Origin of the sequence: Phormidium sp. FACHB-592, from assembly GCF_014695795.1 — a bacterium.
Classification (GTDB): domain Bacteria; phylum Cyanobacteriota; class Cyanobacteriia; order Leptolyngbyales; family Leptolyngbyaceae; genus Stenomitos.
The window spans coordinates 403,548-461,218 of the sequence record NZ_JACJOZ010000103.1; the positions used below are offsets into that span (position 1 = coordinate 403,548).

54 protein-coding genes (1 of these 54 only partly in view) are annotated in these 57,671 nt (G+C 50.5%); 20 read left to right on the top strand and 34 right to left on the bottom strand.

Annotated elements, in window-relative coordinates; all coding sequences use genetic code 11:
- Window positions 1–92 precede the first annotated feature (92 nt).
- From H6F86_RS28555 to H6F86_RS28565, 3 genes are all read left to right on the top strand, one after another.
- A complete protein-coding gene (locus H6F86_RS28555; RefSeq protein ID WP_190453989.1) occupies window positions 93–1,190 on the top strand; it encodes an MSMEG_0568 family radical SAM protein in 1,098 nt (365 codons plus the stop codon).
- Window positions 1,191–1,264: 74 nt separating this feature from the next.
- Window positions 1,265–1,870, top strand: a complete 606-nt coding sequence (locus H6F86_RS28560) for an MSMEG_0567/Sll0786 family nitrogen starvation N-acetyltransferase (protein ID WP_190453992.1) — start codon at window positions 1,265–1,267, stop codon at window positions 1,868–1,870.
- Window positions 1,867–2,910 carry a sll0787 family AIR synthase-like protein gene (locus tag H6F86_RS28565; protein WP_199305545.1) on the top strand — a complete coding sequence of 348 codons (1,044 nt, stop codon included), beginning with the start codon at window positions 1,867–1,869 and terminating at the stop codon, window positions 2,908–2,910. Before H6F86_RS28560 ends, H6F86_RS28565 begins: the two co-directional genes overlap by 4 nt.
- Window positions 2,911–2,994: 84 nt before the next feature.
- Here the strand turns inward: H6F86_RS28565 and dprA are convergent, their stop codons facing one another.
- Window positions 2,995–4,125 (bottom strand): DNA-processing protein DprA, encoded by a 1,131-nt coding sequence (dprA, locus tag H6F86_RS28570; RefSeq protein ID WP_190453996.1) that lies wholly within the window; start codon window positions 4,123–4,125, stop codon window positions 2,995–2,997.
- Between the two features lie 99 nt (window positions 4,126–4,224).
- On the opposite strand from dprA, the gene H6F86_RS28575 reads away from it, so the two are divergent.
- Together H6F86_RS28575 and H6F86_RS28580 are read left to right on the top strand one after the other, a co-directional pair.
- On the top strand, window positions 4,225–4,812 hold the full coding sequence (locus H6F86_RS28575) for a GNAT family N-acetyltransferase (protein ID WP_347241285.1): 588 nt from the start codon (window positions 4,225–4,227) through the stop codon (window positions 4,810–4,812).
- Between the two features lie 286 nt (window positions 4,813–5,098).
- Window positions 5,099–5,320, top strand: a complete 222-nt coding sequence (locus H6F86_RS28580; protein WP_190454416.1) for a DUF4327 family protein — start codon at window positions 5,099–5,101, stop codon at window positions 5,318–5,320.
- Window positions 5,321–5,533: 213 nt separating this feature from the next.
- On the opposite strand, the gene H6F86_RS28585 is transcribed toward H6F86_RS28580, so the two are convergent.
- From H6F86_RS28585 to H6F86_RS28625, 9 genes are all read right to left on the bottom strand, one after another.
- Window positions 5,534–6,844: a protein kinase gene (locus H6F86_RS28585; protein ID WP_190453999.1), complete on the bottom strand. Its 1,311-nt coding sequence runs from the start codon at window positions 6,842–6,844 to the stop codon at window positions 5,534–5,536.
- A gap of 69 nt (window positions 6,845–6,913) precedes the next feature.
- Window positions 6,914–9,028, bottom strand: coding sequence for a serine/threonine phosphatase (locus H6F86_RS28590; protein ID WP_190454002.1), 2,115 nt, complete (start codon window positions 9,026–9,028; stop codon window positions 6,914–6,916).
- Window positions 9,029–9,448: 420 nt separating this feature from the next.
- Window positions 9,449–9,829, bottom strand: coding sequence for a translation initiation factor (locus tag H6F86_RS28595; RefSeq protein ID WP_190454005.1), 381 nt, complete (start codon window positions 9,827–9,829; stop codon window positions 9,449–9,451).
- A gap of 168 nt (window positions 9,830–9,997) precedes the next feature.
- On the bottom strand, window positions 9,998–11,161 hold the full coding sequence (locus H6F86_RS28600; RefSeq protein ID WP_190454008.1) for a GuaB3 family IMP dehydrogenase-related protein: 1,164 nt from the start codon (window positions 11,159–11,161) through the stop codon (window positions 9,998–10,000).
- 113 nt (window positions 11,162–11,274) lie between these two features.
- Window positions 11,275–11,697: a heavy metal-responsive transcriptional regulator gene (locus tag H6F86_RS28605; RefSeq protein WP_190454010.1), complete on the bottom strand. Its 423-nt coding sequence runs from the start codon at window positions 11,695–11,697 to the stop codon at window positions 11,275–11,277.
- 85 nt (window positions 11,698–11,782) lie between these two features.
- Window positions 11,783–12,085, bottom strand: a complete 303-nt coding sequence (locus H6F86_RS28610) for a hypothetical protein (RefSeq protein ID WP_190454011.1) — start codon at window positions 12,083–12,085, stop codon at window positions 11,783–11,785.
- A gap of 193 nt (window positions 12,086–12,278) precedes the next feature.
- Window positions 12,279–12,836 carry a rod shape-determining protein MreD gene (gene mreD / locus H6F86_RS28615; protein WP_190454014.1) on the bottom strand — a complete coding sequence of 186 codons (558 nt, stop codon included), beginning with the start codon at window positions 12,834–12,836 and terminating at the stop codon, window positions 12,279–12,281.
- Complete coding sequence (gene mreC, locus H6F86_RS28620) at window positions 12,833–13,627, bottom strand: rod shape-determining protein MreC (RefSeq protein WP_190454017.1); 795 nt, start codon at window positions 13,625–13,627, stop codon at window positions 12,833–12,835. Before mreC ends, mreD begins: the two co-directional genes overlap by 4 nt.
- Before the next feature lie 127 nt (window positions 13,628–13,754).
- On the bottom strand, window positions 13,755–14,756 hold the full coding sequence (locus tag H6F86_RS28625; RefSeq protein ID WP_190454419.1) for a rod shape-determining protein: 1,002 nt from the start codon (window positions 14,754–14,756) through the stop codon (window positions 13,755–13,757).
- 659 nt (window positions 14,757–15,415) lie between these two features.
- Here H6F86_RS28625 and H6F86_RS28630 point away from each other — a divergent pair.
- Window positions 15,416–15,781 carry a single-stranded DNA-binding protein gene (locus tag H6F86_RS28630; protein WP_190454019.1) on the top strand — a complete coding sequence of 122 codons (366 nt, stop codon included), beginning with the start codon at window positions 15,416–15,418 and terminating at the stop codon, window positions 15,779–15,781.
- Between the two features lie 80 nt (window positions 15,782–15,861).
- Here the strand turns inward: H6F86_RS28630 and H6F86_RS28635 are convergent, their stop codons facing one another.
- Both H6F86_RS28635 and H6F86_RS28640 read right to left on the bottom strand, forming a co-directional pair.
- Window positions 15,862–16,608 (bottom strand): SIMPL domain-containing protein, encoded by a 747-nt coding sequence (locus tag H6F86_RS28635; RefSeq protein WP_190454022.1) that lies wholly within the window; start codon window positions 16,606–16,608, stop codon window positions 15,862–15,864.
- Between the two features lie 198 nt (window positions 16,609–16,806).
- Complete coding sequence (locus tag H6F86_RS28640) at window positions 16,807–17,796, bottom strand: GNAT family N-acetyltransferase (protein WP_347241291.1); 990 nt, start codon at window positions 17,794–17,796, stop codon at window positions 16,807–16,809.
- Between the two features lie 165 nt (window positions 17,797–17,961).
- On the opposite strand from H6F86_RS28640, the gene H6F86_RS28645 reads away from it, so the two are divergent.
- Genes H6F86_RS28645 through H6F86_RS28655 form a run of 3 tightly spaced genes read left to right on the top strand, consistent with a single transcriptional unit; the run spans window position 17,962 to window position 20,052 of the window.
- Window positions 17,962–18,945, top strand: a complete 984-nt coding sequence (locus H6F86_RS28645) for an ATP-binding cassette domain-containing protein (RefSeq protein ID WP_190454026.1) — start codon at window positions 17,962–17,964, stop codon at window positions 18,943–18,945.
- 41 nt (window positions 18,946–18,986) lie between these two features.
- Window positions 18,987–19,775, top strand: a complete 789-nt coding sequence (locus H6F86_RS28650; RefSeq protein WP_190454424.1) for an ABC-2 family transporter protein — start codon at window positions 18,987–18,989, stop codon at window positions 19,773–19,775.
- Window positions 19,776–19,806: 31 nt separating this feature from the next.
- Window positions 19,807–20,052: a hypothetical protein gene (locus H6F86_RS28655; RefSeq protein WP_190454027.1), complete on the top strand. Its 246-nt coding sequence runs from the start codon at window positions 19,807–19,809 to the stop codon at window positions 20,050–20,052.
- A 126-nt stretch (window positions 20,053–20,178) separates the two neighbouring features.
- Here H6F86_RS28655 and H6F86_RS28660 read toward each other — a convergent pair whose 3' ends face one another.
- The 4 genes from H6F86_RS28660 to H6F86_RS28675 form a co-directional block, all read right to left on the bottom strand.
- A complete protein-coding gene (locus tag H6F86_RS28660; protein ID WP_190454028.1) occupies window positions 20,179–21,312 on the bottom strand; it encodes an AAA family ATPase in 1,134 nt (377 codons plus the stop codon).
- Between the two features lie 265 nt (window positions 21,313–21,577).
- A complete protein-coding gene (locus H6F86_RS28665; RefSeq protein ID WP_190454031.1) occupies window positions 21,578–23,551 on the bottom strand; it encodes a family 10 glycosylhydrolase in 1,974 nt (657 codons plus the stop codon).
- Window positions 23,552–23,705: 154 nt separating this feature from the next.
- Complete coding sequence (nfi, locus tag H6F86_RS28670) at window positions 23,706–24,431, bottom strand: deoxyribonuclease V (protein WP_190454035.1); 726 nt, start codon at window positions 24,429–24,431, stop codon at window positions 23,706–23,708.
- 59 nt (window positions 24,432–24,490) lie between these two features.
- Window positions 24,491–25,402 carry an EamA family transporter gene (locus tag H6F86_RS28675; protein ID WP_199305546.1) on the bottom strand — a complete coding sequence of 304 codons (912 nt, stop codon included), beginning with the start codon at window positions 25,400–25,402 and terminating at the stop codon, window positions 24,491–24,493.
- A 241-nt stretch (window positions 25,403–25,643) separates the two neighbouring features.
- Between H6F86_RS28675 and H6F86_RS28680 the strand changes: the two genes are divergently transcribed.
- Window positions 25,644–26,468, top strand: coding sequence for a pantothenate kinase (locus H6F86_RS28680; protein WP_190454037.1), 825 nt, complete (start codon window positions 25,644–25,646; stop codon window positions 26,466–26,468).
- A 4-nt stretch (window positions 26,469–26,472) separates the two neighbouring features.
- Here H6F86_RS28680 and H6F86_RS28685 read toward each other — a convergent pair whose 3' ends face one another.
- The 8 genes from H6F86_RS28685 to H6F86_RS28720 all read right to left on the bottom strand — a co-directional run bounded on the left by H6F86_RS28685 (window position 26,473) and on the right by H6F86_RS28720 (window position 35,131).
- On the bottom strand, window positions 26,473–27,273 hold the full coding sequence (locus H6F86_RS28685) for an alpha/beta hydrolase (protein ID WP_190454039.1): 801 nt from the start codon (window positions 27,271–27,273) through the stop codon (window positions 26,473–26,475).
- Between the two features lie 147 nt (window positions 27,274–27,420).
- Window positions 27,421–27,876, bottom strand: a complete 456-nt coding sequence (locus H6F86_RS28690) for an NUDIX hydrolase (protein WP_190454041.1) — start codon at window positions 27,874–27,876, stop codon at window positions 27,421–27,423.
- A 77-nt stretch (window positions 27,877–27,953) separates the two neighbouring features.
- The gene (gene bcp / locus H6F86_RS28695; RefSeq protein ID WP_190454044.1) at window positions 27,954–28,412 is read right to left on the bottom strand and encodes a thioredoxin-dependent thiol peroxidase; all 459 of its coding nucleotides are present in this window, start codon (window positions 28,410–28,412) and stop codon (window positions 27,954–27,956) included.
- A gap of 255 nt (window positions 28,413–28,667) precedes the next feature.
- Entirely contained in the window at window positions 28,668–30,143 is a 1,476-nt protein-coding gene (locus H6F86_RS28700) for a leucyl aminopeptidase (RefSeq protein ID WP_190454047.1), read from the bottom strand.
- A 254-nt stretch (window positions 30,144–30,397) separates the two neighbouring features.
- Window positions 30,398–31,132, bottom strand: a complete 735-nt coding sequence (locus H6F86_RS28705) for an amino acid ABC transporter ATP-binding protein (protein ID WP_347241296.1) — start codon at window positions 31,130–31,132, stop codon at window positions 30,398–30,400.
- A gap of 79 nt (window positions 31,133–31,211) precedes the next feature.
- A complete protein-coding gene (locus H6F86_RS28710) occupies window positions 31,212–32,120 on the bottom strand; it encodes an amino acid ABC transporter permease (RefSeq protein ID WP_242033723.1) in 909 nt (302 codons plus the stop codon).
- A 191-nt stretch (window positions 32,121–32,311) separates the two neighbouring features.
- A complete protein-coding gene (locus tag H6F86_RS28715) occupies window positions 32,312–33,184 on the bottom strand; it encodes a transporter substrate-binding domain-containing protein (RefSeq protein ID WP_190454050.1) in 873 nt (290 codons plus the stop codon).
- Between the two features lie 201 nt (window positions 33,185–33,385).
- Window positions 33,386–35,131 carry an iron uptake porin gene (locus H6F86_RS28720; protein ID WP_199305547.1) on the bottom strand — a complete coding sequence of 582 codons (1,746 nt, stop codon included), beginning with the start codon at window positions 35,129–35,131 and terminating at the stop codon, window positions 33,386–33,388.
- A gap of 384 nt (window positions 35,132–35,515) precedes the next feature.
- Between H6F86_RS28720 and H6F86_RS28725 the strand changes: the two genes are divergently transcribed.
- Window positions 35,516–37,087, top strand: a complete 1,572-nt coding sequence (locus H6F86_RS28725) for an AAA family ATPase (RefSeq protein ID WP_190454052.1) — start codon at window positions 35,516–35,518, stop codon at window positions 37,085–37,087.
- A 205-nt stretch (window positions 37,088–37,292) separates the two neighbouring features.
- Complete coding sequence (locus H6F86_RS28730) at window positions 37,293–37,649, top strand: hypothetical protein (protein WP_190454054.1); 357 nt, start codon at window positions 37,293–37,295, stop codon at window positions 37,647–37,649.
- 2 nt (window positions 37,650–37,651) lie between these two features.
- On the opposite strand, the gene H6F86_RS28735 is transcribed toward H6F86_RS28730, so the two are convergent.
- The 7 genes from H6F86_RS28735 to H6F86_RS28765 form a co-directional block, all read right to left on the bottom strand.
- Window positions 37,652–38,356, bottom strand: coding sequence for a DUF4340 domain-containing protein (locus tag H6F86_RS28735; RefSeq protein ID WP_190454057.1), 705 nt, complete (start codon window positions 38,354–38,356; stop codon window positions 37,652–37,654).
- A gap of 68 nt (window positions 38,357–38,424) precedes the next feature.
- Window positions 38,425–40,152, bottom strand: coding sequence for a Gldg family protein (locus tag H6F86_RS28740; protein WP_190454060.1), 1,728 nt, complete (start codon window positions 40,150–40,152; stop codon window positions 38,425–38,427).
- A 205-nt stretch (window positions 40,153–40,357) separates the two neighbouring features.
- A complete protein-coding gene (locus H6F86_RS28745; protein WP_190454064.1) occupies window positions 40,358–41,146 on the bottom strand; it encodes an ABC transporter permease in 789 nt (262 codons plus the stop codon).
- Window positions 41,147–42,157 (bottom strand): ABC transporter ATP-binding protein, encoded by a 1,011-nt coding sequence (locus H6F86_RS28750; RefSeq protein WP_190454436.1) that lies wholly within the window; start codon window positions 42,155–42,157, stop codon window positions 41,147–41,149.
- Window positions 42,158–42,303: 146 nt separating this feature from the next.
- The gene (locus tag H6F86_RS33260; protein ID WP_190454066.1) at window positions 42,304–43,170 is read right to left on the bottom strand and encodes a transglutaminase family protein; all 867 of its coding nucleotides are present in this window, start codon (window positions 43,168–43,170) and stop codon (window positions 42,304–42,306) included.
- Window positions 43,171–43,336: 166 nt separating this feature from the next.
- The gene (locus H6F86_RS28760) at window positions 43,337–44,299 is read right to left on the bottom strand and encodes an alpha-E domain-containing protein (protein ID WP_190454069.1); all 963 of its coding nucleotides are present in this window, start codon (window positions 44,297–44,299) and stop codon (window positions 43,337–43,339) included.
- Window positions 44,300–44,362: 63 nt separating this feature from the next.
- Complete coding sequence (locus H6F86_RS28765; protein ID WP_206756122.1) at window positions 44,363–45,718, bottom strand: circularly permuted type 2 ATP-grasp protein; 1,356 nt, start codon at window positions 45,716–45,718, stop codon at window positions 44,363–44,365.
- A 585-nt stretch (window positions 45,719–46,303) separates the two neighbouring features.
- Here H6F86_RS28765 and H6F86_RS28770 point away from each other — a divergent pair.
- The 4 genes from H6F86_RS28770 (at window position 46,304) to hetR (ending at window position 51,679) form a co-directional block, all read left to right on the top strand.
- Window positions 46,304–46,630, top strand: a complete 327-nt coding sequence (locus H6F86_RS28770) for a CU044_2847 family protein (protein ID WP_190454074.1) — start codon at window positions 46,304–46,306, stop codon at window positions 46,628–46,630.
- Window positions 46,631–46,640: 10 nt separating this feature from the next.
- On the top strand, window positions 46,641–47,303 hold the full coding sequence (locus H6F86_RS28775) for a serine protease (protein WP_190454077.1): 663 nt from the start codon (window positions 46,641–46,643) through the stop codon (window positions 47,301–47,303).
- Window positions 47,296–49,599 carry an NB-ARC domain-containing protein gene (locus tag H6F86_RS28780; RefSeq protein ID WP_190454080.1) on the top strand — a complete coding sequence of 768 codons (2,304 nt, stop codon included), beginning with the start codon at window positions 47,296–47,298 and terminating at the stop codon, window positions 49,597–49,599. The genes H6F86_RS28775 and H6F86_RS28780 overlap by 8 nt, the downstream gene beginning before the upstream one ends.
- Before the next feature lie 1,156 nt (window positions 49,600–50,755).
- On the top strand, window positions 50,756–51,679 hold the full coding sequence (hetR, locus tag H6F86_RS28785; RefSeq protein ID WP_190454084.1) for a heterocyst differentiation master regulator HetR: 924 nt from the start codon (window positions 50,756–50,758) through the stop codon (window positions 51,677–51,679).
- 45 nt (window positions 51,680–51,724) lie between these two features.
- Here hetR and H6F86_RS28790 read toward each other — a convergent pair whose 3' ends face one another.
- Window positions 51,725–52,789 carry a dipeptide epimerase gene (locus H6F86_RS28790; RefSeq protein WP_190454086.1) on the bottom strand — a complete coding sequence of 355 codons (1,065 nt, stop codon included), beginning with the start codon at window positions 52,787–52,789 and terminating at the stop codon, window positions 51,725–51,727.
- A gap of 100 nt (window positions 52,790–52,889) precedes the next feature.
- Here H6F86_RS28790 and H6F86_RS28795 point away from each other — a divergent pair, with 100 nt between their 5' ends.
- The 4 genes from H6F86_RS28795 to H6F86_RS28810 all read left to right on the top strand — a co-directional run bounded on the left by H6F86_RS28795 (window position 52,890) and on the right by H6F86_RS28810 (window position 57,032).
- Window positions 52,890–54,191: a S41 family peptidase gene (locus tag H6F86_RS28795; protein ID WP_190454089.1), complete on the top strand. Its 1,302-nt coding sequence runs from the start codon at window positions 52,890–52,892 to the stop codon at window positions 54,189–54,191.
- A gap of 205 nt (window positions 54,192–54,396) precedes the next feature.
- Window positions 54,397–54,969, top strand: coding sequence for a hypothetical protein (locus H6F86_RS28800; protein ID WP_190454092.1), 573 nt, complete (start codon window positions 54,397–54,399; stop codon window positions 54,967–54,969).
- Window positions 54,970–55,392: 423 nt separating this feature from the next.
- A complete protein-coding gene (locus H6F86_RS28805) occupies window positions 55,393–55,995 on the top strand; it encodes a Uma2 family endonuclease (protein ID WP_190454095.1) in 603 nt (200 codons plus the stop codon).
- Window positions 55,996–56,138: 143 nt separating this feature from the next.
- Window positions 56,139–57,032 carry a hypothetical protein gene (locus H6F86_RS28810; RefSeq protein ID WP_190454097.1) on the top strand — a complete coding sequence of 298 codons (894 nt, stop codon included), beginning with the start codon at window positions 56,139–56,141 and terminating at the stop codon, window positions 57,030–57,032.
- 106 nt (window positions 57,033–57,138) lie between these two features.
- Here the strand turns inward: H6F86_RS28810 and H6F86_RS28815 are convergent, their stop codons facing one another.
- Window positions 57,139–57,543 carry a VOC family protein gene (locus tag H6F86_RS28815; RefSeq protein WP_199305548.1) on the bottom strand — a complete coding sequence of 135 codons (405 nt, stop codon included), beginning with the start codon at window positions 57,541–57,543 and terminating at the stop codon, window positions 57,139–57,141.
- On the bottom strand, window positions 57,528–57,671 hold the 3' portion of the coding sequence (locus H6F86_RS28820) for an aldo/keto reductase (protein WP_190454100.1). 819 nt of this gene lie beyond the right edge of the window; 144 of the gene's 963 nt are visible here — the last part of the coding sequence; its start codon lies beyond the right edge, outside the window — the gene reads right to left on this strand; it ends in the stop codon at window positions 57,528–57,530. The genes H6F86_RS28815 and H6F86_RS28820 overlap by 16 nt, the downstream gene beginning before the upstream one ends.

The following is a 57,671-nucleotide window of genomic DNA, read 5'->3' on the forward strand; positions in this document are numbered from 1 at the left end:
TCAGCTAACTCCTTCGGAGAAGCAAGCTACAGCGGTCAGCGGTCAGCTTTTTAGCCTTTAGTCTTTCCCTCTTACTCTCTACTCCCTGACCAATGAACAAACAGCAGTTAATTACAGACCTCCAGACAAATGGGTTGAGGTTAGTAGAAGAAACTGGCGCGGCTGGACGCAAGGGTGGCGCAGGACCGTCGGATCATAAAGCCGTTACGGTTGAAGGGACAACAGTTATGGTGCCGGTCTATACGGGTACGGCAGCACGATCGCCCTATACAGCAACCCTTGATGCAGCTACAGAAGCGGTCATGCTGCATTGTCATGATGAAGCGGTGGCACCGGTCACCTTTCCGCAAGCGCCAAAGTTTTACAACCTGATGACAGCGGATGGCGTTCCTTACTGGAAAATTGCGTTGCTGCATAGCCATGACGTGCTGGCAACCACAGTGCTGCAAACCTGTATGCGCTATAGCGATGCAGCAACCTCCTGTCAATTTTGCGCGATCGGACAGTCCTTAGAGGCAGGTCGGACGATCGCCCGTAAAACACCTGCCCAGCTAGCAGAAGTGGCAGAAGCAGCAGTGCGGCTGGACGGAGTAAAACACATGGTCATGACAAGCGGCACGCCAAACACGAGTGATCGGGGTGCCGCCTATTTAACCGAGTGCGCCCGAGCGATTAAGCGCCGAGTTGATTTGCCAATACAGGCACAGTGCGAACCACCGGACGACTTCATCTGGTTTGAACGACTAAAGTCTGCTGGCGTTGACACGCTGGGCATGCATTTAGAAGCTGTTGATCCACAGGTGCGTGCCCGAATCATGCCTGGAAAAGCAACGGTGCCCGTAGCGTATTACTACGAAGCCTTTGCTGCTGCCGTTAAGGTCTTTGGTTGGGGACAAGTCAGCACCTATCTGCTGGCAGGGCTGGGTGACGATTTGCCCACGCTACTGGCAGCTTGTGAGCGCTTGGTGGCGCTCGGGGTTTATCCCTTTGTTGTGCCGTTTGTACCCATCAGTGGCACCCCGTTGGCAACTCATGCGCCACCGACTAGCGCCTTTATGCTGCCCCTCTATCGGCAGGTGGGTGCAATGCTTGCACGCGCGGGTCTGTCTTCTAATGACATTAAAGCAGGCTGTGCTAAGTGCGGTGCCTGTTCTGCTCTTTCAACATTTGAAGAAGTTGTTGGTTGTTAGAGAAGGGAAGCAGTACAGAGTAGAGACGCAAGCTATTCAAAACTCAAAACTTAAAACTTCTACCCCCTCTTCTTATGTCTACGCCTTCTTACTGCTTCAAACTGGCAACAGCACCGTCCGAAGTAAGCGGTTATTTCGCCTTACGGCACTCGATTTTTGTGGATGAGCAGCAGTTGTTTCAAGGCTGTGATGTGGATGCGATGGATGCGATCGCGTACCCGATTATTGCGCTGGCAGCCGAAACTGCAGAGAGGCAGAGGCGCAGAAGTGTCGGTCAGCTTGTTTTGCCGCTCACACATCATCCTGTACTCTCAACACATCATGCTTACCCCACACAGAATACGCCTGTGCTGGGTGTTGTAAGAATTTATGAGCCAGAACCGGGCTTATGGTACGGCGGCAGGCTTGGTGTCCATGAGGCGCATCGTCGTGCTGCTCGGATTGGTAAGGGATTAATCTACAAAGCTGTGACAACTGCAAATACGTGGGGTTGCGATCGCTTTCTTGCCACAGTGCAGCTTCAAAACGTCCGATTCTTTCAGCGACAGCACTGGCACTCCCTCGAAGAACTAACCATTCATGGGCTGCCGCATCATTTAATGGAAGCCGACTTGAACTACTATCCCCCCAGCACCGAACAGCGTCCAGCCCTCTCTAGTTTTACCAGGGAAGCCTCTTGATACTGGCAGACCTCGTTACACACTTACAGCAGTCACTGGGCATCTTGCATAAGCAGGACATTCAAACAGTGGCGCGACGGTTGGGAGAAGACAGAGTTAAGGGCTTTAGCGGTCAGCAGTCAGCAGCCAGCAGTCAGCCGCTAGCAGGCAACAGCAACGCCGCACCCTGTACTCCGCACTCTGTACCGCTGACGCTCCTTGGCGATGACTGCGCTGCCATCCCTGATGGCTCTGGCTATTTGCTCTTAGCTGCAGAGGGTATGCTGCCGCTACTGGTAGACACAGAACCCTGGTTTGCAGGCTGGTGCGCCGTGATGGTTAACGTCAGTGACATTTACGCAATGGGTGGTCGTCCGGTTGCGGTAGTTGACACGATTTGGAGCCAGACAACAGCTATTAGTGAACCGCTTTTAGACGGTATGCGCGCAGCAGCAGCAGCATACAGCGTGCCGATCGTCGGTGGGCATACGAACGGTCATAGCCCTTACAATGCTCTCTCAGTTGCCATTCTAGGACGAGCAAACCAACTCATCACCAGCTTTGACGCACAACCAGGCGATCGACTGTTATTAGCAACCGACTTTCGCGGTACGCCCCATCCCAAGCATCCCTTTTGGAATGCCGCCACAACAACAGATCCCATCCAATTGCGTGACGATTTAGCCATCTTGCCGCACCTGGCAGAAACAGGATTTTGTAAGGCAGGTAAAGATGTCAGCATGGGCGGTATTGTAGGCTCCTTGCTGATGCTGCTAGAAACCTCAAAGTGTGGTGCAGTGTTGGATCTCGATGCTATTCCTTGCCCACCAGAATTGATGCTAGAACAATGGCTGCTGTGCTTTCCTAGCTATGGCTTCTTACTGAGCGTCCGCCCAGATAAAGTCGATGCAGTGCGATCGCAGTTCCATAAGCGTCATTTAGTGTGCGAGGCGATCGGTGAAGTCCAGTCAAGGCCGCAGCTTGTACTTAAAGCACGAGACCAATCAGCCGTCTTTTGGGATCTTGCTACACAAGCCCTCACAGGGTTTTCGCCTACCTAGAACTGTTGGAGCGTTGTCTCTCCTTAAGTTGCTAAAATGTCGCTCGCTGCAATGTTCATGGCTTAAATCGGCATGAGCCATCAATTACTGGCGCTGATAGCGCATTCCAGGCTGTTGCGAAACTAAGCCCATGAGTTCAAGCTGAAGCAACGCACTAGAGACAGAACCTGCCTGGAGAGCTGACTGCTGCACAATCAAATCGAACGGCAAAGCGTCAATGCCACCGTCTTGCGGAAAGTTAGTGAGGATTTGCAGGACTTTTTCGAGGTCAGGTGCCAGATCTAAGGGAATAGCGGTTTGATGGGCTGTTGTAGGCGGTACGAGTGGTGGTAGAGTGCCCAGCATTTCGAGCATGTGTGCTTCGCTGAGAATGACCTGAGCACCTTTGTTAAGGAGGTGAAGACAACCGGTCGCCTTGGGGTTATCCAGGCTACCAGGCAGCACATAGACATCGCGCCCATAATCATTGGCAACGTGTGCCGTAATCAAGGCACCCGATCGCAACGGCGCTTCCATAACAATCGTGGCGCGGCTGAGTCCTGCAATAATGCGGTTGCGGCGCGGAAAGTGGGTGCGATCGGGCTGTGTCCCTGCTGGATATTCGCTCAGCAGCAACCCGTGCTGCATTACCTCCTGGTGCAAATCACGGTTTGACCAGGGGTAGACGACATCAACCCCAGTACCTAGCACCGCTAGAGTACGTCCATGCAAGCTAATACAGCTTCGATGCACTTCTGTATCAATGCCTTCTGCCAGACCGGAGACAACAGTGAAGCCGCTTTGTGCCAGTGTTGTAGTGAGACGACGAGTCCAGCGTCTACCGTAGTCAGAAGGATCGCGGGTGCCAACGATCGCTACCATCGGTGTTGTGCCCTGATTCTCTAGCAGTTCCACCTTACCGCGATAGTACAGTAGCGCAGGCGGGTCAGGCGCTTCTAGTAACAGGCGGGGATAATTAGCATCCGCAGGTGTCCAAAAGTTGGGGTTCTCGCGTTCATGCTGGTTAAGCAGCGCCACCGGATCGAGTTCCTTGCGGTCTGCCACGAGCGTCTCTGCGGTCTGAAACCCAACCCCTTCAACCTCGATCAGTGCAGTCGCGTCTGCTTCCCATGCCGTTGTTAAGGAACCAAAGTGCTTCTGCAATCGCCTGAGCAGAACTGGACCAACGCCATTCATCTGTGACCAGGCAAGCCAAAAGGCACGTTCTTCTACCAATGTTCTCTCCTCATGTGATGCCCCTGATGGAAGTGTAGGCTGCAACTACTAAACCCTATTAGCCCCTAAAGCGATAGAAGTCTGCTGCCAGTATTCCCAGTGATTGATGATGATCGCTTAGCCGCTGCTGTAGAGACGGCACGATTGCCTAGCCGCTATACTCGCGCTATACGTTTCCAATACTTTTCCACGCCTGCTCACGTTAAGGAGCAACGGCGATCGCTGGTAGCAGTCATTATGAACAATTTGGTGATCAAAGTTGCAAACTTCTCGAGCGACTTCCCCGCAATCCAGCAGATTCGATCGCTTGTTTTTCAGAGTGAGCAGGGAGTTGCGGCTGATTTAGAATTTGACGGTAAGGACGAAGCTGCCGCACACCTGCTGGCATTGTTAGATGGTGAGCCGATCGGCACAGCAAGAATTCGTACGCTTGATGCCCAAACTGCCAAAATTGAACGGGTTGCTGTGTTGAAAGCAGCACGAGGGTTAGGTATTGGCAAAGGCATAATGGTCGAAGCGCTGGCATTGCTTACTCAGGCAAAAATGGCGGAAGCCCATATCCACGCGCAGACAGCTGTACAGGGCTTCTACCAACAGCTTGGCTTCGAGCCAGAAGGGAGCATTTTTATTGAAGCGGACATTCCCCACATCAAGATGAAAAAGCGGTTGAGCCAGCCTGAAGTCTGACGCTTCGCCGCTGATGCCAAACTCATTGCTAAACCATAGGTGAAGGAATCAGCAGTTGCAGGCGTGCTATAGGGACGGTTGAGGTTCGGTAATACGACCTCTTTCAATGACTATTTGAGGAAACGCTGATCATCGTATTAGAGTATGCTAGTATCAATGGCTGGAAAGGCTGCTTCCCCCTGATAGCATTCATCTACACGTTGCCGAAAGCCACTTTGGGAAGCATCAAACGCAGTATTTACACAACTTAAGCTTTACACAATTTAAGGACATGACCCAGAACGTTATGAACCAGCAGGTTGCTCACCCAATGGTTAAATTGCAGCGTCAAGTGCGATCGCTCGTCGAAGGCAAGCTGCTAAAACCAACAGATAGCATTTGGAAAATTGCCTTGCTCTATGGCGATGACTGGTCTTATTGGAAGCAAGAACTGCTTTCGTTTGAATTCACCATGCAAGATCCTGTTAGCGACTTGCTAGCGGTGGAAAGCTGGGAAGAAGAAGACTAGTAGCAGAAAGCAAACGGTAGAAGGATGAAATGGTGATGTGAGAAGCTACAGCAAAAGGATGAAGGATAAATAGAAGCCCTTGCTTGAAGGACGTTTCAAGGTTTATGTCTGTCTTAACGTTCTCTTCGACGGCTATATTTGCTGCTTCGTTACTGCTCAATTACTTCTACGCTCATACATCATGCTGAAATAAGCCTTTAGCCCCCAGCCTTTTTAAAGGCAGCGTGACAACGCCTGCGCTAACTCTCTTGCAGTGCTGTAGCGATCGCTAGCACGTAAGGCAGTGACGCGCTCAATTACATAACGTAGAGGCGGCGTAATCGCCGGGTAGCCGTCCAGCAGAAAGCGGTAGCCCTGGCTAGATTTTTTGTAAAGACGGCTGGGGTTTTCGCCTGTGATGAGAAAGATCAGGCTGGGTCCGATCGCGTACAGGTCAGACTGGGTAATAGGGCGACCTTGAGCCTGTTCGGGAGCAGCATAGCCTTCAGCACCAATGCGTGTGCTAGAAGGCATCCCGACTGCTTTGACGGCTCCAAAGTCCAGCACGGCGATGCGATTGCTCGTTGTTTGCACTAGTAGATTGCCGGGCTTAATATCACGGTGAATGATGGGCGTGCGATGGTGGTGGAGGTAGTCCAGTACGTCACAGGTTTGCATCATCCAATCGATCGCCTGTTGTGCTGAAACAGCACCTTGCTTGCGAATGCGATTTTCTAGATCTTGACCATGCAGCAACGCCATCACTAGGTACTTTCTGCCTGCTTCAACAAAAAAATCGTAAAATTTGGGAATACCTGGATGATCAAGTGTTTGAAGGGTGCTTGCCTCCCGCTCAAACAACTCCCGTGCTTTGGGAATGCGAGCCATGTCAGCATTCATTTCCTTGAGCACTCGTAGCGCCTCTTGTGGTCTCCCGGACGGTAGCACCGCAGGGCTTGGGTGCCACACCAAATAGGTTGTACCCATACCGCCCCGACCCAACACGCGCAGAACCTGATACTGGCGAATCGTTTTCTCGACTTTGACTGGCAGCCCACAGTGAATGCAAAACAGCGTATCGCTCGGATTATCGTTATGGGTGCAGGGGCGCTGCGGCAATGCTCTGGTTAATGGCAATACACTTGGCAAGATTGGCAGTTGGGGCGTTTTAGTGCTCTCTAGCTGCTGAGCTGATACAGTACCCGCTGCCAGAATTTGTAGTTTCAGCAACGGTCCATCCTGCGCCAGTTGCAGCAACGCAGTCTCAGCAATTAGTCCTTGAGACATCACAGCACCATTGACAAACGTGCCGTTAGCGCTATGGTTCTCTAAATGCCAGCAGCGCTGTTCTATCGGTGTGGCAGCATTCCCTTGTCGGCTATCGTCAACCTGCCGTAGGTCTAGATGATGACGGGAAACCAGTAGATCGTCCAGTATGACGTGATTGTCGGGAGCGCGACCAATCCGAATCAGCGTTTCACTTTTGAAGCACCATTGCTTTAAGGGAGTTTTGTCTTGCGGATGGAGGAGGGTCAGGATGACCATTGGCGTTTGAGTTGCAGTGATGAATTATAGGTGACGAGAAACAACTCAAAAACTTAGCACGCACAAGGTTTACCGCAGGTGATCGAGGTTAGGGCGCACTTTAGCACGGATGGCGATCGCCGTAATATTGTCATGCCCGTTTAATTGATTGGCAAGCTCGACCAATTGACAGACACCCTGCTCCAAGTTGGCTTGCGAACTAAGCATAGGTTCGACATGGGTACGCCAGTGGGTCTCTAGCAAGTCGTTATCGGTCAGCCCGTCGGAACACAGGAGCAGCAACGTATCTTCGTTTAGCTCAACATACTGAATATCGGGCTTAACAAAGTGTTCGTCGCGAGGTCCTAAAGCCTGGGTCAACTGATAGGCATCAGGTCGAGCATAGGCAATGTCGGGATCAACACCTCGCTGAATTTCCCGTTGACCCACTTCATGATCGATCGTGATTTGCTCCAGTCCCCGCTTGCGAGTGTAGCGATAGAGACGGCTATCGCCTACATGAGCTACAGCCGCTTCTGTGTCTTGAATGAGCACCACAACCAGCGTAGTGCCCATACGCCCACTGCCAGAACGGGCATTTTGCTGGTTCACATCGTAGATTGCTTTGTTGGCAAGCTGCACAGCTTCAATCAGCACATCAGGTCCCGGCAAAGTATTAGCACCATCAACCGAGAAGGGCGCACTCTGCCACTTCTCTTTGAAGTAGCGCCGCAGCGTATCGACCGCGAGAGCGCTAGCAACTTCTCCACCTGCGTGCCCGCCCATGCCATCGCACAGAATGTAAAGGTTACGGGCATGAACCGTTTTACCAGACGGGCTTTCTAGCTTGGTTGCCTGAGTTTCGATGCCAAAGTAGTCCTCATTATGATCCCGTTGCCGCCCAATATCGGTGCGTCCTGCATCCTCTAGGTTAAACAGTTGCATCGGCAAGACAACCGTGGGCAAGTCATCGCTATCACGATCGTCATCTGACGCTGGCAGCTCGGTCAGTGGGATTTCTAAACGGGTTGAGGCTGTAGATGCACTCACGTCAGCAGGAGGAGAGGCAGAGGACAAGTCGGCTGCGATCGCTGGATTATCAGCAGACGTATCAGTCAACTCAAAGCGTTCAGAATCGGACATCATCTCGGTTTCGGGTTGGTTTGCCTGAAGTTCGTGGGCGACTTCCTCAATGCGCGATCGCAAGTCGGCGATCGTCGTCAATTTGCCAGCCTCTATATCTGCTAGCAGTACATAAATGGCACCAATTTGAGTGCGCTGTGACTGAGCGAACAAAGTTTGCCACAGTTGCCCTAGATCTTGCAAGGTCAGCGGAGCCTCTACTGGGTCAGCATACAGACGTTGCAAGCAAACCGCCTGGTCTTCATCGACCCGCAGATTGTTAATTTCTAACAAACTCTGGCAGGCGTGCCATGTTTCTAGTGCGCTCCACAACTCTGCCATTTCATAGAGCCAATGCAACAGTTGGAGAGCCGGTAGCGCGAGATCCAGATCCAGCCACAAGTCAATCAGCCGTGGTAGGGACGATCGATCTTCCAACACAAGGATTTGCTGCCCCTCTTGCTGCCATGCATCATGAATAACGGGCAACGCTTGATGAAATTTGCTGCCCAAAGCCAGATAAGGCTGGGCGATCGACGGTACTGCCATTGATTGCACCGACTGCCCGCGATTAGCTTCGGACGGCGCTGCTTCACCCGCCTCTGCCGTAGCCAACAGCGGATCGCTACTAGATAAACCTGTTGATGCTTCTGATGCTTGCTTTGCAAGTGCTTCTAAAAGTGACATTTGAAGTGGCTGACAGTCTAAAACCAGTACATGCCTTTCATTTGCGGCTTGCTGGTTAGCTGCATCTGGCTCTGGCGAGTGTAAAACCTCCAACAGTTGATAGCGCTGATGGCGATCAAGGTAGACCGCTGTACGAGTGCCACCGACTGATACTGACTCCTCTACGGTTGCAGTCGTGTTAGCTGACAGGGAGACCTCAGAAAGTTGATGATCACCAACTACCAGCGCCCACCAGATTACGCCCGCGATCGCGCCACACTCCTGGCACTCTACGCTGTCAAAAGGAACCAGGCTATTGCATTCAGGGCAAGTATTTTGAGTGAGTGAGGTGCCGCACTCCTGACAAAACTTGTTGGTGTTGGGATTTTCAAACTGGCATTGAGGGCAGACAAGCATGGTGGGCTTCCTAAATTCCCGTCTGGGAGGCTCAGGGTGGGGCTTCAGCGACAGAAACGCATCAGCGCCAAGCACTGGTGCTGAATCAAGACACTGCGACAAGGACGATCGAGTTTTAACTGACAGAACTGTAGCCTATTGAAGCAGCATTCCTAAAAACGTCCCTGCTGTGTACAGCTTATCCGAATGTTTGCTACTCAGCACCCACAAGCTAGGGATTCACAGATCCATCATGGCGGGTAAGACTATACGTCTCAAGCGACTGCGGTTCACAAGGTCAAGACAGACAACTTTTGCAGCAATAATCTGCACCTTGTTTAATAGCGTAAAACCCTATATAGCAGGGGAGAGTTTCACATATACTTCGCTCATTCTCAGGCACTTGCTCCTGGTTCTGGAGAATCCGAATGCGCTGCTGGCCTAACCACCGCTGCCTTTTGCCTTGTAGCCCAGCTTCAACAGAAACTCAACGATTTTTTGCTTGTGATCGCCCTGAAGCTCAAGTTCATTCTCTTTCAGCGTACCGCCGGCACCGCAATGTGCTTTGAGCGTTTTGAGTAGGTCTGTTAGCGTCTCTTGGCTTGCTTGAAAGCCACGAATGATCGTCACTGTTTTACCTTTTCGTCCAGCGCGCGATGCCTCTACTCTCAAGCTTTGCTGATTGGGTGGTAGGTCGGGAACGGCTCGTTTAAGCGCATCCGTATTGTCCGCATTGCCAAATTCCGAGTACACAACCCGCCCGCGATCGAGCGGTCTTGCACTGGCAACATTCGCTTTAGCGGGCTTTTGTTTGGAGGACATAGAGCCATTCCTTTAGCCTTTCATGTGTAAGTGAGTACTTTATAACGGTAAGGTTTGGGCTGACGCAATGCTTCCTTCAGCACCTAAAGGAGGTCTGCTGCATCAAAGGATGAGAGCAATCATTCCTTGATGCAGCAATACCAACAGAAGCTGCTTCACACCTGGCTTCTATTTACCCATTCCCAACTGTTGCGCTTTCTGGTAGACCTTTCCTTCTGTCAACAAAGAGGGAGCAATGACAATTTCAACTTGCTGCATTTCTTTGATATTCTTTGCCCCCAGAGTCCCCATGCTAGTTTGCAGTGCGCCCAGCAAGTTGTGCGTACCATCATCTAGCTGAGCGGGACCACGAAGAATTTGCTCTAATGTACCAGTGGTATCAACGCGAATCCGAGTGCCACGGGGCAAGATTGGACTCGGCGTTGCCATGCCCCAGTGATACCCACGTCCCGGTGCTTCTTTGGCTTTGGCAAAGGGAGAACCAATCATCACACCATCTGCACCGCAAGCAATGCACTTGCAGATGTCACCGCCTGTGATCAAGCCACCATCGGCAATGACAGGGACGTAGTTGCCCGTTTCTTGAAAATACTCATCGCGAGCTGCAGCACAGTCTGCGATCGCCGTTACTTGCGGCACCCCTACACCCAGCACACCCCGTGAGGTACAGGCTGCTCCAGGACCAATGCCAACAAGAACACCAGCCGCACCAGCCTTCATGAGATTGAGTGCCACTTCATAGGTCACGCAGTTGCCCAAAATCACCGGAATCGGCATTTCCTGGCAAAAGTGAGCCAGATCGAGCGGCACGACCGACTCTGGAGCTAAGTGAGCCGTAGACACAACTGTTGCCTGTATGAAAAACAAATCAGCGCCAGCTTTGGCAACTGCTGCACCATACTTCGTCGCACCGATCGGCGTTGCACTGACGGCTGCAACCCCACCCTGCTGCTTGATTTCGTGAATCCGTTGCTCAATCAGCTCTGGCTTGATTGGTTCTGCATAGAGTTCTTGCATCAGCGTGACAAACTCGCTTTTGCCTACGGACGCAATGCGATCGAGCACTGGATTGGGGTCTGCATACCGAGTTTGGATACCCTCTAGATTCAGCACGCCCAGCGCCCCTAACTGAGACAAGCGCACCGCCATGCCAACATCAACCACACCATCCATCGCGCTTGCAATGATGGGAATCTCACGCTCAATGCCGCCAAGCTGCCAGCGTGTATCTGCCAACTTTGGATCAAGAGTCCGCTGCCCAGGCACAAGCGCAATCTCATCAATACCATATGCCCGTCGGGCGGTTTTGCCCCTACCAATTTGAATGTCCACCGTTCTTCCCACGTCTTTTAGTTAGGGTATCAAATCACGACGCGGATTGGCGCGTTTGGCTGGAGAGAGAAGGTAAAAGACAGAAGACGGAGGTTCTAATGCCTCCTCATTCCTCATTGAAGATTAGGGCAAATCGTTTGCTCAATCACATGTGCGGGTGGATGTTCTTGCCAACCGGAGAGAATTCCGTTTAACTCAGCGCGGAGAGTTTCTAACGCTTGAATCTGCTGGCTGACGATCGCCACTTTATCTTCAAGGTGTTGCTTCACTTCATAACAAGGCAGCTCACCCTCATCATGAACAGCCAGGATCGTTCTAATTTCGCTCAACGCCAGACCAAGCGACTGTGCCCGTTTCACAAACGCCAGTCGGTTCAATACCTCTGTGTTAAAGAGCCGATAGCCTGCCTGCGATCGCTCAACGGTTGGTGTCAGCAACCCAATCTCCTCGTAGTAGCGAATAGTTTTGACTGGTAGCCCGCTGCTGGTTGCCACTTCGCCAATTTTAAGGAGTTGTTTTGTCGCAGTAGTAATCATATTCTCATTACCTTCATTGCCAAGACATCAAACGGGCACCGGCTCAAACAAACTGTTTTGACAACCGCTGGACAGTGATGAGGACTCAGCGTTTGCCGCTGGGTGGCTTTTGAGACAGGCGTAAGGTAGGCAGCACTGGACGAGAAGAATCGGGCGGCAAGACGTAAACTGGCGATCGCTCACTGGCAGTCGATAGATGACGACGCTGATGCTGCCGCCAGCGCAGCGCGATCGCAGCCCCAACCGTACCCAGCCCAAACGTCATTAACGACCAATGTTCTCCTAGCCCGCCGATTGTCGCTTCAACGACTCCAGCAGTAATCACAAAACTGGTAATCGGTTCGCTTCGATACGCCGATCGCAGAAAGCGTGTCCAGATTAAATTCATCCCCAACCATCCTTACCGTACTTTCTTTATTTTAAGGTGCTAGGCAGGCAGCTAGAAAGCGTCCCTCGCAGGGGCACTCAACTTGCAGAGCATTTTACCTTTTAACAGCAAGAAGGGAGAGCCATCGACTCTGCTTAGATGACTGGCGGCTGGAGTACGTTAAACTCTAGCCACTACTATTGCTCCAGGTTCACTATTGCTCCAGGTTCTCAACCCACTGCCACCAGCGATTTAGCGGAAAGTAAACGACAGGTGCCCACAAGCTGCTGAGGATGGCAGAACTCAGAGCAATGAGCTGATGATAGTTCCAAATTTCTACGAGAGAGCGCTCGGCTTGGAAGCTATACTGAATCGCCATGATAGTTTCGGCAATGACCGCTGTACCAAAAGCAATCAGCGCCACTGAAATAAAGTCCTCCTGAATGTAGCGCCCCTTACGCAAACGTGCCGTTAGGATACCGACTGCCATCAAGCTTAAGGTATGTGTTGGCATAGGAGCCGTCATGCCATCCTGAATCAAGCCCAATACCAGCCCTGCCAGCGCTCCCTGAAACATCGTTCGATTCACGCTCCAGGCAACTACCCAGATGAGAAGCCAATTTGGTCCAATGCCCGCTAGCTCCATGCCAGGTAAGCGGGTTGGCAAAAGTAGCAAGCACAAAAGCAGCGAACCGATCGTCACTGCCGCATTTACAACAAGCCGTTGCAGGGGCTGGCTTTGCCAAGTACCTACCAAAGAATCGCTTTTCATGGCACAGGTTGGGGGGCAGGCTTTTTGCCTGGAATCTCGACAGAAGCAGCGTCCTGATCATGGGGATACACTACTGCCCATTCCAAGAAACTAACCGGTGCAGAAAGCTCGATCGTGGCTTCTGGAGCAGGGCTTTTGTTAAGGTTTACTGACTCTACCCGCCCTACTGGCATACCCGCAGGAAACAGTTGGCTCAAGGATGACGTAGAAACAACATCACCCCGCCGGACATCAGGCACTTTATCAAAAAATTCCATGACTGCATGGCTCGTTGACTGCCCACGCATATAGCCCATAAAGCGGCTACGGCTAATGGTCACTCCAATGCGACTGGATGGATCACTCAGCAGCAAAACGCGGCTAGTGTTAGGTGTCACGCTGGTCACGCGACCGACCACACCACCCGGAGCCATGACAATATAGCCCACCTTCACGTTGTCACTGCTGCCTCGACCCAAAATAAGCAGCTGCCACCAGTGGTCTGCACTCCGTCCAACAACGGGAGCAGTAATGCCAGCTTTTTTAGTTTCCGAAACGTAACCTACCAGTTCACGCAACCGCTGATTCTGGCTTTCGAGTTCCGTAAGCCGCTGCTGCAATTCCTGGAATTGAGCATTTTCAAGTAGCTTTTGCTGGGCAACGTTAGGCTGAAAGACACGAGTGAGCAGTTGATAGCCCTCAAATAAGGGCGTTGCCTGCGTCTGCCGCAGGATCAAAGCAGAGCCAACAGCCATGCTCGTTAAGATAATTCTGAGCTGGTGTCGATCCCACCAGCGGCGCAAGGTATACATGCAGGCGTTTTAGGCGTTAAACGAGCGGTTGACCAAATGCAGCAGTTGCAAAAAAGCAAAGGAACGATTCAGGAGGGATAGAAACTGAGTAGCACAGCTCCTCAAGGCGTTTGACGTCAAGCAACCACTAAAAGTTGCGCGATCGACCACTAAAGACACGCTCCAATTGCTTGAAGTTTTCTAGAACACGCCCAGTACCGAGCACAACACAGCTCAGAGGGTCAGCCGCTACGTGCACAACAATGCCTGTTTCATGGCTGATCAGAGTATCAATGCCCTTCAGTAAAGCACCGCCACCCGCCAGCATAATGCCGCGATCGATAATATCCGCAGCCAGCTCAGGCGGAGTGCGTTCGAGAGTACGCTTAACTGCATCCACAATAACGGCTAATGGCTCTGACATACTTTCACGAATTTCGGGAGCTTTCACAGCTACCGTGCGCGGCAAACCAGACAGTAAGTGTAGACCCCGAACTTCCATTGTGGTGTCGTCATCAACTGGATAGGCAGAACCGATCGTGATTTTAATTTCCTCAGAGGTACGTTCACCAATCACCAGATTGTGTACTTTCTTCATGTATTGAGAGATCGACTCACTCAGCTCATCGCCTGCGACACGCACCGACTCACTCAAAACAGTTCCTTGTAAACTCAGTACCGCCACCTCAGTGGTGCCGCCACCAATATCAATAATCATGTTGCCAGTAGGCTCGGCAACCGGCAACCCAGCGCCGATCGCCGCAGCTACAGGTTCATCAATCAAATAAACATCTCTCGCACCCGCTTGAGAGGCAGCATCCATCACCGCACGGCGCTCAACACCCGTTACGCCACTAGGAATACCAATCACGATTCGAGGCGATACTAGCGTTCTGCCCTCATGCACTCGTGCAATAAAGTGCTTCAGCATCAGCTCAGCGGTGTCAAAGTCAGCAATAACACCATCGCGCAGCGGACGTAGTGCTACCACGTTACCAGGTGTCCGTCCCAGCATTCGCTTGGCATCTTCTCCCACTGCCAATGGCATCTTCGTATCCTGATCCATGGCAACGACAGACGGTTCTTGCAGGACAATACCTTTGCCTGACACATAAACCAATGTATTTGCTGTGCCAAGGTCAATGCCCATGTCCCGCGATAGGGAAAAGCGACTAAAAAGTCCCACTAGCCTCTATGCCTCTCAAATAACGAATGAATTGCTGGATGATCTTGCACCTACACAACTATACGTGCAATCAAGGTTGGATCTTATTATGTTTTTCGCTATGAGTCCAGCAGGCACAGGATTTTAACGATAAAAAATTGGCTCATCAGGATGCAGCAGCCAACCTTAGTAATGCTACCGGACTTTAGCTTGGACTTGTGTAGCAATTATGGCAATAATCAGCAATTAGTGGTCGGTCGGTCGCTGGCTGAAAAACGCCTGAAGCACTGACTAAATAGTTTCTGTAGCTAGCAAGTTGTAGGTAAGCCTACAGAAGCAACCCTGCTACGCGGACTTGATCTAGAGCTTCGGTCAAGCAGGGGAGTTCTGCCCTCATAGCTAAGGTTAGTTAAAGAGACGTTGCCTTGCAGCTACTACCACCTCACGCTATTAAAAGTTGTCCATCTTTTAGTAATGATTCAAAAGCTAAAGATCGATCGACAAGTGAAACGTACCGCACCGCTAACAGGGCTGCTAAAATACATTTGTACCAATCGATATTTTGGGACTCAGCTCCTAAGATGAGATGGAATAATGGAGTGCGTTGCAATCTTAGTCCCTAGAAAAGAGTTAACAGAAAAGTTATGAGTTTGAATGCTGTAACCCTAGTGGGTCGTGTTGGTGGCGATCCAGATGTGAAATATTTTGAGTCTGGCAGTGTTAAGTGCAGCCTCACCTTGGCAGTCAATCGCAAAACGCGCAATAATGACCAGCCTGACTGGTTCAATTTAGAGCTGTGGGGTAAGACGGCTGAGGTTGCCGCTAACTATGTCCGCAAAGGCAGTCTTATTGGTGTGACAGGCGCACTCAAGTTTGATACCTGGAAGGATCGTAGTACAGGTGACGATCGCTCAAAACCAATCATCCGTGTGGAGCGGCTCGATTTGTTGGGTTCTAAGCGCGACAATGAGGCAGGCGCAAGTAGCGGCGGGTACGATGACGAGTTTTAAAGAGTTATGAGTTTTGAGTTTTAAGTTAGAAGATCCTCTTAGACAACTCAAAACTCAAAACTAAACACTCAAAACGCTTGCTAGTAGCTAATTTGCAGTGTTACCGATGCCTGCACTTCCTGTTCGCCACCAATGACTGGGCTGGGAGCTTTAGAAGCCGCAGATGCCCGCATATTTTGAAAGTCTTCCAGTGGGCGTGGTGGGGGTGCAGATGCACCGTTGACCTGGATGCTGACGATCTGCCCTTTGGTAAAGTTAAGGGCGCTGAAGACGGCATCTGCCTGTGCCTGGGCATCCTGTATTGCTTCACGGAGAGCAGTTTTTTGGGTTGCCGCGATCGCCTCATCGGTAGCAATGAAGCTCACACCGTCAATACGGGATGCACCCGCTTTAACTGCCTCATCTAACAACGTTCCAGCTTTCTCAGTTGCAATACGGAAGCTAACAATGTTGCTGGCAGAGTAGCCCGTTAGCGTTTGCTTGCCGTTGTCGTACTGATAGGAGGGGTTGAGGTTAATGCCTGTCGTTTCAAGTTTGTCTACCTGACGCGCTTTGAGCAAGTTAATCACAGCATTCGATCGCCGTGCTACTTCTTGCTGTACCGCATTTGCTGTCTTACCCTGCGCCTCTACACCGAGGCGAACCTGAGAAATGGTTGTTGCAACCATTTCTGTACCGCGCCCACTCACAGTCAGCGTTCGCATCATTTTCTCTTGTGCCAGTACCGGATTAGCAAAAGTAAGACTCAATAAGCCAGCGCTTATAAGCAGCGCTTTGAAGCGATGCCAGGAAACAGATTTGTCGATCGAAGAAGTTGAATGAATCATGCTAAGTTCTCCTCACAAGGAACGATGAAGTGAAAATTGTTTGATGTCTTCACTGTGACACCCAATTGCAGGAAGGTATGTTTGGTTACAGATTTAGCAACTTGCGGGGAAGGCGGGAGTTGGGAGTTGGGAAGTCGAGAGCAGGGAAGCAGGGGAGGCAGAGGCAGAATTGATGTACCTCTTCACCCTTCTACCCCTTTACCCTTCTACCCCTTCGCTCCTCACCTCTTTCGTATAGACAATCGTTGTATGGAGCTGACGAAAGCCGACTGATTCGTATAACCGCAGTGCGCCAGAGGGATTATCGGAATCTACACCCAGGAGGGCAGTTTCGGCACCGATCGACCTCAACTGCTGTAGGTACAAGAGCAGCATGGCACGACCCAAGCCCAAGCGACGGAAGCCTCGACGAGTGCCCAGCACCTCGATCCAGCCCTCGTTTCGTCCGCTGCGTTGATTGTCGTTTGGGTAGATGCAGCCAGTGCAAAAGGCAGCGAAGGTGCCGTCAGGCGCGATCGCAACCAGGTCTAACGCTGGATCATAATCAGGGTCTTGGTTGTGGTAATGGAACTGTTCAACGGTCATAGGATGATGGTTCCAATGATCGATGAACGATTCATTGAACAGCGCCACCCAGTCTGCTGCGTCCAGCTCACTGACGACGTGACGTAGCGTAAACCCAACGGGAAATTGGGGCGTGGGGATTGGTTCTGCCAGAGAGCGCGCCATTTGAAAGAAGTAGCGCTTGGCAGTAAAGCCGTAACGCTCCAAAAGCCGAGGGCGATCGCCTTGATTAGGGCGGGAGACTGCCTGCAATTCAAGTAGAGCGCTACCGCCGACGGCACGTAACTGTTGCTCACCCCACGCAAAAATCTGAGTTTCGATGTCGCTGTTACGGGCTATGGGGTGAACGTGGAAGTTGAGGAAGCCGCTATGGGTTTCGGTCGGTTGAGGAATTGATAAGGCACCAAAGCCGATCAGCGTTCCGTCATTTCTCTGCCACAGGCTTATGTTACGAGCAGCGTCTAAATTAGGGTGAGCAAATTCTTGACGTAGTTCGTCAACCGACGTGCCAATATCGGCGCGATCGACCGCTTCGCAGGCATTCATCAAACAGGCGATCGCGGGCAAATCCGCTTCACCTGCATAGGGACGCATGATGATGTTTGAAGATAGTAAAGTAGACACGGTGGGGACTCCGTTAATTTCAGCCGCAAGAGGCTAAGGGTGATCGCAAACAGGCACTACAGATCGCAAACAGGCACTATAAAGAAGAGGTGTCGATCGCGTAACAGTCATTTGCACCTGCATAACTACACGTTGGACTGAGGCAGTTTCGTAGCAAGAGTAAAAATGCCTGTAATTTTGGCTGAGAACCTGAGCAAGATGTATCCCGTTGCTGTGAAAGAGCCTGGGTTGAAAGGCACCGCAGTGCACTTTTTTAAGCGAACCTATCGTCAAATCAAAGCGGTGCAGAACATCTCGTTCTCTATTGAGCCAGGGGAAGTAGTGGGTTTTCTTGGTGCCAACGGCGCGGGCAAGACAACTACACTAAAGATGCTGACGGGCTTAATCCATCCATCAGCGGGACGCATTAATGTAGCGGGACACGTACCGTTTCAGCGCAAATTTGCCTTTTTGCAGAAAATCACGCTGGTTATGGGGCAAAAGCAGCAGTTGATTTGGGATTTGCCTGCGCTAGATTCACTGCGAATCAATGCGGCGGTTTATGGGATCAGCGATCGCGACTTCCATCAGCGGGTGGGCGAACTCACCGAAATGCTTTCGCTGCACGACAAGCTGAACCAACCCGTCCGCAAACTCTCCCTTGGTGAGCGCATGAAAGCCGAACTGCTGGCAGCGTTGGTTCACCAGCCCCACGTTCTCTTTCTGGATGAGCCGACATTAGGGCTGGATGTGAATGCTCAGGTCAGCGTCCGCGAATTTTTGCGCGAGTACAATCAGCGCTACCAGGCAACGGTTCTGCTAACCAGCCACTATATGGCAGATATTACGGCGCTTTGTCAGCGAGTATTGGTAATCCACGAAGGACAGTTGATTTACGATGGCAGCCTGGATGGGTTGGTCGATCGCTTTGCACCCTGTCGCGAGGTCAATGTTGAACTGGTGCGTCCTCAACCTGCCGAAACGCTTTCTCTGTACGGCGATTTGGAGTCAGTGGATGGAACGATCGCCAAATTTTTGGTGCCGCAAGAACGCCTCACTCGCACGGTTGCCAAGCTGCTATCGGAGTTAGAGGTAGTGGATTTATCGGTGACAGAGCCGCCGATCGAAGAAGTGATTGGACGAGTCCTGCGATCGGGGGTGGCATCGTGACGGAAGAAGGCAAAGGGCAAAAGGCAAAAAGCAGAAGTGGTTTGAAGCGGTTGGTTCAGATTGCTCAAACCATGACTTCGGTCTACTACGCCTACATGGTGGAGTATCGGGCTGAGTTGCTGCTGTGGGTGCTGTCGGGTTCGCTGCCAATTATTCTGATGGGCATCTGGGTGGAAGCCGCGCAAACGGGAAACTTTGGCTTAACGCCCGTCGATTTTGCTCGTTACTTTTTAGCTGCCTTCATCGTTCGTCAGTTCACCGTTGTTTGGGTGATCTGGGAATTTGAGCGCGAGATCATCGAAGGCAAGCTGTCGTTTCGGTTGTTACAGCCGCTTGATCCGGCGTGGCACTACTTCTTTTCTCACTTTGCAGAACGGTTTGCCCGTTTGCCGCTTGCTTTTGGGCTAATTGTCCTCTTTTTCTGGCTTTACCCACAGTCGTTCTGGGTGCCTAGCCTCAGCGGCTTTCTGTTGTTTTTGCTGACCGCTGTCTTTGCCTTTGCGTTACGTTTTTTGATGCAGTATACGCTGTCGATGTTCGCCTTTTGGACGGAGCGTGCCAGCGCGCTAGAGCAGTTCTGGTTTTTGTTCTACCTGTTTCTGTCAGGCATGGTGGCACCACTGGAAGTTTACCCACCGCAGATGCGGGCGATCGTCCTCTGGACACCCTTTCCTTACCTCATCCACTTTCCTGCCAGTCTACTGGTTGGGTTGCCTGTCAACCTGGGGCAAGGATTGTTGGTCATGCTGGGCTGGAGTGGAATTTTTTTCGCACTCTATCGCTGGCTGTGGCATAAGGGATTAAAGCAATATTCAGGAATGGGTGCATGAAAGGAGTTTCAATGGTGCAGCGAGGCAGCCGATGAAGTGGCAATACCTTGAAGCCTATTCTTCCGTCAAAATTGTAGGGAAACTGAATAAAAACGGCTACCGAGTGCTGACGGTCAATGGTCAGGACTACAAACTTCGGGAAGGCTTGGATTTTTTAGGGCAGCAAGAATGGGAGTTGGCGGCTGTCCATGCGATCGATGAGGCACATGGCGGCGAACAGAGCCGCATTCGTACGCTAACGTATCTCTATATTTTCAAACGACCGCTTGCCAAGTAGCTATCAGCAGTCGGCGATTAGCAATCAGCAATCAGCTTAAAGATGCCGTTAATCCACCGAGAGGGAGACAAGCCACTTGAAAGCTGATTACGCCACTTGAAAGCTGATTACTGACCATTCACGACGTTAGCCTACAGGCGCCTTTGCTTCCTTTTCTTTGGCGGCTTCGATATTGGTATGGTCTTCGAGGTAATCGAGTAGTTTCAAGAAATCAGTACGCGGGAGCGATCGTCCGCCCACTTCCCGAAATGCCAACTGCGGCTTGTCATTTTCAACGATGTGATAGCCCCAATAGAGCAACTGCTTGCTAAAGCGAATTGCAACTGTTTCAGGATCGATGTAATGGCATTTGGAATCATCTGCCATCAAAGTCTCAAACTCTGTCTTCAAAATACGATTCAAGACTTCGTTGCGTCTCGATTCGTCGCTGTGATAGTTGTTCACAATCACAAACAACTCGGCGTTAATATTAATCCGCCGTACAGCGGCAAAGGTACGTCGAATTACATCGGCGTTCTTGTTAATTCCCAGCGGATTTAGCGTGGTTGGGATCAAGCAATAGTTAAACTTTTCGATGAATGCTTCAGGGTTTGCGTCGTACTCTGGGCTGCAATCGCAAATCACAACGCGGGTGTCGGGGTATTCTTCTTCGCGCCATTCGGTATGGTTGAGAACGGTAATCGTTGCGCCCAAGCCACCACGTCGTCCGGGAATGTAAACGCCATCGCCCAATAGCTTTCGCAGGTTGCTCTGGCGATCGAGGTCAATCAGCACGACATCGTACCCATTGAGCGCGAAGGCTCCTGCAAGATGGGCGCTAATGGTCGTTTTGCCGACTCCACCTTTGCAGGTAAACACCCCAATGTAGGTAAGCTGTGCCCGTGGTGGCGGTTGGGGAATGTCGCCATCTTCCCAGACTATTTGATTGTCCTTAAAGCTGCCCAGCGCTACATCAACGACTTCTTCTGTCCGCATATAGGTAAAGACAGAGGCGGTAAAGCCCGATGCCGAAAGGAGGAAGCCCTGCGTGAATTTAGCGGCGGCGGGACGCTCTAAAAAGTCAATAAATTTCTCCAATTGCCCTGCATGAACTTTTGCCCGCTGATGCTTAACCTGCACCGCTACATACTCGCTGCCGCGTACTAGCTCAATGTCGTAGCCCAGCGTGTTGGGTGGGGCAAGGGTCGCCGTCCAGCCGTCTTGCTCAAAGTGCTGGAGGATGACTGCCTTGAAAGCGGAGGTGTTCTCGAACTGGGTCATATAGTTTGCACCGATCTCGCGTAGGGACAGCCGCTACTAGAGAGTAGCCCAAACCTGCCGGGTAGAAAAGCGCTATTTTCTACATTACGCACTGAGGAATTGTCTTTGTGCTACGTTGCTTATCGGTTCCTGCCTTCAGCGCGATCGCCCCTTTTGTCCATTCACAACCCTGCTTTTACTCTTTACAGCCGGTCGCATGCTTTCAACCCTAACGTTGGGTTTCGCAATGCTCCATCGAAGCTGTAGTGAGGAGCGATCGCCCCTCTCACACCTTCACCACAACGCCTTTGCTTTCTACGATCGATCGCCCGACGGCACACAAAGCATACGTTCCTGATGGCAGAGTGGTAGCTGTTGTTGTAGCGGGGAGAACCTGACGAAGTGTCCAGGTATTGCCGTTTTGTTGGTAGAGTGTCCAGTTACGGATCTCTGGAGTCGCGGCATTCCAGGTGAGCTTGCCGTTGCTATAGCGAACGCCTGTAGGGGTAGCAGGTGTGGCGGTCAGCATCCAGGGCATAGCAGGAGGTAGGGCAAGGTTGGCGTAGGTCGTCGTGCGGAAGCGATCGCCTACACCTTGATGGTTCGCTGCCAGTGCTTTTGAGCTAAAAAACACATTGCCCAGCGCCAGTTGGGGCGAGAGCTCACGGGTCAGGTTAATCTGGTTCAGGATTTCGGACAGATCCCATTGGTTGCCGCCCAGAGCGCTCAAGTTGTTGCCGGGATAGAGGTGGCGCTGCTTAAGGTTATTCTCTGCCCACCAGCGCAGCAAGACTGGATAACTTTGCGCGGGCGGCTCAATTCGCCAGTAAAGCTGAGGCGACAGGTAATCGACCCAGCCTTCCTGCAACCATTTAAGGGCATCAGCGTAGAGTTGGTTATAGGCATCCAGCCCTCGTACTTGTGACGGCTGACCAGGGCGGTAAATGCCAAAGGGACTAATGCCAAACTTGACGTAAGGTTTCGCAGCATGGATCTCCGTAGCAAGGCGCTGCACCAGGCGATTCACGTTGTCTCGTCGCCAGTCTGCGAGGGCTAGCGACCCACCACCCGCTTTGTAGGTCTGATAGGTTTTGTCATCGGGAAAAGCTTGTCCGGCGATCGGGTAGGGATAAAAGTAATCATCCAGATGAATGCCGTCCACATCGTAGCGACGCACCACATCGAGAATGACGTTCACCGTCCGATCTTGCACGACCTTTGCGCCAGGGTCCATCCAAAGCTGTGTATCCCAGCGATACACCACCTCTGGATTGGTCGTTGCGAGATGAGGGCTGACATTAACAATGCGTTCAGAGGTACGAGCGCGATAGGGGTTAAACCAGGCGTGGAGTTCGATGTTGCGTTGATGTGCCTGGGCAATCGCAAACTCCAGTGGGTCATAAAAGGGATCGGGAGCTTTGCCCTGTGTGCCCGTTAGCCAGGAACTCCAGGGTTCTAGCGACGAGCGATACAGCGCATCCCCTTCCGATCGCACCTGTAAGATCAATGCATTCAGGTTCAACGACTGCATTCGATCCAGGATGGCGATTAGCTCTGCCTGCTGCTGCTGGGTGGAAAGACCCATCTTGGAGGGAAAATCACCGTTCCAGACGCAAGCAACCCAGAGAGCACGAAATTCTCGCGTATGCGACACAGCGACCGTTTGCACCCAACGGACGATCGCGCTAGAGGCGATCGCAGGCGCTTTGCCCTGGGCAACCAGGCATTGATAAACAAAGGCAGCAATTTCAGCGCGAGTGGCGGGTTGCGTTGGTCGTAGTCGCTTCAGATCGGGGTGATTGACGACGATTTCGTTTGTAGTAGCGGTGGTGATCGCGGCGATCGCCCAACTAGCAATCTGAGCGCTGTCCTGATAAATCTGTGCTAGCGGGACAGAAGCTGCTGGCGGCAAGCCCACCCCGCCCACTAGCGATGCCAATGCCTGCACTCTAGGAATATTCTCATTTGGACGAAACTGTTGCCCTGGATAGCCCGTTAAAAAACCGCTCTCATACGCTCGGCGAATCGCGCCCGCTGCCCAATGAGTCGTCGGCACATCCACAAACGGCACATAGGGACGGATAACAGACGGATTGAATGCTGCTTGCAGCACAGAGGCAAACTCTGCCCGACTCATCGCGCGTTCGGGGCGAAACGACCCATCCTCAAACCCACGCATGATCTTGCGCTGCGCTAGTCCTTCAATAAACGGACGTGCCCAGTGCGCTTGGATATCAGGGAAACCAGGAGAAGCAACCATACACAGCAATGTTTGAGTTTATAGCCCTCAGCTCCAGCCGTCCTCGATGGGGAGAAGGAAGCCAGAATGTTGCCTCTCCTTTGGAGGAAGGACTAGGGTAAGGGTGGATTCATGCAGGCAATTTATTATCCTCCAAACTCAGATTTCCTAAAGTTTAGAGATCAAAATCGAGAGACATTTGTTGCGTTGGTGCCTCTGGTGGTGCTGGCTGGTCGATCGCCGGACCCGATGCCAATTTGTGAGCATGGCGAGTCGTTTCGGGCAGCCGATATTTGGTGGTGCAGCGCATCACATACGCGATCGCTGTTTCTAAACTCACTCGATGTCCTGGCGAAATATAGAGTGGTTTAGTGCCAGGGCGAGTTCGCAGTGCCGCGCCGATCGTGTCGCCTTTGTGCATCAAGGGTTGCCAAGTGCCGCGATCGTCCGCCAACTCTGCATGTTTACCCACTAGGATGGATTTGCCAACGCCGATCGCAGGCACATTTGCTAAAAGCCCAATATGGCAAGCAATCCCAAAGCGTCGCGGATGGGCTATTCCCTGACCATCACACAGCAGCAAATCGGGAATCACTGTGATTTTTGCCAACGCATCCAGCACCGCAGGCACTTCTCGAAAGGAGAGAAAGCCAGGAATATAGGGAAAGGTTGTGGGACGACGCGCGATCGCGCGATCCAGCACCTGCAATGTCTCCAAATCGAGCACGGCGATCGCGGCACGAGTCACGGTTCCATCTGCCTCAAAACCGACATCGACACCTGCAACATGGCGAATCGTGTCAAAGTCATCGATCGTCACGATTTCTTTGCGGAGGTCTTGCTGAATGGCAGTTGCCTCTTCTGCTGTCAGCACCCAGTCGTGACGTTGGACAATGTGCATGGGGAGAGGAGTGAGGAGAGCAGGGAAAAAAGGGGAGCAGGGAAAAAAGGCGTTTGTCTCTATGAGGTGCTTGCGGGTAACGGTTTCATTGACTGGATAGCGTTGAGTGCTAGGGCGATCGCAATTAACGCCATGCCTGCTGCTTCAATCAGCTTTGGCTGCTCACCAAGCTGTATCCAGGCAGCCAGCACACCGACGATCGGATTAAGCAAGATACCTAAACCCGCCGTGCCAGCAGACATCCGGTTGAGTACATAAAGCCACAGCAGAGTAGCGATCGCCGTTCCTGGAATGACGTTGTAGACCAAAGCAAAGATGAAAGGCCCCGACCAGATGATCGGCGTTGAAGGCTCAAGCACCGCTGCCAAAGAGGCTGCCAGAATTAAGGGGACTGCACCAGCGATCATTTGCCAGGTGGTAAACGACAACAAATCGAGCTTAACGGTTTGACGGACTTGTTTGGCAATCACTGCACCACCCGCCCAGCAGACACCTGCCAGCAATGCCAGTACTTTACTGGCGAGGGTGCCATGCAGATGTTGTAAGTCCAGAATGAGCAGTAGCCCGGTGACACTCAGGACGATCGCCGCCCACTGTAAGCCGCGCACTCGCTCGTGCAGAAACACCCAGGCGAGGAGCAACGTCCACAGCGGCATCATATACACCAGCACAGACGTTCTGCCAGCGCTGCCACTAACCAATGCCCACGTTGCAAACCCATATACACCCGCAATTTGCAGCACGCCTGCCCAGAAGGTTGCCATCATTTCTTTAGGCAGCAAGGGCTTCCGCAACCATGCGAGCGCTAGCAGCAAACTCAAGGCACCCAATGTAATGCGGAGCGCTGCAAACTGCATTGGCGGCGCATACTGTACGGCGATTTTCATCTGTACCCAGTTGTAGCCCCAGATCAACGCCAGCGCGAGGAGCGCTAGCAGGGAAGCCCAACGTGCCGATTCTGGTTTAGTCACAATTGCTTTCTCCAGCAGGGGTTTGACTTCTTGACGATGCTCGCCTTCTAAACTATAGGAGACTATCGAAATGATCGTCGTCTATGCTGTTTTCAGCCGACGGACACGAGTAGCCAATGCCATCCCAAAATGTATGCTTGTAAATGGGGCTGGTAAAAGCAAGGTCCTAAGCGCTACTAACCATTGCTGAAGCAGTGGACGGCATTACCTTTGGTGCAATCAATTTAGGGAAGCAAACGTTATGTCGTGTTCCGATCGCTGGTTAGCACTGTCGATCGGCAACTCGCGCTTGCACTGGGCAGCCTTTAGCGGTAACGACCTTCAGCAGACGTGGGACACACCACATTTGTCCGCTGCTGACGTACAACAACTTATCGCCACACAGTTTACAAAAAGCGCGTTTCATCCCTCGCTCCACGATAATGCTGACGGTGCTCACATGCCTTTGTGGATTGCTTCTGTTGTCTCCCAGCAAAGTTTGCTTTGGCAGAAGTATGATGCCGCAACCTTCATAACATTAGAGCAAGTGCCGTTAGCAGGGCTGTATCCAACCTTAGGCATCGATCGAGCGATCGCTGCCCTGGGTGCGATCGCGATCGTGGGTCGTCCCGTGCTCGTAATTGATGCGGGTACTGCGCTCACGTTCACTGGCGTGGATGGCGCACGGTTGATCGGTGGCGCAATTCTGCCGGGCTTAGGGCTACAGTTTCAGACGCTCCAGCAGGCAACCGCAGCCCTTCCAAATGCGCTTCCCGCAGCCCTTCCTGCTAGCGAAGAACGAGTTGCGCCCCAGCTTTTGCCGCCTCGTTGGGCACTCAACACAACCGACGCGATCGCTAGTGGCATTATCTATACCCTGGTAGCAGGGCTACAAGCATTTGTGAACGATTGGTGGCAACAGTTTCCGGCTAGCCCTGTGTTGCTAACGGGCGGAGACCGCGATCGCCTCTATGCTTATCTCACCGCCACGATGCCTGCCATGGCAAGCAAACTAACGGTTGAACCGCAGTTGATTTTTTGGGGAATGCGATCGGTGAGAGGGGAAAGTCTAAAGGCTGAAAGCTAAAAATTCAGCCGTTCTCAATAAACGCTCGAATTGCCTGAGCAACGTCATCGGCTTGAGTTTCCGGCGTGCTGTTGCTGCTGTGAAGTTGTTGCAACTTCGCGTTAGGAGCCAGTTGAGCGTACGTCTGTCCCAAAAGCGACACCGCAGGTTTGTCATGATCACCTTGCAGCACTAACATCGGCACCTTCAGCCATTGCAATCGTTCCTGAAGCTGCTCGGCGCGAATTTCGGCGCCTCGTCGTTGAAACAAGAGCTTGCAGGCAACGGGAAACGTGAGCAGTTGCCGTCGTCGTTGTAAAAGTTGCTCGACACGGCGGAGTTTGAGAAATTTGCGAAACGCATGGAGCGATCGCAGTCCCCAGCCCACCACAGGCAGCTTTAACAAGCGAGTTTTCCACCAACGCCAGCCCAGCCCCTTCACCTGAACACCTTCGGGTGCCAGTAGAACAAGACCCTCAACACGATCGAGATACTTCAGCGCATAACTAGCCGCAATCCAACCGCCCAACGAATGCCCTACAAGATACACCCGTCGCAGCTTTAAGGCGTCTAAGTGATCCGCAAGACATTCCACTGCAAGCTCGATCGAGTAATGCACGTTAGGGCACTCTGATTCACCAAAACCCAGTAGATCTGGAGCTAGACAGTGATACGTCGTACTTAAGCGTTCAACGAGCGGAAGCCATTGGCTGCTGTCGTCCCAGGAACCATGCAAAAAGACGATCGATCGCCCGTGACCCACTTCGCGCCAAAAAATTTGTCCTTGAGGTAGTTTGATACGAGCATTTCTAAGCGGTAGAGGCATCCTGAACCATGAAATAGTGTGAGGAGAGAGAGGAGTAAAGGGCGAGGTGTGAGTGCAAGCTAACGCTCTTGTCCCTTGTTGCTTAAGACAGTAACAGAACATTTACATCATTCACACTCAGAACTCAGAGCTTAAAACTCAACCGTCTTACGCCAGCGTAGTTTTTCCGTCGAAGTAATCCTGAAGTTGGCGATCGTGGTCATGCGATAACTGACCCAGGGGCATATCCGATCGCGAGAAGGCTTTCACTGCCAGAACTTCCATCGTGTCCCGAATTTGAATCTCGCCACGGGCTTCAACTTCCACCACCACACAAATTGAATGAATACGAGGATCGCGCTCTGGTGAAGAATAAATGCCGACTAAACGACGAATGTTGGCAACCTCTAGCCCTGTTTCTTCGGTTAGCTCTCGGTGTACGGTCGCTAACAGATCTTCTCCCCAATCGACCATACCGCCCGGCAAGCCCCACTGCCCATTATCACGGCGCTGCACCAGCACAATCCGCCCATCGGGCAAAAGCGGAATAATACTTGTGCCCGTCACCGGATGCCGGAACAGAATGCCTAAGACCGCTTGCCCAAAATGCCATAACCGACGCATAGATTAAATCACTGACTAAAAAGTCTAGCGGCTGACTATTGGCAACCACATGGCGACTCTATCGCGTGATGATCCATTCAGACAAGTGCCTCCAGAATCTCCTTTGCATGAAATTCTGGCTTAACTTTTTTATAGATTGCCTCGATCGTACCATCCGGTCCAATCACAAACGTATTGCGGCTAATACCAACGTATTCTTTGCCCATGAATTTTTTTAGTCCATAGCTTTCGTAGGCAGTTGCTACTTGTCCATCTACATCTGTTAATAGCGGAAAGGGCAGTGCAAACTTAGTGGTAAATTTTTCGTGAGATTTTGCGTCGTCCGTACTCACGCCCAAAACCACAACGTCTTTTTCTTGAAAATCAGAGTAGCTGTCTCTAAAGCTACAAGCTTCTTTTGTACAACCAGGAGTGTTATCACGAGGATAGAAATACAGCACTACACGCTTGCCTTTCAACTCAGCCAGGTGAATAATATTGCCTTTGCCGTCGGGCAAACTAAAAACGGGAGCAGGGTCCCCAACCTTAAGAACCATAACGAGAGATTAATTTCACCATAAAGGTATTTAAATGTTACGGGTTTCCTTAGAGTCTGTCTAGATCGCTGAGTTGATCGATCTGACCTGTAGTAAACCCAGTGCTGCAGGGACATTACAGCGCAATGTCCCTGCCGATGCTAGTTATAGCAAAAGGATGAAGGATAAATCGAAACCCTTGCTTCAAGGAGGTTTCAAGGTTTATGTCTGTCCTAACGCCCTCTTCGCCTGCTATAGCAGGTTAAGCACCGATCGCTAAACCCCGATCGCCCAGTTAACAAGCGTGCGAACCCCATAGCCTGTAGCACCAGGGCTGTTATAGCCATTTTCCTTCTCAGTCCACACAGGACCCGCGACATCAAGATGCGCCCAGGGCGTTTCTTTCACAAACTGTTTCAGGAAGAGTGCTGCGGTGATGGAACCGCCCGGTCGTGGTCCGGTATTTTTCATATCGGCGATCGGAGATTTCAGCCCCTCAAAATATTTTTCTTCCATCGGCATTTGCCAGAGCTTTTCGCCTGCCAGTTCGCCTGCTTGTGTTAGTTGGTTCGCAATGTCAGGGTCAGAACTCCACAGTCCAGCGATTTCGTCGCCCAGCGCAATGACACAGGCTCCAGTTAAGGTTGCCAGATCGACGATCGCATCCACACCAAGCTTCTCAGCAAACACAAGGGCATCCGCCAACGTCAAGCGACCTTCTGCATCTGTATTGTTGATTTCGATCGTCTTACCATTTGATGCGGTGAGAATGTCACCGGGATGGATGGCATGACCACTAATCATGTTTTCGGTCGCAGCAGAGATGAAATGCACTTCCACATCAGGCTTAATTTGGGCGATCGCCTTTGCTGCACCCAACATTGCCCCTGCACCACCCATATCGGTTTTCATCATCTCAATGCCGCTACCAGCACCTTTGATGTTGAGTCCGCCCGAATCAAAGGTCAGCCCTTTGCCAATGATGGCAAGCTTGCGACGGGGTTTGCCATCCGGTGTATAGGTCAGGTGGATAAATTTGGGCGGCAGGTCAGCACCTTGGGCAACACCTAGAAAGGCACCCATACCAAGCTTTTCACAGTCTTCTCGCTCTAGAATTTCGAGTGCTAAACCGTGATCATGGGCGATCGCTTCTGCCGTTTCTGCCAGCGTGATCGGCGTAACATAGTTGGCTGGGGCTGCTACCAGTTCCCGCGCCAGAAAGACACCAGACGCAATTTGACGGGCAAGGGCGATCGCCGCCGTCTGATCACCTAAGCCCAAGAGTTCAATCTGCTCAATAGAGGAACCATTCTCGTCGGCTTCTGATTTGAAGCGGGTGTCTTTGTAGAGAGCAAGCTCGGCTCCTTCAGCGATCGTCTGAGCCGTCAGCGCCGCGTTATCGTGCCAAATTGGCAGGCTGATACCCAATGTTTTGCACTTTTCCTTCTTTGCCAAGCGCGCGATCGCGGCGGCTGCCCGACGCAGGCTGTCTAGCTTCATGCCCTCCGCTTTGCCCAAACCGACCAAAATAATTTTACGCACAGCGCTACCCGAACCCACTCGCGTCGCTACGCTGCTGCCATCCTTACCCTTAAACTCTGCCTCAGCAATTAGTTCTTTCAGCGTGCCCAACAACTTTTCGTCCAGGGTCGCCAGCTCATCCGAGAGCGCACCATTGTCTTCAAACAGACCGATCGCCAAGCCATCTCCAGACCACTCTAAGAGGGGCGTACCTGTCGTTCGCACATCCATTCAGCTTTTCCTCGTTTGCTTCATTCGATCTCTAGTATTGATCAAAAAGCAAGGGTCGTAGAGCGAGAAGGCTTGTTTTTGGTCTTAATAAAAAATGAGCAACTCAGCGATCGCTAGCACCCTAGAAGGCAATTGCACTCTTTATAGGCAAGATGAAAGCAATGTCTTTAGCCATAATCCTCCTATCACTTCCAGGCTAGTCAGCCCGTCTAGCCGTAGCATTTAGATGTAGACAGAGTATGTAAGCAGTCCGTCTAAAGCATCTTTTCGAGAAACTGTTTGGCACGATCGCACTGTGGATTGGTGAAAAAGGTATCCGGTGCTGCATCTTCGGCTAGACAGCCTTCATTGAGAAACCAGACGCGATCGGCAACTTCACGCGCAAACCCCATTTCATGCGTCACGATCGCCATTGTCATGCCTGTTTTTGCCAAGCCTTTCATCACCTCCAACACTTCCTGCACCATTTCAGGGTCAAGCGCAGAAGTCGGTTCATCAAACAGAATGACATCGGGTTTCATTGCCAGCGCACGAGCGATCGCTACTCGTTGTTTTTGCCCACCCGAAAGCTTAGATGGATAAACATTCGCTTTTTCTTCTAGTCCCACTTTTGCCAACAGATCCATACCAAGCTTTCTAGCGTCGTCGGGCGATACTTTTGAGATTTTGGTGGGAGCATACGTGACATTCTTTAGCACCGTCATATGTGGAAACAGGTGGAAGTGCTGAAATACCATGCCCAGACGCTCACGGACGCTTGAGATCTTGGTCTTGGGTGCTGTGATATCTTCACCTTTAAAGTAAATTTTGCCTTGAGTAGGCGTTTCTAGAAGGTTCATGCAGCGCAGCAACGTTGATTTGCCGCAGCCAGAAGGACCAATGACGGCAACAACTTCACCCTTACGAATTTCGGTAGAAATGCCCTTTAGCACATCCAATTGACCAAAGGACTTGCACAGCCCCTCAGTTTTAATAATGGTTTCAGCCACGGTTTTAAACTCCTGATCTAAATACTTTAAAGGTACTGTCTGCGCCTAGAATGCTGCAACGAGCGCAAGTATTACTGCGTCATTCGCTACGCCTTAACCGCCTTTCGAGCGTACTTGCAGCATAGGTTAGACCCATGACCAGAACGTAGTAAATCAGCCCCGCAAACAGCAGCGGCTCAAAGTAGATGTATTTATTGGCACCAACGATTTGTGCAGCGCGGAGAATTTCGACCACGCCGATCGTCGAAACCAGCGCAGAATCTTTGAGCAAGCTGATGGTTTCGTTTACCAGTGCAGGCAAAATGTTTTTTAATGCTTGGGGCATAATTACATCCCACATCATCAGCCAGTAAGGGATGCCCAGCGAGAGCGAGGCTTCCGCCTGTCCCTTATCCACTGCTTGAATGCCAGCTCGGATAGTTTCAGACATATATGCCCCAGAGTTGAGCGTAAACGTTAGCACCCCAGCCTGGTAGGGCGTAATGTTGTAGCCCGTTAACTGGGGCGTAGCGAAGTAGACCAGCGAGAGCTGCAACAGTAGCGGTGTACCGCGAAAGATGCTGGTGTAGAAGAACGAAAGCCATTGCAGCAGCTTGACACCAGAAATTTTGCAAAGGGAAAGAACGGCTCCCCACACTAGCCCCAGCAAAACAGACGAAAGTGTGAAGATGAGGGTGACAGGGATACCTGCCAAAATGAAAGGAATGTCTGGCTGAATGCGTCCGAAATCAAGATTCAAGCCTCTTTGACTTGGTGAGGCATCCGCAGGGGGAGCAACCGGTGCTTGGGCAACGATCGTTCCCTGAGGAAACTCGCTAATAAAAGCAGTATGTTCGATCGATGAGTTCGGTCTGTCCTGCGCGATCGATGGCAAGAGCGGTTGTGCCACCAAACTACTGACAAAGACAATCACAAGGAACGTTTGTAGAGCCACGATCGCCCAACGCGATCGTCCAGGAATTAAAGCAGTCAAAATACGTTTTCTCAAGCTATGTTTGCTGAAGCGGAGTGACATAAATTGCCTTTCATCAAGCAAGCAACAGGGCACGTTAGAAAGACTAAGAGCATTTCCTGTCTGGGGGCGAATGCGATCGCTGAGTGGGCAGAGCTAACGTCTTGCGCCATCACTGCCTTGAGCACCAGGTACACCACCCCGTAGAAACAGGAACCTAACTAACGTTAGGGCGTTTTGCTGGGTGAGGGTGACACGGTTCCAGGAGATGGTGAGCCAGAGGGGGATGCTGCAGGCGAAGGAGGCACACTGGTAGCGAACCACTTTGCCGCCAGCGTTTTGATTTCGCCGCTTGCCTTCATTTTTTCTAGCGCCTGGTTGAACTCAGCGACCAGTGGCGATCCTTTGGGGAAAGCGATCGCAGAACCAGACGGACCTTCAGGCGGGATGACGTTAAAAACCAGATCGGGACTGGAATCGGTAAAGCCTTTGGCGACAGTATCTTCGACGATCGCGGCATCAATACGGTTGGATTTGATTTCCTGAATAATATCTGGCACTCGGTTCAACTGCTTCACCTTCATCCCCGGCACCTTTGCAGCGATTTTCTTAGCGTCGCCTTCCTGAATGGAACCTAACTGCACACCCACGGTTTTGCCCGACAGATCTTTCGTTGTCTTCAGGTTACTGGCTTTAGGCGCAATGATAGTGTTCTTGGCTTCGTAATAGATGCTTGAGAAGTCCACGTTCTTCTGGCGTTCGGGTGTTGGGGTCATACCCGCCATCACAAAATCAGCCCGTTTCGCTTGCAAAGCAGGCACCAAACCGTTGAAGTCCGACTCGTTGATCTTGAGTTCGTACCCCAAATCAGCCGCAATTTTGGTGGCAATATCCACATCAAAGCCGACAATTTTGCGTTCTCCGCCAGCAGTATCGTAAAACTCGTAGGGTGGATAGTCGGGGGATGTCACCATTGTCAGCACTTTTTTGCCGCTGCTGGAGGTCGTGTTTTGCCCAGGTTGGGGTGGTTCGCAGCTTGCCAGTGCGCTAACAGCAAGGGTGGTTGTGCATAACAGTGTTAAAAGTGATCGACGTTTCATCAAACTTAGTTCCTTGTCAAGGGGGCGTGAAAGGTAAAGAGCTGAGGGTTAAAGAGCTGATAGCTATCAGGCAAATCTCACACGATCGCGGCAGCTTGCAAAGCCTCTGGCATAATTCTTAGCGTCATCCGGTCGAGCCAAAAACTGGCACGCAGTTAGTAGGGAGCTAGCAGCGATCGCAGTATGCCTGAGTAGCCGCTCCTAAAACACAAAAGTAGTGCGGATGACACCAATCACAGCATCGGGATTACGACTGTCATGGTTGGGAGCCGTCAGCCAGATAAAACCAGGCGTAATTGAGAGATTGTCCGTCAACTGATAACGGTAGAAGGCTTCAATGTGGTAGCCCGTATCCCGATCTTCGCGTTGTCCCTCGGGTAACCCGATCACAGTAGCAACAGCAGCGTTGCTGGTGCCCGTCAGCTTCGGCTGCATCCCAAACACAATGCCGCCCAAGTTACCTTTCTTGCCCAAGTCAGGAAAGGCAAGATTGAGCGCGAAGTTCCAGACATTGGCATCGCCTCTAGTGCCCGTGCCCAAGGTGCGCGCCTGCGTTAGACCAACCCAACCGCCAAGCTCGAACCAACTATTAATGCGGTAATCAAACTCGACACTGTAACCATTGCCTACAACCGGACCTGCGCCCAAAATTTTGGCAGCATTACTGCCAGCCAGAGTATCGACCCCAAACTGAGGCGAGTACGAGTTCATGTAGAAGAAGCCTAGTTTGAACGTGCCGGAATAGACGATCAAATGAGCAAACGCACTGTAACCCGCATTAAACAAACCTAGCTGAGGATCATTTGGGCTGCCGCCTTCAGCCTGATAGCCAAAGTCGAATTGAAAATTGGGGCTAATCGCATAGTTGACTGCGACCCCTGCCTGGTTGCCTAGGGGAAACCATACAGGGTTAATTTGAGCAAAGTTAGACAATGCTCCCGTTGCCTGGTCATTGAAAGGTGTAATAGGGTCAGTGACGATCGACGGGTCGATCGTGTTTGCATCTAAAAAGACCGTGAGCTTCTCGCCGATCGGAAAGCGATACTGGAGCCGATTCAGCGTGACCTCGCTGTTAGAACTCGTGCTGGTCGCCAAAAAGCGCGTTTCATCCGATAAGTCACTGGTGGCTCTACCCACAGGCGACACGCCAAAGACATCACCCACATTAAACTTCCGCAGGTTCGTGGCTTGTAAGCGGGTTCGCAGCCGATCTTTACCCGTAAAGCTGGTATCAAAGTCAAGGCGCAGACGGTGACCAATGTTTGCATTATTTAGTGGGCTAGCACGATCGCCAAAGGCATCTGCAACATAGGTAATCAACTCGGTGCTAATTTTAGTTGTGGTTGAGAATTGCTGCTTCTCAAGGGTGGCACTACGGACTTCGAGGGCACCCACGCGACCCCGCAGCGTCGCCAGTTCTGCGGCAAATTCTTCCTGCATTTTTTGCACTGCCAGCAGATCTTCTTTTTTGACCAGATCGGCAGTGCCAGCGGCAATTAATTCGCTAATGCGATCCATGCAGGCATTGAGACCCGCTGCAAATTCATAGCGAGTGAGGGCACGGTTGCCGCGATAGGTTCGATCGGGATAGCCGACAATGCAGCCATAGCGTTCAACCAAGGATTGCAGCGCTTGAAAAGCCCAGTCAGTTGGCTGTACATCCGTTAGCTGAGAAACAGATGTCACCTGCTCCATTTCGGCGATCAATTCCTCTGCTGACGGCTCTACCTCTGGCATCGTTGCGAGTGATTGCTCCAGTCCAACAGCCGTTGTTGTCTCGCCACCCATTGGTAGAGAGTTTGCCTCTGTTGTAACGCCGTGAGGGTTGCCACCTTCAGCAGACGCTTCGCGGCTAGAGTCAGCCATTGCTGGCGTTTCAAGCAGCAGCCCACTACTTAAGAGGGTGAGAGTTGCACTCAGGGCACCCCAAAAAAGCTTGGTCATCATATTATTTCACTCACACCACACATGAACATTCAGTCGCAAAACATACTTAGCCCTAAGCTGATGACACTTGGCAAGCCCTACAGAGAGGCGGTAACGCTGAATCTAGACTGCTCTATTTTTTTCTGACTCAATACCAAGGAGGGTATAGTCCTTCTTTTTCAAAAGCTTGAAAGCGCTTGAAAACCTCACGATCGTAGCTTCTACCGTCCAGCTCACAATATCTCTTTATGACCTAGAACGGATTGCTTAAGCACATGTCTCTTGCAACAAAAGCTACAGAAGGATAAAACACATTTGACATGAGGACTGAGAACTCTATGATTAAAAAGCTTGCAACACCAGAGATCTGTTACGTTTGATCACTTTTCACCGAAATCACTACCCATGACTGATGCTTTGCTCCCAGCGCTGATTCAACAGATGACAGAACCAGCGTTTTACCCCCATCCCGTCAAAGCACCCATTCAGGTGATTCAGACGCATATTTCCTACGTGTTGCTGACGGGTGACTATGCCTACAAGGTGAAGAAGCCTGTGAATTTTGGCTTTCTCGATTTTTCGACGCTAGAAAAACGACAGCACTTTTGTGCCGAAGAACTGCGGCTCAATCAACGGGGTGCCGCGCAACTTTATCTCGACGTGTTACCGATCGCGCAAACGGGCGATCGCTTCCAGCTCAGTGGCGCAGGCGAAGCCGTTGAATACGTCGTCAAAATGCAGCAGTTTCCCCAGTCGAGTTTGTTTACCGAATTGTTCGATCGGGGTGAATTGACGGCACCGCTGCTAGAGCAGTTGGCACGGGTGTTGGCAGACTTTCATGCTCGGGCAGCAACCAACGACTATATCCGCAGTTTCGGTACGGTCGAGAAAATCCGCGCGGCGATCGACGAAAACTACGAGCAAACGCTTCAGTATGTCGGTGGACCGCAAACGCAGCAGCAGCTTGACGAAACGCGCCAATATACCGATCAGCTATTTGCCGAACAACAGGCACTCTTTGACAGCCGCGTTCAGCACAACTGGATTCGTGAATGCCACGGGGACGTGCATCTACGCAACATTGCGCTTTGGAAAGACAGTCTGGGGCACGACGATAGCGGGCAAGGCAAAATCCTACTGTTTGACTGCATCGAGTTCAACGAGCCGTTTCGGTTTGTGGATGTCATGTTCGACATCGCCTACATCATTATGGATCTGGATGCGCGCGATCGACGCGACCTCAGCAACCTGTTCCTTAATGCGTATCTTGAGCAAACAGGCGACTGGGAAGGTTTGCAAGTGTTGCCGCTGTACCTCAGCCGTCAGTCTTACGTCCGCGCCAAAGTCACCTCCTTTTTATTAAGCGATCCATCCGTTCCCGACGCTGCCAAGCAAGAAGCCACTGCTACTGCTGCCCGCTATTACCGTCTAGCGTGGGAATACACCCAACCGCAGAAAGGACGCTTGCTGCTCATGGCAGGCTTGTCTGGTTCTGGCAAAAGCACGACTGCCCGTCATCTCGCCCAACAGCAGGGTGCCATCCAGATCCGTTCAGATGCGGTTCGCAAACATCTGGCAGGCATTTCTTTAGACGCGCACGGTAACGATGACCTCTATACCGCTGCGATGACGCAGAAAACCTACGATCGCCTCTTGCACCTCGGCATCACGCTGGCAGCCCAAGGCTACACCGTCATTCTGGATGCTAAGTACGATCGCCAACCCTTACGAGAAGCCGCGATCGCCCAAGCTAAAACCCACAATCTGCCGCTCCAGATACTCCACTGCACCGCACCGCTACCTGTTTTACAAGAACGCCTGCGGCAACGCCACGACGATATCTCCGACGCAACGGCTGACCTTATACCCCAGCAACACATGGACGAATTCAGCGCAGAAGAGCAACCCTATGTCCTCACGTTAGATACAACCCAAAACCTGGAAGCGCAGTTAGAAAAGGCAGGAGGCAGAAGCTAGGAAGGTAGAGAGGCAAGGGGAGCAGGGTGCAGAAGGCTAGAGGCTTGGTTAGCTTAGTTGTTAGAAAAAGGCTGATTATTAACCACTCTCTGCTAATACGATGCAGCACCCCAAGACTCCCCCAACTTCCCCGCTTTTCTTGCTCTTTCGCTTTCCTATCCCTCACTCCTGATTCCTCTCCCTCCGCCCCTCCATCTCTCCTGCAATGTCCAAAAAGCCGGATAACAACTTAGGCTTAGCTACAGGCTTGAAGTACTGGCTGGTTTTTATGGTCGGCTTGGCAGTGCTGGGCTACACACCCTTCCTGAGCATTACGTTTGGGGCGCTTGGCGGTATTGCTAGCGGTGTAATTGCCGCATGGCTCAAGCCAAAGGAAACCTACATACCCACACCCGCAGAAAAGCAGGCGAAGGAAGAGGACGAAGCCAATGAGGAAACAACCGCGACTAAACCTAAACGTCGAGCCAGGTTTCGCAAGTATGGTATGCCAGCAGCACGCCGTCAGCATCAGGCGCGGGGCAGTCGCAACTTTGGTTGGCTCTTCCGCAAGCGATCGCAATAGGGTTAGGGCTTTTGAGGCTCAGGCGTTGGAGTCTTTGGTTTGGCTGGCTGCTCAGTTGACTTTGCCTTCCATTCCGGCAGCGATCGCTGTACAGCATTCTCAAAATCAGTGGAAACAAGTACAACCGAGCGATCGCCATTAGCCTGGGCAGGCGGATCAACTTGAGCATAAAGACCGCTGCGGTTAAAGTTGGGTTTGCCTAAAAGCAAGCGATGGCTCGTCTGGTTAGCAAGTTTGACTTCAGTGATCGCGATCGGCTTATCCAACCCAAACTCGGCTAGCTTTGCAGCAGGCACCTTCAGCGTTTGTTGCCGCTTGTCTGCCGTCAGCAGGTTAAGCAAATACGCAATGGACGCATCATTCGCTGCTGCCTTTTCTGGCTGAGTCATCGTCCATACCAGGGTCTCAGCAGTTGGTTGAGCCGTCGCCTTTTGATCCGTTTTCGGCGCAGAATTCGCTTTAGGTGAAGCATCAACCTTGGGCGCAGAGGAGAGCTGTGCTGCTGGAGTTTTGGCAAACGCTAATGTTTGCGTTGGGGTCGTCAGCGTCAGCGATCGCACGTCCTGTTCCTTAAACGTAAACAACTGTTCCGTCTGTGCCTGCGCTGCTTCCCGTTGCGGCTTGCCTTTCACCTCGTAGAAATAGACAAACGCACCCAACGAGAGGGCGATCGCCAACAAAATTAAAGGCGTTTTTTGAACTTTCATAACCGAGAACGAACGTTTAATTTTTGAGCGTTGAGTTTAAGTACGACTTTCATCCCTCATTCCTTTCCCTACCGTCTGCGCCACCACACTCCAAAAGCAGCAGCAAAGCCGATCAAGGGGAGAATGGCGATCGCAGTCCAGGTTGCTAGACTTGCCTGCTGTGCAGACAAACCCAGGCGACGATTTTTCGCTTCTTTGGGACGAATGGAAAGGGATTGATCATCAGCTCGACTCAGCCAACGCACTGAGTTGATGAAAACATCGCCGTTAATGCCCTGGTTGACCGCACCATCTTCGGCAAAACGGGAATTGCCCATCACAACCAGACGAGCTTCTTTGGGCTTCTGGTCACTCGAGGCATTTGCTGCTGGAGACGGACTGGGCGACGGACTAGCAGAGGCAGAGGGTTTAGGAGAGGGAGATGGGCTAGGTGATGGCGTCGCTGGGCTGGCTGATGCTGACGGTGACGGGCTAGGAGAAGGACTGGGTGCGGGTGCGGTGCTCGTACGAGTAAGGGCAAAACCTAACACTAACGGTCCCTGTCGATCAGTCGCGGGGTCAAACTTCAGCGGTTGTTCCTTCACATTGCTTTCTGCCCAACTGCGATCGCTGGTGAACAGCAGTGGCGTGGATTTTATATTGGTCTGAGTTTTGACATCGATCGGCTGTGCGAGTGGATAAATCGACAGCGTGTTGCCAAAATCTTTCGTAATGGGGTGATCACCATACTGACTGACTGACGAGAACGCGGGACCAAGTTGAGCGAGTCTGCCAGACGCATCAATGGCAATCCGCTTGTCTACTGTCACGCCCCATCCATTCAGCAGACTGTCTAAACCCGGATTGGTGTTGGGATCGACCATGACAAACAGGTTGCCACCACCGTTGAGATACGCCTCTAACGCCTTAATCTCGGGTGCCAGCAGTGGTTTTTGCGGTCCTGCCAGCACCAGGACATTTGCATCAGTGGGAATCGTCGCGGTTTCAAGCAGGTTGAGCGGTTTGACTGCTACATTCTTGTCTTTCAGGGTCTTCACGGCTTGCGAGATCGCGCCCTGAGTCTGCTCGATCGGGTGTTCACCATGCCCCTGAATCACATAGGCAAACGACTGACGATTGCTGACCAGTTGCTCTAACGCGCTCGTTAGCTTCACTTCTGACAGAAAGCCACCTTCACCGACCAAACTATCGCCGGTTGTGGGCGCGATCGTCTGCACATACTGCTTTCGTCCCTCTGGCTGAAGCTCGGCAACGACGTCGCCATTAGTCTTCACTTCTAGCCGCTGCACCAGCGAGGGCTGCAAGTTTGGATCAACAAATTCATAGCTCAGGCGCTCGCTCTGACGGTGGTAGCTTTCCAGCAGTTCACGATCGCGCGCACTCGGCTGCGGCACAAACACCCAAACTTTAACGGGTTGCTTCAGGTTTCGCACCAACTGCTGCGTTTCGGGTGCCAGTGAGAAAAGCTGGTTCTCCGTCACATCCAGCCGCCCGACGTTGTTTGCCGCTAAGTAGTTGATCAAGCCCAAAATCGCAATCACTGCCAGCGTGGTAATGAGCGCATTTGCGCCCACCTGGGTTGATCGCTGGCTCCAAAAACTGGGTCGCGTCGTCTCAGCATACGTAGACTGAACCAGCCACAAACCGATCACGACAATGCCTGCAATCACCAAACCCAAGGGAATTGAGCTAAACGAACCAGCCACAATCCCCGCGATCGCGCCTGCAACCACTAGCATGGGACCCAGCCAAAAGAGATATTTGAGGTATTTGAGATTGGTAGAAAGCGTTTTCATATGAAGAGAAAAATAGGGAGTGGAGAGTCGGGAGTGGGGAATAGGGAAGACAGAAAGCAAAAGGAGTTAATAAGAGGCAGTAGCGAGAGCAGAAAATTTAGGTTTTTGATTCGTTGAGCAACGCTCTGCGCTCCGAAATCTTCAACCTACAAGCTGCAATCTTTCTCTTCTAACCCCAACTCCCGACTCCCTATTCCCGACTCCCTCAAGACCGCTGGAACCTGAACGCATCGATCGACTGCGCGGTCAGAAACAGCCCCAACACAATGTAGCTGGCAAACAAAACCAGGCTGCTGCTGTCCAGAATGCCTTGCGTCAGGTTGTTGTAGTGTTTTAGCAACGAGATATGACTTAACGCCGCACCAACGGGTCCGCCTAGCTTTTGACCCAGCACTTCGACAATCCAGAGGAAGAGTACCAAGCCAAAGGTGCCGATCGCCGCCAGGATCGTGCTGTCGGTCAGCGAGGAGACGAACATTCCCAACGAGAGAATGGCAGCAGCCAGCAGAATCAACCCCAGGTGCGCCACCAGCACGACCGTAAAGTTAAAGGGCGGAGTCGTAGAGCTAAACACGATCGCCTCATAAATGAGCAGCGGCAGCACCATCGTTACAAAAAACGTCACCACGCCTAGGAGCTTGCCCAGCGCCACAGCCCAGTTGGTGATGGGTGACGTTGCTAGCAGTTCCAGGGTGCCGCGTTTGCGCTCTTCGGCATATAGCCCCATCGACAAAATCGGCAGAATGAAGAGGGCAACTGAACCCAGAGTGCCTAAAAAGAACTGCAAAAACTGATAGGGTACGTCGATCGGTGAGGCATAGCCCGCACTGTCGGCATAGGCAACCTGTTGGGTAATGCCACCCAGGATTGTGACAAAGAAAACCCCGGACAGCAGCCAAAAAACACCCGCGATCGCGTAAGCCAACGGCGACGCAAAGTAGCTCTGTAGCTCGCGTCGGTAAATTGCCAGAATGTTACTCATAATCACACGCATCTAAGCCGCTTCTCCCGCTGATGGTTCATCCTCATCGGCATCGGTTACCGCTTCCAGAGGTTTTTCTTCGGTCGTCAGTTCCAGGAAAACATCTTCTAGCGTGGCTTGCGATCGGCGCATCTCGTACAGTCCCACACCAGCACCCACCACGGTTGCAGCAATGTCTCGCCCGACCAGTGCCGTTCCTGGCTCGGCAACGACCCGCAGCTTGTGGCGTTCCGGCAGATCTGCTGCTACTTTTTCAACCAGTTTCACATTGGGTAAGCCTTGAAGAAAAACGATTAAGCGCGACTGGATATCTGCCGCGTCACCCTCCACTTCCAGGTCGTAACCTGAACCGCCTGTTAGCTGTGCCATCAGGTTTTCGGGCGTATTTGTCGCTACCACCCGACCTTTGTTGATAATCGCAATGCGATCGCAGGTCATGCTCACTTCCGGCAAAATGTGCGTTGAGAGAATTACCGTATGATCACCCGCCAAGCTTTTGATCAGGCTCCGAACTTCGGCAATCTGGCGTGGGTCTAAACCGACCGTCGGTTCATCCAAAATGATGGCGGGCGGATCATGGACGATCGCCTGCGCGATGCCCACCCGTTGCCGATAGCCTTTCGAGAGCTTGCGGATAAGCGTATGGCTCTTTTCGGTCAGGTTGCAGCGAGCGATCGCCGTTTGCACTCGGTTAGGGCGATCGCCTGCACTGACCCCTTTAATCCGCGCCACAAAATGCAAAAATCCTTCGACCGTCATATCGGTATACAGTGGTGGTGTTTCGGGCAAGTAGCCAATGTGCTGCCGTACTGCCATCGACTGGTCATGCACCTCAAACCCTGCCACCTTAGCGGTTCCCGCTGATGCAGGCAGATAGCCCGCTAGAATTCGCATTGTCGTCGTCTTGCCGGCTCCGTTGGGTCCCAAAAAGCCCAAAATTTCCCCTGGTTCCACCGCGAACGTGACATCCTCAATGGCAGGGGTTGAGCCGTAGACCTTGCTTAAGTGCTCAACTTCAATCATGTGAACCTCACGAATCAGGGCAACTTGGATACAACCCATCTCTACCCCAGGTTATATCAGTTGAGACGTAACAGAGACAAGCCAAGTTTCGCTAGCGGCCAGCTATCAGCTATCAGCTATCAGCCTTTTGCCTTCTGCCTTCTGACCTACATCCCTTGAATCGTAAGCTGGTAGGTCATAGTCGATTGAGCGCCGTTCGCCTGCTGAAATGTGCCAGAAATGGGAGCTGCGTAGCGTGAAAAGGCGCTGGCAACAAGCGTAATATGTCGATCGGCAACCGCCAGCCCTTGAGTTGGGTCATAGCCACGCCAGCCACCACCCGGCAAATAAACCTCAGCCCAAGCATGAAGGTGGCGATCGGTGCTGTCAGTATCACCTTCCTGATAGCCACTGACAAAGCGAGCTGCCAGCCCGATCGCCCGACACGCTTCGACAAACAGCACCGCGAAATCACGACAGGAACCCGATCGCGTAGACCAGGTAATGCCCGCGGGCAAAGGATCGCCCATTTCACGAATCATATATTTGCAGCCGCTATGGATACGCTGATTCAGTTCACCCAAAAAACGAATCACGTTACCATCCACTGCTTGAACAATGTCCTGCGCCAGTTGCAGCGCGATCGGGTCAACGCTTGTGGCATATTGCATCGGTTGCCCGGTCAGATAGGGCTGTAGCTGTAAGAGTAGCGAGGCTGGATAGTCGATCGGCGATCGCACAGCCCACGGTTCTGACCAATAATCAAAGGGATTCGTGCGATGCGTTTCCACCTGCGACAAAACCTGCACTGCTAGCGCTTCAGTTTCCTCTGGCTGAAACCAAAGTTTGATCAGCGTATTGCCATCCAAATCAGTGAACGCTGATTCTCGCAACGGTGGCGGTGTCACCATTAACGAAAACGATCGCAACGTCTGCCAACTATCGCTCCGAGGACGCAACCGCACCACATGAGGCTGTAAGCGCACTGGCTGGCTGTAGGCATAGTTGGTAGTGTGGCTAATTTGGTAAAGCACGAGTAGTTGTTAGTGGTTGGTTATTTAGTTGTTAGAAGGAGCAAGGGGCAGAGGGAGCAAGGGGAGCGGAGGGAATGGAGAAATTCAAAGCTTCTCCCGGTTCGACGCAAGGAGAACAAAACTCAAAACTTCCCCTGCCTCTCCCTCTCTCCTCACTCCTCTCCCCTTACCCAATCGGCTGAAGCGCTATAAACGTTTCAAAAACCTTCTTGCTGACATCATTCATGCGTCGCTGCAAGTCGTCCAGCGTTTCATGTAAGCCAGTATCAATGATGTCGTCGATCGTCAGGTAGTCGAGGTCAGAGCGGAGCCGTCCTAATGTGCGCTCAACGGGTGTACACCAGGTACCGATCGGGGTGCCAGTAATTTGATGCAGCGATCGTTCAGCCTGGAGGATACAGAACCGTATTGATCGTGGAAAGTCTCGCTCCAGCACTAAAAACTCGGCAATGGAATTTGGTGAAATGCGATGTAGTCCTTGCTTACGGTACATTTCGTAAGCGCTGGCAGATTTTAGCAACGCCATCCATTGCAGTTCGTCCAGCGTGCTACCCACATCTTTAATAGATGGCAGCAGAATAAAGTACTTCACGTCCAGAATCCGCGCCGTTTTGTCTGCCCGTTCTAGAAATCTGCCGATTTGCCCAAAGTGCCAGCCTTCGTTGTGAGTCATCGTCGCATTCATCACGCCAATAAACTGATGACTTGACAGCTTCACTTCTTCAAAAAAACGGAGGATGGCAGACAGATCGTGGAGTGATCGCGATCGCGCCACTTCCGTCACCATCAGGTAAAACGAATTCACTTGATGCCACATTTCTGAGGAGATGATTTCTCGTACCGATCGGGCATTCTCCCGCGCCAGCCGCAGACACGAAACAATGGAGTTAGGGTAAGCCGTATCAAACGTGAGAAACTGAATCACATTTTCTGCTGTCGCTTCGCCATAGCGCTCTTTAAACAGCGGTAAATCACCCGTTGTCACAATAATTGGTTCCCACTGCTGCTGTGTACCCGCAGGCGAGTCCAGCAGCAAGTTCAAGTTCACTTCGACAAAACGGGCAACATTTTCTGCCCGTTCTACGTAGCGATTGAGCCAGTAAATTGAATCAGCAACACGACTTAGCATGATAAAGGCATAAGGTAGAAGGCAAAAGGCAAAAGATAGAAGGCAAAAGTGAATTTTGCCTTTTTACTTACAAACAACCCACGTATCTTTACTGCCACCACCCTGGGATGAATTAACCACTAGAGAACCTTTACGGAGGGCAACACGAGTTAAGCCGCCTGGACTAACGTAAACTTTCTTGCCGTAGAGAATATAGGGGCGTAAATCGACGTGGCGACCTTCAAACTGTTCACCAATCAGCGTGGGCACCCGCGAGAGCGAGAGCGTTGGCTGCGCGATGTAGTTACGTGGTGACGCGGCAATGCGTGCAGCAAAATCTTCTCGCTCCTGGGCAGTAGCAGTCGGACCAATCAACATACCGTAGCCACCCGACTCATCTGCCGCTTTGACAACTAGCTTGTCTAGATTCGCCAACACGTGCTGCTGCTGCTGCTGCTCCCAACACAGGTACGTTGGCACATTTGCTAAAATCGGCTCTTCGTCTAAGTAGTAACGAATCATTTTTGGCACATAAGAGTAAATCACCTTGTCATCCGCTACGCCTGTGCCAAGCGCATTTGCCAGCGCGACTTTACCAGCGCGATAGACATCCATTAGCCCAGGGATGCCCAGTAACGAATCAGAGCGAAACGTTGTGGGATCAATAAAAATGTCGTCAATGCGCCGATACACCACGTCAACGCGCTTTAAGCCTTTAGTCGTTCGCATTTGCAGGTAGCCATCTGCCACGATTAAATCGCGCCCTTCAACTAGCTCTACGCCCATCTGCTGTGCCAGAAAGGAGTGCTCAAAATAGGCAGAGTTGTGGATACCAGGCGTTAGCACAACCACGGTTGGATCGGTCAAGTGCGGTGGAGCAAGGTTAAGCAGCGTTTCTAACAGATGGCTGGGATACTCTTCAACGGGCTGAATCGCCATCGTGTTGAAGACGAGGGGAAACGTACTCTTCATTACTCGACGGTTTTCTAGCACGTAAGAGACCCCAGAAGGACAGCGCAGATTGTCTTCTAGAACGAACCACTGCCCGCTGCGATCGCGCACCAAATCCGTCCCTGTGATGTGACACCAAATGCCACCCGGCGGTTTCAGCCCGATGCAAGGTTTGAGGAAACCGCTGGCAGAATAAATAATTTCAGACGGGATGACGTTATCCCGCAGAATTTTCTGTTCGCTGTAGATATCTGCCAAAAACAGATTCAGTGTATGAATGCGTTGCTCTAAGCCTTTTTCCAGCGTTGCCCAATCGTCGGCTGAGACAATGCGAGGAATAATATCAAACGGAATAATGCGCTCTGTGCCTTGATCGTCGCTGTAGACGTTGAACGTTACGCCCATTTTAAAGAGGGCGATTTGTGCCGCCTCTTGTCGTCGCTGCACCTCTTCGCGTGAGAGCGAATCAATGCGATTAACTAATGGCATCGCATCTGGACGAGGCTTGCCTTCAGAGGCAAACAGCTCGTCGTAGAAATTCCCTGGGTCGTAGTCGTTAAATTGCACAGCGCTTGATCCAATGCCTATCCCCTCATCAATAGAGGGGCAAGCCACTACAAACAGTAGCCTTTGATACTATTTTGATGCAATTAAAATAGTTTGCAGCAGAATCTAGTGCTGCTGCCTCAGAAGAAGGTACCGGCTACCAACTTTAAGTCTTTCAATAAAGTTTTAACTTAGACAGTGGGGCTGTTAATTAAGTATAAAGATTGTTGACCCAAGATTTAATGATTATACAGATCACAGAGCAGCCAGAAGTTTGAGTAAAACCACTTATTGACAAAAGCCCAATCGATAGAAAATTTGCAAGTGGCAATAGTGTATGAAGTCAGCAGGCAAATAGAAGATAATAAACCTTAATTCTTCTAAGCTATTAGAAGTAGTTAGAGTATTTTCTATATTATACTGTGTGTTGCCAAAGCCGCTTTCTATGGGCTTCTCCACAGATTCTGCAAACAACTGCTTTATTGTCAAATAACCATTCTTTTCGCATTTAGATTTTCTCACAGATTTATGAATACTTCAGTAGCTGACGAAAACTCTCCTATCCTAGTCGAATTTGCTATCCAGCCTGGAATAGAGGAAGTTGGAATTAATATACCTTCTGGTACTGAGTTAACTAAGAGGTCTGCTCAAGCCATTAGCAATGCTATGGATACTATTCGAAGTATGGCTTGCTATGTTATAGCGACAATGAATAGCTTACCTGAACGTCCTTCACAAGTTGAGGTGCAATTTGGTATCAAGCTAAATATCGAGGGAAATGCAGTCGTCGCAAAGGCTATCGGCGAATCCAATATATCAGTAAAACTAGTTTGGGTAACGCAAATTGATAAATGAGCATGGAGCTATGAGAACACAAGTTCAAAATCTAATTTCTTTTACGGTTCAAATCGTTGCAGCTGATAAAAGCAGAGTTATCGGCACTGGAATTGTAGTTTCGATGGATGGAAAGATTATCACTTGTTCTCACGTCTTTGAAATGGCAGGAGCCAGCACTAATGAATGTGGAAGTAGTGTGTTAAACATATGTTTCCCTAAAAATCGTTACAGAGATGCAAAGCTTTGCCAGGCGAAACTGGTTGCGAATCTATCTGAGCACGATGATGACATTTTATTGCTAAAAGCTATAGATCCGCCGCTCCTCAGTTCTGAACAGGTTGCAGTTCTAGGAACTGCTGAATTCTCAATTGGAAACCCATTTCGAAGTTATGGATTTAGGCAATTAGGAGATTCTCCTAGTGGATATGCAGTTGGAGAAATTCTGGGACCCGTTCTGCCATTCATAAATAAAAAACTATTAGTTGAGCCTGTAGAACTAAGGACAAGAGATATTCGTCCTGGTATGAGCGGGGCTGGAATACTAGACGTAAAGCGGAACCTCTTAATTGGCTTAATATCTCGCCGTTGGAATCCTGGTGATCAATCATCAAACGATAATATTGCTTGGGGTGTAGACAATTTAGTTTTAACCTTCAATCCATTTCACTCTGTGCCTTTCAGCAATGACTAATTCAAACTTTATTAGATTACGCAGAGCATCTCTTCCGTTAGAACGAGGACCGCAACCAAAAGCAGACTTTGAAGCTGTAGAACGTGTAGCGGCTCAAAATCTACTGCTCAATTTTGAACAAGCTTCTTACGTATTAGAAGAGTGGGTTGGCAGAGAGGAGCTATTAGCAGAAATCAGTAGAAGTCTTAATAGTTCTGAATGTTCAATATTAGGTTTGATTGGATTTGGTGGTGAGGGGAAAAGTTCACTAGCACGGCAGTGGATCGATTCTCTATCAAAAGAACCAGCCTTCTCGGCATTAGATGGATTTTTTTGGTGGGGGTTCTATGAGAGAAACAATATTGATGAGTTTTTTGAGGCGGCATTAAGTTATTTAAGCCAGAATAAGCTTGACCTTAACACTCTCCCATCAACTAATGCTCGTGCTAATTTTCTGGCAGCTATGCTGAAGTCAGGGCGTTACCTATTTGTTCTTGACGGGCTAGAAGTAATGCAATACGAATCTGGAGATGACTATGCTTTCATAAAAAACAATAACTTGTTTGAGTTTTTGACTTATTTTGCCACTGGAGATCACAAATCTTTTTGTTTGATTACAAGCCGCTTTCCAATTCTCGATTTAATCCAATTCATCACATATAAACAGTGTAATGTTGATAGATTAAGTGACTTAGAAGGGAGAACTCTACTTCGAAATATAGGAGTCGAGGGTAATGATTTTCAAATAGATAAAATAGTACAAGATTGGGATGGTCATGCTCTTACTCTAATTCTTATCGGTGCTTACCTTGTAGAACATTTTCAGGGGAATGCAACTTTTATCAAAGATATTCCCCTGCCAGCAAGTAGTGAAGAAAGATATGAAAAAGTAAGTAGAGTACTAAATCGTTACAATGAGTATTTAGATAAGGAAGAGCAGAAAGGTGTGGAACTGCTTAGTACTTTTCGCTTACCCATCCCTAAATCAGTTTTGAGTTCTTTTTTTGAAACCAGAAAAAAAATAGTTGGTCGATTAATAGACAATCGCATCTTACGCTTTAATTCTAGAGAAAAGCACTACACCATACATCCCCTTATTCGAACTTTTTATGAAAAGCAGCTAATGAAAGAACCTAGCTCAAGCATAGAAGTTCATCAGAGTATTTCAAATTATTATTTGTTATTTGCTAACGAGATACCTCAAAATCCTAAAATTGAGGACTTTACTTATTTTGTTGAAGCGGTACATCATCTATGCCAAGCAGGAAGCTATGATGAAGCAGACAAAATTAGGATTGAAAAAATCGAGCAAAACGGAATTTATACATTAACGGAGGTTTTAGGGGCTGATGAAACAGTTTTAAATTTAATGATGGACTTTTTCCCTTCGAATGATGTATCTAGAGATCCGTTAGTTAGCCAACCCAACTCGAAAAGTGGTATTTTAAACGAAATTGGTCTTTGTTTAACCAAATTAGGTCGATTGAGTGAAGTCGAAAAGTTTTATAAGCGGAGTCTTAGTATTGATTTAAAGCATCAAGATCTAACAGATGCAGTAATAAAGTATGAAAATCTGGCAGAGCTATATATTCATCTGGGTAATCTTACAGCAGGTGAAGAAGCAATCTGTAAGTCCCTGGAGTTGGCTCGTAGTATTCAAGATCGGCTAGGTGAACGCACAACTCTAGTCTGGTATGGGCGGCTTAGTTGCCTTTTGGGTAGACTTGATGCGGCAGAAAATGCCTTCCGTGAAGCAGAGGAATTAGAAAAACGAATCAATCCAGGAGTAAAGTACCTGTTCAAACTTCGCGGAATCTACCACGCTGACTTTCTAAAGCGATTAGGTAATACTGACTATGCCCAAAAAGTAGCAGAGGCAAATCTAGAGATTTGTCAGCGTAATCAGTGGCTTGAATACATGAGTCGTAGCCATCGAGTTTTAGGGGATCTTGCTATTGAAGGTGGACGCGATGGTGCTGCCCAGAGGCATTACAGTGAAGCGCTCAAACTTTCACGAAGTATTTCTAAACAAGATGCTCTTATTGAAATACTGTTAGCTCAAAGTCGTTGGGCAATTCGACAAGGTGTCGTTGACTTAGCCCGCAGCAACTTAACCGAAGCTTTGCTCCTTGCTAGAACTGGAGGGTACCGTATTTATGAAGCTGATTCTTACTTGGCGATGGCATGGCTACACTTTATTGACAACAATCAGCCTCTCGCTAAAGCAGATGCACAAAGAGCTAATGCTATTAGTACAGAAGTGGGTTATTACCTGGGTCAAGTGGATTCATGTGAACTACTTAGCAGACTTATTTAAAGATTAATAAACTACTTATTTGAAACTGTGTACAACCACTTCAAGCGCCTTCTAATCACCTAACTGTGTTCACATCTAAAGACTTAGTACCTCATCTCTTATTAGAGGTAAAACCACTCAAGCCATAATGGTGATTTTTCTTATCAGTAAGAAGATAGAGGGTCTCACCAGCCTTCTCGAGGAACTGATATTTTTATCCTGATAGATCCATAGCGACTCTGTAGTAAGTGTCAGATCCTTAGAAAAGCACTTACTATGCGACTTAGCTACACCCTAATCCTCCCTAGTTTACTGCCCGTTCTTGTTGCGGGTACTGTTCAACTCGGTGCCTTTCATGACCTAAATCCTCTTCAACAACAGAAGTCATCGATTTCTTCAGAATCGGGTACGGATTTCTACAGAGGCAGCGGTCGCCGGCAAATGAATTCTACAAGTAGCAGCTATCACGATTTAGCGAATAGGGGTAGCGGCAGATTTGAATTGCCCTATAGAGGTAGTGGTCGGTTAAATCCGCCAGGTCAGATTTCCTAAGGAAAATAACGAGTTTACACGTAATAGAGTTGCGCGACCGAGTAAGTACATAAGTGCTTTGCAAAGCTGTCGTATTGGCTCAACGGCACTTATTCATAAAGTGTGATCAGAATCGTTGCAGTTATCGCGCTATAACTGCATGCTGGGATACAGTAGCACCAGTAAATCAGGCTTTTGGGGCTAATTTTGCTGAATTCCTGTTGTTTACACTGATTGGGGTATAAATAACTGTATAAACCAGCACGCTCAATTAAGATAACAGCATCATAAACTGAAGTGCTTTTTTGACTCTGTGATTGTGCTTTGAGCCATTCACTACCTAATGAGCGTTGCTTTTACCCAAGCGGATCTCAGCGTCTCTGAACCTTAGTTAGGAGGTAGAGAAGTTCTAGAACCCTATTCACTAAGGTTCTAGCTCATCAGCTAGGAGTCTTTTTGATTGGGAGTTATAGGATAATCAGCAACTCAGCAACAGAAATTAATAGTTTAATGGTCACACGGCAAAATAGTCTCATTCAAGCGTCATTGCTCTGTAAGATTTAAGTGTCTTAGCAGGCAATCTGTTACCAGATGATCGCTGCCGCATTAATTTTCGTAGTGGCTTCGTTGGGTTAGTTTTGTTCACATGATTAAAGACCTCGATCTGATCAAACGTCTCGGTCCAAGTGCCATGGATCAGATCATGCTGTATCTGGCGTTTAGTGCCATGCGAACGAGCGGGCATCGGCATGGCGCGTTTTTGGATGCGGCAGCAACGGCAGCAAAATGTGCCATCTACATGACCTATCTGGAGCAAGACCAAAATCTCCGCATGACGGGGCACTTGCATCACATTGAGCCAAAGCGCGTTAAAGCGATCGTTGAAGAAGTGCGGCAAGCGCTAACTGAAGGCAAACTGCTGAAGATGTTGGGTTCTCAAGAGCCACGCTACCTGATTCAGCTTCCCTACGTCTGGTTGGAGCAGTATCCTTGGCAAACGGGGCGATCACGCATTGCTGGCACCAGTCTCACATCCGAAGAAAAGCGCCAAATCGAGCAAAAGCTACCGCCCGGCAGTTTGCCTGATGCCCAGTTAATTAATTCGTTCCAGTTCTTAGACCTTATTGAGTTTCTCCACGGTCGCTCTCAAGAATATGTGTCGGCAGATCAGCAGATGCCCCTTAGCGAAGCACTGGCAGAGCATATTAAGCGGCGATTGCTCTACTCTGGCACTGTAACCCGGCTTGATTCTCCCTGGGGAATGCCTTTTTATGCATTGACGCGGGCATCCTACTCCCCTGCCGATGAGGAAGAGCGGACATTTGTAATGGTGGAGGATACTGCCCGGTACTTCCGCTTGATGAATGCGTGGGCAAAGCGCCAAGCTAAAACGATGCGAGTGCTTGAAGAATTGGATATACCAACTGATCGCACCGAAGAAGCGCTAGATGAACTGGATAAAGTCATCCGGCAGTGGGCAGATAAGTATCATCAGGTCGGCGGCGAACCGTTTGTGGTGCAAATGGCGCTCGGTCTGAGAGAAGAGGAGGAATTGGGGAGTCGGGAGTAGGGAGTGGGGAGCAGGTGCGGCAGGGGAAGCAGGATTCTTTAGCCTTCAGCCCTCAGCCTTTGGACTTCTCAACCTCACCCCAATGCCCGGTTGCTCCTGCGGCAGCACTCGCCCATTTTGAAAGCTGGCACCGACAAAGGGATCGTCAAGCAGATTCAAGTGGCTGTCCAGATCTAGATGGTCAGCTAGGGGCGAAAGCTGAGCGATCGCCGTGTTCAGTAAGGCACTGTCGGAGTAGCAGCCAAACATAATCTTTAACCCACAAGCGCGAGCAGTATGAAGCATGCGCCACGCCTCTGTTAAACCACCGGATTTCATAAGTTTGATGTTGATGCCATGCACGCGATCGGCTAACGGTGGAATGTCATAGCTACTAAAACAGCTTTCATCGACAAAGATTGGTAAGGGCGATTCGTGGTAAAGCGTGGGCAAATCACCTTCCTGTCCCTTTGGTAGGGGCTGCTCAATGTAGGTAATGCCGCGATCGGCTAACCAATAGGACATTTGCAACGCTTGCTCTAGCTTCCAGCCGCCATTTGCATCAACGCTCATTTGGGTAATGTGGGGCGCAGCATTTTGGACGGCTAACACCATTGCCTGGTCTGCCTCCAACCCGGCAGGACTACCTAGTTTGAGTTTCAGCGCCTGAAGGGTAGGCACCTGTCCCAGCCAATCTTTGACGCGCTGTTGGGCAAGATCGGGCGGATTGATGCCAATCGTGATTGAGGTCGGCACGATGCGATCGCGCTCAAAGCCCCACAGTTGCCACAGCGGCAGGTTTGCTTGCTTACCTGCCCAATCATGCAAGGCTATGTCTAAAGCTGCTCGCGCTCCAGAGGGCAAACGTGCCTCAAGCATGAGCCGTTCAACGCGCTGCCGTTCTAGGGGGCTGAGCGCTTTCAGCAGTGGCGCAATTTTTTGCAATGATCGCGCGATCACCTCAGTAGTTTGTGGCTGCTCACCGATCGAAAAGGGCGATGCTTCTCCCCACCCTTCGATGCCATCATGCTCAATCACGACCCAAACGTTTGTTGTCTGTGCTGTCGTGCCACGGCTGATAGTAAGAGCAAAGCGTTTATGAACAGTAAAAAGCTGAACGCGGAGTTGCATGGGGGGATCAGGGCTTTGTGGAACTTTAAGGATTCAATTCAATTCAATTTAAACAGTATTTAAAGAGTGAAATCGTTCTTGGAACGGTAGCAAGGTGCTTATGCTAACCAATTTCACACGATCGCTGGCTGCACGATCGCGGCGGTTATCTCGTCAGTGGTTGACTGTACTCTTAGCCAGTGTGCTAGCGCTTTTGTTTTATGGGGTTGTTGCACCTGTGCTGTCACGCGCAGAGTCCTTGCAGACAAAGGTGTTTGAGCAAATTTGGCAGACAGTCAACGACAATTTTTACGATCCAAAGTTTAATGGCGTTAACTGGCAGGCAATGCGGCAGAAGTATGCGCCCCAGGCAACGCAGGCACGATCGCCCGAAGCGTTGGCAGTGGTGGTTAACCAAATGCTTGACGAGCTAAACGTCTCGCATACGCGCTATTACACGTCGGCAGAGCCAGAGTATTACCAGCTTGCGGGCATTTTTTGGCAGCGAGGCATACAGCGGCAACTCAAGCCCTTTTTACCCAACGGCAAACTAGAGTACGTGGGCATTGGTGCCTACACTCGTGACGTTGACGGCAAGACCTTTATTCGTGCGGTGCTAGATGGTTCGCCTGCTGCCCGCGCTGGACTAAAGGTTGGGGATCAACTCCTGTCTGTGGATGGCAAGCCCTTCCAGCCCATTGAATCCTTTGCAGAAAACGCTGATCGCCCCGTCAAAATCCAAATCCAGCGCACTCCAAATGCCGCACCTCAAACGATCGCCGTTACACCCAAGCGCCTCGACCCCACAACCATGTTTCTCGAAGCGATGAAGTCAAGCGTCGAAGTCATTGAGCGCGGCGGCAAAAAAATTGGCTATATCCACATTTGGTCTTACGCTGATGACCTTTACCAACGACAGCTTGAGCAAGAATTGAGCGATCGTCTGAGCCAAGTCGATGGACTCGTTTGGGATCTGCGGGATGGCTGGGGTGGCGCTGACCCAAGCTATTTGAATCCGTTTACGGCACCCGCGCTCAACGTAACGTTTACCAATCGCAACGGCACCAAAGGTCGCTTTGACCTGCCGTGGAAGAAGCCAGTTGTGATGCTAGTTAACCAGGGATCACGCAGCGGCAAAGAAATTCTTGCCTACGGCTTTCGACAGTTTCGAGTCGGCAAAATTGTGGGCAGCAAAACGGCTGGAGCCTTGCTAGCCGGACGCGCTTACATCATGCGGGATGGCAGCCTGCTCTACCTTGCGGTTGCAGACGTATCAGTCAATGGAGAGCGGCTTGAAGGCAAAGGCGTTGCCCCTGATATTGATGTGCCGTTCACCGTCCCCTATGCACAGGGAAGTGATCCTCAGAAGGACAGGGCGATCGCAACAGTGCTAGAGGCGATCGCGAGTCCTGGTCAGTCCTGAAGGCTGAAGCGTTGGAGGCAAGGGGATGAAGTTTTTTCTGGCTCCCCTGCGACCCTTGCTTCCCTTGCTACCTCTCCTTTCCCTGCTCCTGATTTTCACGAATTGTCCGCGATCGCCCTTACAGCGTTTGTAGAAAAACAATATTAGTCGCTAGTATCGCTAGCTAAGTTCCACGTCATCAGTTGCTTTCGTAAAACAGATTGAGATGAAGAAACAAGTACTTGCTTTCGGGCTTGGTATCGGGTTCGCGTTAATGGGATCGCCCGCTGAGGCTGTTCAACCTGCGCCGATTGATGGCAATGCTAAAGTGCAATGGTCTAAAGTCATCAGCGATCCCTTTGATGGTGTGGTTGTTTATGACAAAAACTTTAGCCCCTCTGACCACGGCTTTGTCTTTGTCACAAGCTGGTCAAAAGGTGGGATTCGCGCTACTTATACCTGGTACGAGTCAGACCTCGTTGGCTATAAAACTGTTTGGCGCACTCGTTGGGTTGAAAAGAAGGGTAAAAAAGTTGAAGAAAGTTACTCTCAGCAGGAGCCAATCTACCATTACACCCGCTTCGACGAGACACCCAAGGCAATTTTGTTCGCCGTTAATGGTCAGCTTTACACCTATGAGGATGGAGCAGTGGAGCCTGAATTAGCAACCGCTCTTGCCAGCGCTCCGCCAGGAAATATGCGAATCCGGTTGGTGTGGGAGAACGGCAAAACAAAAGATATCGAAGTGGGTAAAGGCACTGTCGAAGCGTGGAAAGTTGTATTTAGAGAGAAGACTTGAATGTTTCGCCCACCGCAAAGACGTTATATAGATAATTAGGATTTACGCATAAAGTATTTAGATCCCCGATTTATGGTTAAAGCTCAACTGTAAGCCTTAGCCTACTGTAGGAGCTGGGGATCTGGGCGTAATCCTAATAATGTCTTTCTGGAACGACAACTGCTAACGCGATCGTTCAAAGTCATAGAGCTTTCCTCATCGTTGATTGTCACTAAAACGTCAGGAAAGTGTCAGCATAGTTGGTAAAGCAGAATCGGCAGAGCGATCGCCTACAGACAAATTTGTTCAGAAGTAGCGCTTGTGCACGAGACCTTTGAGCCGATCGCTCTCAAAGTCGTTGCAGGGTTACAGGCTGCTCGCATAGAGATCTCAGTTACGCCTTTACATTCATGGTCTTTCCCATTCACAGTTTGAGAGGCAATCATGACAACGCTGCTCATTCAAACAGAAAACAGTCCATTGACAGTGAATTTGCCTGCGATCGCCCCTATGACTCCCGCGCAGTTCTACGAATTCTGTTTAGCCAATCGCGATCTACGCATTGAACGCACTGCCAGCGGAGATGTAATCATTATGCCGCCTGCTTTTGCCGATACAGGGAACCGAAACTTCAACATTGCTGCCCAACTTTGGAACTGGACAGAGCAAGATGGAACAGGTATCGGCTTCGACTCCAGTGCAGGCTTTACTCTGCCGAATGGTGCAACTCGCTCTCCTGATGCTTCCTGGATTAAGCTAGAGCGCTGGCAGACCTTAACGGAAGCACAAAAAGCATCCTTTGCACCGATCTGCCCTAATTTTGTAATTGAGCTACGCTCTTCTAGCGACACGCTGACCAGCTTGCAAGACAAGATGAAGGAATACATTGCGAATGGAACTGTGCTGGGGTTTTTAATTGATCGCAAAAACCGAACGGTGCATCTTTATCGTCCTCAGCAGGAACCGACCATCTTACATAACCCTGAGACTGTGAGTGGTGATCCAGAGCTATCAGGGTTTGTCCTACAAATGGCAAAGATTTGGTGATCGGCGAATTTCAGGATGTTGTCTGTAATATCCCTGAATCAATCCATCAAACTCACATAGCCTTCATGTTAAGAGCGATCGCTAGAACCACAGCCTAGAATCAAGACAACTTGCTGGGTTGCACTATTTCTAGGCGGTGAAAAATGCAGGAACGTTTAAGTCTTTTCCTGAAGTTAACAGCATTTTTCGTCTTCCAATTTTGGCTGATGATTGTTAATCACTACAGTCTGCGAGGCAGCCTTTTGGGTTTGCCCGCTACCGCTGTTGTGGGTAGTAGCGCGATCGTTTTATTAGCTTTCTTAATCGTCAAAGTTAGACAACCAATTTCACACCCTTCTGTTGAAATTTCTTCTCGTCAGAACGCTCGGCTTACACTTACGTTCTTAATTATGGGGTGCTTGTTGACGGGATTCCTGCTTCCGATGAGCGAGAAGGAGAAAGTGATATTTGAACTACTAATAATCATGTTAGGGATCTGCTTGTGGATCTACCTTTTCTTGATCTCATTAGTCTCATTGGCTTTGCTAAGTGTTTGGGGGATGATTAGCGGATTTCAAATTGATTCTGCAACTGGAAGCGCTGCCTCAACTCAAATAACTTTGATAATTGGAACCCTGACAGGTCTTATCGCTTACTGCGTCGTCATTGCTTTGTTCTTCGATTTGGTTGTTTCTCTAGTTAACCGGGCAGCCTTGACCAAGCGCCTCGAACTGACAGCCTATACGTTGCAAGCGATCAGCCTAGTGCTCGTACTTTCTTTCTTTCTGGGCAAACTCCAATACACTATGCCAGGTGACCAATTACTCTGTTCCAAAAGCTATCCGTCTCCTAGTGGCCAGAGATCGATCGTGATTGAAGACTATGAAGAATTGGAGGGAGACCGTTACTATAGCCATGCCTACTTGAATGGACTGATTTTTAGAAGAGACTTGGGAGACTTTCCCAACAGGTACCGCTGTAGGCGAGATAACCTTACGTTCAAATGGAGTGAGGATGAAAGCCAAGTTGATTGGGAGAAACTGTATTCATCCCCTTGACGCACGTTGACCAAAACCTCGGAGGTTAAGCAATCACCTTTGGGGGTAATACTTGATGCTTGGTTAAAACCTTTGAGGTTTCCGTAAGTCCTAATACCTCCATTGCTTATAGACAGTTGGAGAGTTCAATTAAATTGCCATCTGGATCGCGGAAGTAAATGGAGCGAAGAGAGCCGATCGCGCCTGTCCGTTCTACCGCGTCTCCCAGTAACTCAACATCACAGGAATGAAGATGTGCGATCGCATCTTCCAGCGGCACTGTTGTTATAAAACAGAGATCTGCTGAGCCCGGTGAAGGGTGGAGTGCTTTGGGTTCAAACTCGTTGCCTGCTTCGTGCAGATTGATCTTTTGCTGACCAAAGCGTAACGCTTTGCGATCCTTTCCAAACGTAATCACTTCTAGCCCTAGAGTGCAGGTATAGAAGTCGCAAGTTGCCTGAATGCTGCGAACGGTGAGAACCAGATGATCCAGGCGATCGACGTACATGGGCAACGTTAGCTCCAGTTCCACATCAGCGGGTTGTCATCAAGGGAATCAGTGACGGTACGCCCAATCTGGTCAATTTCGGCAATATCTGCGTCAGTAAGCTTGATTTCGCCTGCTTTGGCATTGTCAATCGCTTGTTCGGCATTGCGGAC

Bases quoted from the DNA above. Each gene is read 5' to 3' on its own strand.
- H6F86_RS28810 (WP_190454097.1), top strand. From the start codon at position 56,139: ATGCAGGAACGTTTAAGTCTTTTCCTGAAGTTAACAGCATTTTTCGTC.
- bcp (WP_190454044.1), bottom strand. From the start codon at position 28,412: ATGGTTCTTAAGGTTGGGGACCCTGCTCCCGTTTTTAGTTTGCCCGAC.
- H6F86_RS28605 (WP_190454010.1), bottom strand. From the start codon at position 11,697: ATGATTACTACTGCGACAAAACAACTCCTTAAAATTGGCGAAGTGGCA.
- nfi (WP_190454035.1), bottom strand. From the start codon at position 24,431: ATGCACATTGTCCAACGTCACGACTGGGTGCTGACAGCAGAAGAGGCA.
- H6F86_RS28750 (WP_190454436.1), bottom strand. From the start codon at position 42,157: ATGATTGAAGTTGAGCACTTAAGCAAGGTCTACGGCTCAACCCCTGCC.
- H6F86_RS28715 (WP_190454050.1), bottom strand. From the start codon at position 33,184: ATGAAACGTCGATCACTTTTAACACTGTTATGCACAACCACCCTTGCT.
- H6F86_RS28725 (WP_190454052.1), top strand. From the start codon at position 35,516: ATGACTGATGCTTTGCTCCCAGCGCTGATTCAACAGATGACAGAACCA.
- H6F86_RS28555 (WP_190453989.1), top strand. From the start codon at position 93: ATGAACAAACAGCAGTTAATTACAGACCTCCAGACAAATGGGTTGAGG.
- H6F86_RS28735 (WP_190454057.1), bottom strand. From the start codon at position 38,356: ATGAAAGTTCAAAAAACGCCTTTAATTTTGTTGGCGATCGCCCTCTCG.
- H6F86_RS28790 (WP_190454086.1), bottom strand. From the start codon at position 52,789: ATGCAACTCCGCGTTCAGCTTTTTACTGTTCATAAACGCTTTGCTCTT.
- H6F86_RS28580 (WP_190454416.1), top strand. From the start codon at position 5,099: ATGAACCAGCAGGTTGCTCACCCAATGGTTAAATTGCAGCGTCAAGTG.
- H6F86_RS28745 (WP_190454064.1), bottom strand. From the start codon at position 41,146: ATGCGTGTGATTATGAGTAACATTCTGGCAATTTACCGACGCGAGCTA.
- H6F86_RS28610 (WP_190454011.1), bottom strand. From the start codon at position 12,085: ATGAATTTAATCTGGACACGCTTTCTGCGATCGGCGTATCGAAGCGAA.
- H6F86_RS28595 (WP_190454005.1), bottom strand. From the start codon at position 9,829: ATGTCCTCCAAACAAAAGCCCGCTAAAGCGAATGTTGCCAGTGCAAGA.
- H6F86_RS28775 (WP_190454077.1), top strand. From the start codon at position 46,641: ATGAGAACACAAGTTCAAAATCTAATTTCTTTTACGGTTCAAATCGTT.
- mreC (WP_190454017.1), bottom strand. From the start codon at position 13,627: ATGTATACCTTGCGCCGCTGGTGGGATCGACACCAGCTCAGAATTATC.
- H6F86_RS28700 (WP_190454047.1), bottom strand. From the start codon at position 30,143: ATGGATGTGCGAACGACAGGTACGCCCCTCTTAGAGTGGTCTGGAGAT.
- H6F86_RS28795 (WP_190454089.1), top strand. From the start codon at position 52,890: ATGCTAACCAATTTCACACGATCGCTGGCTGCACGATCGCGGCGGTTA.
- H6F86_RS28635 (WP_190454022.1), bottom strand. From the start codon at position 16,608: ATGATTCATTCAACTTCTTCGATCGACAAATCTGTTTCCTGGCATCGC.
- H6F86_RS28560 (WP_190453992.1), top strand. From the start codon at position 1,265: ATGTCTACGCCTTCTTACTGCTTCAAACTGGCAACAGCACCGTCCGAA.
- H6F86_RS28655 (WP_190454027.1), top strand. From the start codon at position 19,807: ATGAAGTGGCAATACCTTGAAGCCTATTCTTCCGTCAAAATTGTAGGG.
- H6F86_RS28730 (WP_190454054.1), top strand. From the start codon at position 37,293: ATGTCCAAAAAGCCGGATAACAACTTAGGCTTAGCTACAGGCTTGAAG.
- H6F86_RS28690 (WP_190454041.1), bottom strand. From the start codon at position 27,876: ATGCGTCGGTTATGGCATTTTGGGCAAGCGGTCTTAGGCATTCTGTTC.
- H6F86_RS28665 (WP_190454031.1), bottom strand. From the start codon at position 23,551: ATGGTTGCTTCTCCTGGTTTCCCTGATATCCAAGCGCACTGGGCACGT.
- H6F86_RS28625 (WP_190454419.1), bottom strand. From the start codon at position 14,756: ATGGGCATTGACCTTGGCACAGCAAATACATTGGTTTATGTGTCAGGC.
- H6F86_RS28720 (WP_199305547.1), bottom strand. From the start codon at position 35,131: ATGATGACCAAGCTTTTTTGGGGTGCCCTGAGTGCAACTCTCACCCTC.
- H6F86_RS28805 (WP_190454095.1), top strand. From the start codon at position 55,393: ATGACAACGCTGCTCATTCAAACAGAAAACAGTCCATTGACAGTGAAT.
- H6F86_RS28765 (WP_206756122.1), bottom strand. From the start codon at position 45,718: ATGCCATTAGTTAATCGCATTGATTCGCTCTCACGCGAAGAGGTGCAG.
- H6F86_RS28590 (WP_190454002.1), bottom strand. From the start codon at position 9,028: ATGCTTGTCTGCCCTCAATGCCAGTTTGAAAATCCCAACACCAACAAG.
- H6F86_RS28800 (WP_190454092.1), top strand. From the start codon at position 54,397: ATGAAGAAACAAGTACTTGCTTTCGGGCTTGGTATCGGGTTCGCGTTA.
- hetR (WP_190454084.1), top strand. From the start codon at position 50,756: ATGATTAAAGACCTCGATCTGATCAAACGTCTCGGTCCAAGTGCCATG.
- H6F86_RS28645 (WP_190454026.1), top strand. From the start codon at position 17,962: ATGCCTGTAATTTTGGCTGAGAACCTGAGCAAGATGTATCCCGTTGCT.
- H6F86_RS28680 (WP_190454037.1), top strand. From the start codon at position 25,644: ATGTCGTGTTCCGATCGCTGGTTAGCACTGTCGATCGGCAACTCGCGC.
- H6F86_RS28780 (WP_190454080.1), top strand. From the start codon at position 47,296: ATGACTAATTCAAACTTTATTAGATTACGCAGAGCATCTCTTCCGTTA.
- H6F86_RS28740 (WP_190454060.1), bottom strand. From the start codon at position 40,152: ATGAAAACGCTTTCTACCAATCTCAAATACCTCAAATATCTCTTTTGG.
- H6F86_RS28660 (WP_190454028.1), bottom strand. From the start codon at position 21,312: ATGACCCAGTTCGAGAACACCTCCGCTTTCAAGGCAGTCATCCTCCAG.
- H6F86_RS28770 (WP_190454074.1), top strand. From the start codon at position 46,304: ATGAATACTTCAGTAGCTGACGAAAACTCTCCTATCCTAGTCGAATTT.
- H6F86_RS28630 (WP_190454019.1), top strand. From the start codon at position 15,416: ATGAGTTTGAATGCTGTAACCCTAGTGGGTCGTGTTGGTGGCGATCCA.
- H6F86_RS28585 (WP_190453999.1), bottom strand. From the start codon at position 6,844: ATGGTCATCCTGACCCTCCTCCATCCGCAAGACAAAACTCCCTTAAAG.
- H6F86_RS28760 (WP_190454069.1), bottom strand. From the start codon at position 44,299: ATGCTAAGTCGTGTTGCTGATTCAATTTACTGGCTCAATCGCTACGTA.
- mreD (WP_190454014.1), bottom strand. From the start codon at position 12,836: ATGAAAAGCGATTCTTTGGTAGGTACTTGGCAAAGCCAGCCCCTGCAA.
- H6F86_RS28685 (WP_190454039.1), bottom strand. From the start codon at position 27,273: ATGCCTCTACCGCTTAGAAATGCTCGTATCAAACTACCTCAAGGACAA.